Genomic DNA, 45,923 nt, shown 5'->3' with positions numbered 1-45,923 from the left:
GCTTCCCGGCGCCCCCCCGGGCCGCGCCCGCCCGGCCGGCTCGCCGCCGGCTGCGCGCCGGCCCGCCACCGGGCGCCGGTCAGGCACGCGCCTCGCCCTCGCTGCGGTGCGGAACCAAGCGGAACCGGGCGGATTTCCTGACCGGCAGCCCTCGCCACTCACGCACGCTCACGATTGAAGGATGGTGGCCCGATGCGGCGCGCCCACAGCATGCCATTCGGCGCGGAGATCGGACCTGAGGGCGTGCGCTTCGCCCTCTGGGCCCCGACCGCCGGAACGGTCGCGCTCGTCCTCGAGGAGGGCGAGCGGCCCATGCCCGACGCCGGCGGAGGCTGGCGGCGGCTCGTGGTGCCGGGCGTCCGCGCGGGGGCGCGCTACGGCTTCCGCATCGACGGCGACCTCGTGGCGCCGGACCCCGCCTCGCGCTTCCAGCCCGAGGACGTCGCGGGCCTGAGCGCCGTGGTGGACCCGGGCGCCTTCGCGTGGAGCGACCAGGGCTGGGCCGGGCGCCCGTTCGAGGAGACGGTGATCTACGAGGCGCATGTCGGGACCGCGACGCCGGAGGGCACCTACGCCGCCCTCGCGGACAAGCTCGAGGCCCTGCGCGACCTCGGCGTGACGGCCCTGGAGCTCCTGCCGCTCGCCGACTTCAAGGGCCGCCGCAACTGGGGCTACGACGGCGTGCTGCCCTACGCCCCCGATTCCGCCTACGGCACGCCCGACGACCTGCGCCGCCTCGTCGACAGGGCGCACGGGCTCGGCCTGATGGTCTTCCTCGACGTCGTCTACAACCATTTCGGGCCGGCCGGGAACTACCTGCACGCCTATGCCGGCTCGTTCTTCACCGAGCGGCACCAGACGCCCTGGGGGGCCGGCATCAACTTCGACGGCGAGACCAGCGGCGCGGTGGTGCGCGACTACTTCATCCACAACGCCCTGTACTGGCTGGAGGAGTTCCACGTCGACGGCCTGCGCTTCGACGCCGTGCACGCGATCCTGGACGATTCGCCGACCCACTTCATCGCCGAGCTGGCCGAGCGCATCCGGGGGGCGCTGCCCGACCGGCAGATCCACCTGATGCTCGAGAACGAGGCCAACCAGGCCCGCTGGCTCGAGCGCGACGCGGGCGGCCGCCCCGTCCGCCACAGCGCGCAATGGGCCGACGACACCCATCACGGCTGGCACGTGCTCCTGACCGGCGAGGAGGCCGGCTACTACGAGAGCTTCGCCGACCGGCCGGTCGCCCACCTCGCCCGCAGCCTGGCGGAGGGGTTCGCCTACCAGGGCGAGCCGTTCAAGACCCTCGGCGGCCATCCCCGCGGGGAGTCGTCCGGCCACCTGCCGCCCTCGGCCTTCGTGACCTTCCTGCAGAACCACGACCAGGTCGGCAACCGCGCCCTCGGCGAGCGCCTGAGCCACATCGCCGATCCGGACCGCCTCGCCCTCGCCCGCGCCGGGCTGCTGCTGGCGCCCCAGATCCCGATGCTGTGGATGGGCGAGGAATGGTCGGCCTCGACGCCGTTCCTGTTCTTCGTCGACTTCGCGCCCGACGAGGCGCTGAACAAGGCGGTGCGCGACGGGCGCCGGCGCGAGTTCAAGAGCTTCGCGGCCTTCGCGGACGACGAGAAGGCGAAGACGATCCCCGACCCGACCGCCGAGGCGACGTTCCGGGCCTCGGTGCTCGACTGGTCCGAGCGGGAGCGCTCGCCCCACGCCGAGGTGCTGGCCGACACCCGGGCCCTGCTGGCCTTGCGCCAGGCCGAGATCGTGCCGCTGACGAAGACCGCCTGGCGGGGCGGCACGGCGCGGCTGCCGCGTCCCGACGTCGTCGACGTGACCTGGGCGTACGCGGGCGGTTCCCTGCGCTTCGTGGCGGCGTTCGGGGGCGAGCCCTACGAGGTCGCGGGTGCGGCCGGCCGGGTCCTCTGGCACTCGCCGGCGGTCGCCCAGGAGCAGGATGGCGGCCTCGTGCTCCCGCCCTGGTCCGGCGTGTTCCTGAAAGAGGTGGCGTGAGATGGCGGTGCTCGAGGATGTCGTCGCGCGGCTGGCCGACCGGGTCGGGATCGCCGCGGACTACACCGATGCGTTCGGCCAGAACGTCGCGACGCCCCTCGCCGTTCGCCGGGGCGTCCTCGCCGCCCTCGGCCTGCCGGCGGACACCGAGGCGCAGGCGCGGGCGAGCCTCGCGCAGGTCGAGGCCCTGCGCGACGGCCTCGTGCCGCCCCTGCTGCCGGTCGAGGCGCGCCGCGCCTCCCGGGTGCCGGTGCGCCTCGGCGCGGGATCCCCGGGCGCGGGATCCCCGGGAACGGGGCCGGGCGGCATCCTGAGCTGGCGCCTCCTCGACGAGCGCGGCAGCGCGCGGGACGGGCGCACGCCGGTGTCGGCCGGCGACGGCGAGCCGAGCTTCGACCTGCCGCCCCTGACGCCCGGCTACCACCGCCTCTCCGTCACCCTGGGCGACCAGCGGGCGGAAGCGACGGTGATCGCCGCGCCCCAGCGCTGCTGGCGCCCGCGGGCGCTCGGCGACGAGGGCGCCCGCGACTGGGGCCTCGCCGCGCAGCTCTACGGCCTGCGCTCCGAGCGGAACCTCGGCATCGGCACCTACGCGGATGCCGGCCGGGCGGCGGCGGATGCGGGCGCCCGCGGCGCCGCCTTCCTGGGCTTGAGCCCGGTCCACGCCCTGTTCCCGACCGACCGCCAGAAGGTCTCGCCCTACTCGCCGTCCTCGCGTCTGGTCCTCGAGACGCTCTACCTCGAGCCTGCCTCCCTGCCGGGCTTCGCCGGCAGCCGCGCCGCCCTCCTCCTGGCGGAGGCGCGCCCGCAGGTCGAGCGCCTGCGCGACGCCTCGCTCGTCGACCACGCGGGGGTCTGGGAGGTTCTCGGCCCGGTCCTCGAGGCCCTGTGGCAGGAATCCCGCGCCCGGGCCGGCCGGGACACGGAGTTCCTCGCCTTCCGGGCCGCGGGCGGCGGGAGCCTCGAGGCGCACGCGACCTTCGAGGCCCTGTCCGAGCACTTCCGGGCCGAGGGCGCCCACTGGCTCGGCGACTGGCCGGCGCCTTACCGGCGCAACGGCACGCCGGAGGTCGCGGCCTTCGCGGCCGCCCACCAGGAGCGCATCGCCTACCACGTCTGGCTGCAGTTCCTCGCCGACCGCCAGCTCGCGGCCGCGGCCGCCCAGGCGCTCGCGGCGGGCATGCGGCTCGGGCTCTACCGGGACCTCGCGGTCGGCGCCGACCGGGGCGGCTCGGAGATCTGGTCGCACCCCGAGCGCTTCGCCGCCGGGCTCTCCATCGGGGCGCCCCCGGACGTGCTCGCCCCCGGGGGGCAGGATTGGGGCCTGCCGCCCTTCGATCCCCTGGCGCTGGAGCGGGACGGCCTCGCGGCCTTCCGGGCCCTGGTCCAGGCCAACATGCGCCACGCCGGCGCGATCCGCATCGACCACGCCTTCCAGCTCGCCCGCCTGTTCCTGATCCCGGTCGGGCAGGGCGCCCGGGAGGGCGCCTACGTGGCGATGCCCTTCGAGGCGATGCTGGCCGTGCTGCGGCTCGAGAGCCACCGGGCGAAGTGCCTCGTCATCGCGGAGGATCTCGGCACGGCGCCGGCCGGCTTCTCCGACGCCCTGATGCAGGCCGGCATCCTGAGCTACCGCATCCTGACCTTCGAGCGCGGGGAGGGAGGCGCCTTCAAGCGCCCGGCCGAGTATCCGCGCGACGCCCTCTGCGCCATCACCACCCACGACCTGCCGACCTTCGTCGGCTGGTGGCGCGGCGTCGACACCGAACTCCGCCAGTCGCTCGGCCTCTACGACGCCGAGCGGGCGAGCGCCGAGCGCGAGGAGCGGGTGCACGAGCGCCGCCGCCTCGCCGAGACGCTGGCGCAGGAGGGCCTGCTGCCGGCCGCCGAGCCGCCGGAGCTGGCGCCCTTCGAGGCCGCCGCCCGCTTCCTCGCCCGGGCCCCGTCCGTGCTGACCGCCGTCCAGTACGAGGACGTGCTCGGCGAGGTGACCCAGGCCAACATGCCGGGCATCACCGACGGCTACCCGAACTGGCGGCGCAAGCTCGACCGCGACCTCGACGCCATCGCGGCCCCGGGCGGCCCCCTGGCGAAGCTCGCCGCGGCCCTCGCGTCCGAGCAGCGCGGGCCCCGCTCGGGCGCGGCGCGCCTCTCGGCGCCGCCGCCGCGGGCGACCTACCGGCTCCAGTTCCACAAGGACTTCACCTTCGACCACGCGGCCCGGATCGTGCCGTACCTCGCCCGGCTCGGCATCAGCCACGTCTACGCCTCGCCGATCCACAAGGCGCGGCCGGGCTCGATGCACGGCTACGACATCGTCGACCACCGGGAGATCAACCCGGAGCTCGGCGGCGAGGAGGCCTTCGTGCGCTTCAGCGACGGGCTGCGGGAGCACGGGCTGAAGCTCCTGCTCGACATCGTGCCGAACCACATGGGGGTCGGCGGGGCCGACAACCCGTGGTGGCTCTCGGTGCTCGAATGGGGCGCGCTGTCCCCGGCCGCGAACGCCTTCGACATCGACTGGGGCCGCCTCGGCGCGGGCCAGAAGCTGGTGGTGCCCTTCCTGGGCGACCGCTACGGCGAGGCCCTCGAGAACGGCAACCTGACGCTCGCCTTCGACCCCGCGGAGGGGGGCTTCAGCGTCTGGCACTTCGAGCACCGCTTCCCGGTCTGCCCGCTGAGCTACCCGATCGTGCTCGACCGGGCGCTCGCCGCCCTGCCGGTGGTCGGCGACGAGGGCTCGGCCGAGGTCCTGTCGATCTCCGAGCGGCTGCGCCGCATGGGCGAGGAGACGAACCCCGACCGCCTCGCCGCCTTCCCGGGGGAGGCCGAGGGGCTCAAGCAGCGCCTCGCGCAGGCGGTCGAGCGCTCGCCCGGCCTCCAGGCCGCGATCGATCGGGCCGTGACGCTCGTGAACGGCTTCAAGGGCCACCCCGACAGCTTCGGAGCGCTCCACCGCATCCTGGAGGCGCAATCCTACCGGCTCGCGCACTGGCGCGTGGCGGCGAGCGACATCAACTACCGCCGCTTCTTCGACGTCAACTCCCTGGCGGGCCTCAAGGTCGAGGATGCGCGGGTGTTCGAGGGCGCCCACGCGATGCTGTTCCGCCAGATCCGCGAGGGGCGGATCGACGGGTTGCGCATCGACCACATCGACGGCCTGGCCGACCCGGCGGCCTACGCCCGCGCCCTCCAGGCCGCCCTCGGCCCGGGCTTCTACGTCGTGGTCGAGAAGATCCTGGAGCCCGGCGAGCGCCTGCGGCCCTGGCCCATCGCCGGCACCACGGGCTACGACGTGCTCAACCAGATCGACGGGCTCTTCGTCGACCGGGACCGGCGGCGGGAGGTCGCGGCGCTCTACGCGCGCGCCACCGGGGTCGACGACCCCTACGGCTGGCTCCTGCGCACCGTGAAGGCCGAGATCCTCGAGACGAGCTTCGCGAGCGAGCTCGAGGTGCTGACCTCCGACCTCAAGCAGGTCGCCGACGCCGACCGGCGCACCCGTGACTTCTCGGTCAACGCCCTGCGCCAGGCCCTGTCCGAGATCATCGCCCGCTTCCCGGTCTACCGCAGCTACCTGCCCCAGGAGCTCGACGAGAACGAGATCGAGGCCGGCGACATCAAGCTCATCGGCGACACGGTGCGCAAGGCCAAGCGCCGCTCCCGGCTGCCGGACCGCTCCGTGCACGATTTCGCCCAGAACGTCCTCCTCGGGCGCATCGACACGGAGGGCCCGGGCCGGCCCGACCCCGAGGTGGTGCGCCGCTTCCGCCGCCGCTTCCAGCAGCTCACCGGCCCGGTGATGGCCAAGAGCCTCGAGGACACGCTGTTCTACCGCTTCGTCGAGCTGCTGGCGCTCAACGAGGTCGGGGGCGATCCGGGCGAGTACGGGCTGCCGGCGGAGCAGTTCCACGCGCTCCAGGCCGCCCGGGCCCGCGACTGGCCGAACGCCATGATCACGACGGCGACCCACGACACCAAGCGCGGCGAGGACGCCCGCACCCGCCTGCTTGCGCTCTCGGAGCTGCCCGAGGCCTGGCAGGCGGAGTGGGAGCGCTGGAGCCGCCTCGCCGGGCCGCACCTGAGCGAGGTCGAGGGCGAGACGGCGCCGGACGCCAACGACCAGTGGATGTTCCTCCAGGCCATCCTGGGCGCCTGGCCCCTCGAACTCCTGGAGGACGATCCCGACCCGGGGGCCGTGACGGCGTTCCGGGCGCGGCTCGGCGCCTACGCCGAGAAGGCCATGCGGGAGGGCAAGCGCCGGTCGAGCTGGGTCAACGTGGACGAGGCCTACGAGGGCGCGGTCGCGCGGCTCTTCGACGCCCTCGTGGCGCCCGGCTCCGCCTTCCTGGCCGAGTTCCGGCCCTTCGCCCGGGCCCTCGCCCGGGCCGGCATGGTGACGGGTCTCGCCCGCACGGTGCTCAAGTGCACCCTGCCGGGCCTGCCCGACATCTACCAGGGCACGGAGTTCTGGGACTTCTCCTTCGTCGACCCCGACAACCGCCGGCCCGTGGACTACGACGAGCGCGAGCGGGCGCTCGCCGACGAGGCGGACCTCGACGCGCTCCTGGCCGCCTGGCCCGACGGGCGCATCAAGCAGCGGGTGCTGGCGCGCCTGCTCGCCGACCGCGCCGCCTGGCCGGGATTCTACGCCGAGGCGGATTACGCGCCGGTCGCGGCCGACGGCGAGGGGGCGGGCGAGGTCGTGGCCTACCTGCGCCAGGACGCGACCGCGGGGTCCGAGGCCGGCGACCTCCTGGTGGTGGTGCCCCGGCGGGTGGCCGGGCGCGCCGGTGATCCGGGCCGCCTCGCCGAAGCCTTCGCGGCCACGACCCTGCCGGTGCCGGACGGCAGCCTCTGGCGCGATCTCGTCACCGGGGAGGAACTTCGCCCCGAGGGCGGGCGTCTTCGGGTCGACCGCCTGTTCCGCCGGCTGCCCCTCGCGGTACTGCGCCAGGCGGCGGCCTGAACCGATGCGGACCGGTTTGCCGGTCCGCGCGGACGACGGCGCTCACGACAACGACAGCAGGCAGGATCGGGCCCGATGAACGCACCCCGCACCAGCACCAAGCCCGCCCGGCGCACCAGGGACGTGACGCCCCTCCCGGCCACGCTGGCGCCGCTCGCGGCCGGGCCGCGGATCTACAACCTGTTCCCGCTGCTGGTCGGGCGGGTCGCGGCCTGGAGCGCGGAGCTGCCGCGCATCGCGGGCCTCGGCTTCGACTGGGTCTACCTCAACCCGTTCCACCAGACCGGCGGCTCCCGCTCCCTCTACGCGGTCGCCGATCCCGAGAGCCTGGACGAGCGGCTGCGCGACCAGGACGGCACGCCCGACGACGAGCAGGTCCGCGCCTTCTGCGCCGAGGCGGCACGGCACGGCCTCAAGGTGATGACCGACCTCGTGGTCAACCACGCCGCCAATGACGGCCGGCTGGTGCGCGAGCGGCCGGACTTCTTCGTGCGCGACGCGGACGGGGCGCCGGTGAGCCCGGCGGCCGTCGATCCCGACGACCCGGGCAAGGTCACGGTCTGGGGCGACCTCGCGGAGTTCGATTACGGGGCGCAGGGGCCGCGGGCGGCGCTGACCGAGTACTGGGACGGCTACGTGGCGCGGCTCCAGGGCCTCGGGGTCGCGGGCTTCCGGTGCGACGCCGCCTACAAGGTGCCGCCGGAGGTCTGGCGCGCCCTGATCGGCGGGGCCAAGGCCCGCGACCACGCCGCCCTGTTCGCGGCCGAGACCCTGGGCTGCACCTTCGAGGAGGCGCGGGCGACCGCCGAGGCGGGCTTCGACTACCTCTTCAACTCCTTCGCCTGGTGGGACCTCAAGGCGTCCTGGGCGCTCGAGCAGTACGAGCGCCTGCGCACCATCGCGCCCTCCATCGCCTTCCCGGAGAACCACGACATGCCGCGGCTGGCGGCCTCCGCGGGCCGCGACCCGGCCGCGGTGGCGGCACTCCTCAAGGCCCGCTACGCCCTCGCGGCCTTCTTCTCGGCGGGCGTGCTGATGCCCATCGGCTACGAGTGGGGCTACCGGCGGGCCCTCCACGTGGTCGACAGCACCCCGGAGAGCCGCGAGAGCGACAGCGGCATCGACATCTCGGGCTTCGTCGCCGCCATCAACCGGCTGCGGGCCGACCTCCCGGCCGCCAACGTCGAGGGCGCGCAGTGGCGTCTCTCGGCGCCGGACGCGCCCTACCTCGCCCTCGCCCGCGTCGATACCGGCCATCCGGGCTCGGCCGGGAACGCCGTCGTTGTGCTGTTCAACCCCACCGACGCGCCGGTGGCGGTGGACCCCGCCCCCCTGATCGCCCGCACGGGCGGCGAGTTCGGCCCGTTCGAGGACCTGACGCCCGAGGCCGCGCCCCTGGCGTTCCGGGCCGACCAGGCGCTCGACCTGCCGCCCGGCGCCCTGCACATCCTGTCGGCGCGGCGCATCGCCTCCTCGGCCGGGCGCAAGGCCCGCCGGGCGGTCCCGGACGGGGAGGGGCGGGTGCTGATCGAGGCGGTCAGCCCCGAGATCGACGGCGGCCGCTCGGCCATCAAGCGCATCGTCGGCGAGCGCGTGCGGGTCGAGGCCGACATTTTCACGGACGGGCACGACGTCATCGACGCCGCGGTGCTGTCGCGGGCGGCCGGCGAGACCGAGTGGCGCCGCGACCCCATGGTGTTCATCGACAACGACCGCTGGGGCGGCCACTTCCCCCTCGGCCGCAACACCCGCTACGAGTACACCGTGGAGGCCTGGCGGGACGATTTCTCGTCCTGGCTGCGCGGCCTCGAGAAGAAGCGGGCCGCCGGCATCGACGTTCGCCTCGAGACCATCGAGGGCGTGGCCCTCGCCCGGAGCGCCGCCGCGCTGGCCGAGGGGAGCGACGCCGCGGCCCTCGCCGGGCTCGTGGCCGCCCTCGAGGGCGAGGAGGCCGGCTCGGCCGCCCAGCTCCGGCGCCTCCTCGCGCAGGCGAGCCTGATCCGGCGCAACGCCGAGCGGGTCAACCTCACGCGCTACCCCGTCGTGCTCGAGGTGGTGGCCGACCGCCTGGCCGCCCGCTTCTCGGCCTGGTACGAGATCTTCCCGCGCTCGCAATCGGGCGACCCGGGGCGCCACGGCACCTTCGACGACGTCGTGGCCCGCCTGCCGGCGATCCGCGAGCTCGGCTTCGACGTGCTCTACTTCACGCCGATCCACCCGATCGGGCGCACCAACCGCAAGGGCAAGAACAACTCGCTCAAGGCCCGGGAGGGCGACGTCGGGTCGGTCTACGCGGTCGGCTCCGAGGAGGGCGGCCACGAGGCGATCCACCCGGAGCTCGGCACCGTCGACGATTTCCGGCGCCTCGTCGCGGCGAGCCACGCCCACGGCATGGAGATCGCCCTCGACTTCGCCATCCAGTGCTCGCCGGACCATCCCTGGATCAAGCAGCATCCCGAGTGGTTCGACTGGCGTCCTGACGGCACCATCAAGTACGCCGAGAACCCGCCGAAGAAGTACGAGGACATCGTCAACGTCGATTTCTACAAGGGCGGGCTGCCGGGCCTCTGGGTCGAGCTGCGCGACATCGTCGTCGGCTGGGTCGAGCTCGGAGTCAGGATCTTCCGGGTCGACAACCCGCACACCAAGCCGATCCCGTTCTGGGAGTGGATGATCCGCGACGTCAACGACCGCTACCCGGACGTGCTGTTCCTGGCCGAGGCCTTCACGCGCCCAAAAATGATGAAGAAGCTCGCCAAGGCCGGATTCCAGCAGAGCTACACCTACTTCACTTGGCGCAATACCAAGGCGGAGCTGGCGAGCTACTCCACCGAGCTGGCCGGCGAGATGGGCGAGTACTACCGCCCGAACTTCTTCGCCAACACGCCGGACATCAACCCGGTCTACCTCCAGACGAGCGGCCGGCCGGGCTTCATCGTGCGCGGCACGCTGGCCGCCACGCTGTCGAGCGTCTACGGCATCTACAACGGCTTCGAGCTGTGCGAGGGCACGCCGGTGCCCGGCAAGGAGGAGTACCTCGATTCCGAGAAGTACGAGCTGCGGGCCTGGGACGACGACCGTCCCGGCAACATCCGCGACCACATCATCGCGCTCAACCGCATCCGCCGGGAGAACCCGGCCCTGTGGGACTTCCGCAACGTGGCCTTCACGCCCGCCGGCAACGACCAGATCCTGGCCTACGTCCGGATGACGCCCGAGCGCGACAACGTGGTGTTCTGCATGGTCAACCTCGACCCGCGCAGCCGCCAGGAATGCACCTACGAGGTCCCGCTCTGGGAGTTCGGCCTGCCCGACGACGGCGCGGTCGAGGTCGAGGACCTGATCCAGGGCTACCGGTTCGAGCTGCGCGGCAAGACCCACCGCATCGCCCTCGATCCGGCCGAGCGCTCGGTGGTGATCTGGCGCCTGCGCCGCCCCGGGCGGGTTGCGGTCCCGGCCGAGGCGTGGCAGCACGGAGCCGCGTAGCCGGGCCTCGCTGGGTGCGGGCGGGTCGGCCCCGCCCGTCGCCGCGTCGGAGCCGACCCGCCCCGCCGTCCCCGAACAATCCCCTGGCGCCCCGCGTTGAGCGAAGCACCGCGCAAGCGTTCAAGCCCGGCGCCGCGACCCGATCGAGTGAGGCTCTGACGCGATGATCGATCGCAGCGATCCGCAATGGTACCGTGACGCCATCATCTACCAGGTCCACGTCAAGTCCTTCTTCGACGCGAACAACGACGGTATCGGCGATTTCGACGGCCTGACGGCCAAGCTCGACTACATCCGCGACCTCGGGGTCACGGCGATCTGGGTGATGCCGTTCTATCCCTCGCCGCTGCGGGACGACGGCTACGACATCGCGGATTACCGCGGCATCAACCCGTCCTACGGCTCGATGCGCGAGTTCCGGCGCTTCGTGCGCGAGGCCCACGACCGCGGCCTGCGGGTCATCACCGAGCTGGTCATCAACCACACCTCGGACCAGCATCCCTGGTTCCAGCGCGCCCGCAACGCCCCGAAGGGCTCGAAGTGGCGCGACTTCTACGTCTGGTCGGACACCGACGAGAAGTACACCGACACCCGCATCATCTTCCTCGACACCGAGGCCTCGAACTGGACCTGGGATCCGGTCGCCAAGGCGTATTACTGGCACCGGTTCTACTCGCACCAGCCGGATCTCAACTTCGACAACCCGCGGGTGCTCGAGGCGGTGATCGAGGTGATGCGCTACTGGCTCGACATGGGGGTGGACGGGCTGCGCCTCGACGCGATCCCCTACCTGATCGAGCGCGACGGCACCAACTGCGAGAACCTGCCCGAGACCCACACGGTCATCAAGAAGATCCGGGCGGCCCTCGACGAGGGCTACCCCGACCGCATGCTGCTCGCCGAGGCCAACCAGTGGCCCGAGGAGACCGCGCAGTACTTCGGCGACGGGGACGAGTGCCACATGGCGTTCCACTTCCCGCTGATGCCGCGGATGTACATGGCGATCGCGCAGGAGGACCGGCACCCGATCACCGACATCATGCGCCAGACGCCCGAGATCCCGGACGGCTGCCAGTGGGCGATCTTCCTGCGCAACCACGACGAGCTGACCCTCGAGATGGTCACCGACAAGGAGCGCGACTACCTCTGGAGCTTCTACGCCGCCGACCGGCGCGCCCGCATCAACCTCGGCATCCGCCGCCGGCTCGCGCCGCTGCTCGACAACGACCGGCGCAAGATCGAGCTGATGAAGTTCCTGGTCCTGTCGATGCCCGGGACGCCGGTCCTGTACTACGGCGACGAGATCGGCATGGGCGACAACATCTACCTCGGGGACCGCGACGGCGTGCGCACCCCGATGCAGTGGTCGCCCGACCGCAACGGCGGCTTCTCGCGCTCCGACCCCGCCCGCCTGTTTCTGCCCACGGTCCAGGACCCGATCTACGGCTTCGACGCCGTCAACGTCGAGGCCCAGACCCGCGCCCAGACCAGCCTCCTCAACTGGACGCGGCGGATGATCGCCATCCGCAACAACCACGTCTCCCTCGGCCGCGGGGTGCTGCGCTTCCTCTACCCGGACAACCGCAAGGTGCTGGCCTGGATCCGCGAGCACGACAACGAGCGCGTGCTCTGCGTCGCCAACCTGTCGCGGGCGCCGCAGGCGGTGCAGCTCGACCTCTCGGACCTGCGCACCGCCGTGCCGGTGGAGCTCACCGGGGGCACCTCCTTCCCGCCCATCGGCGACCTGCCCTACCTGCTGACGCTGCCGGCCTACGGGTTCTACTGGTTCTCGCTCTCGACGGCGCATGCCGGCGCGATCGGGCCGAAGCCCGAGCCGATGGAGCTGTTCACGCTCGTCCTCACCGGGGGCGTCGAGACCCTGATGAAGGGCCGCGAGCGCCACGCCTTCGAGCGCACCGTCGCGCCCCTCTTCATCGGCTCGCGGCGCTGGTTCGGCGCCAAGGGCTCGCGCATCCGCTCCGTCGAGGTCGTCGACAGCGCCGCCCTGAAGAACCGCGGCGGCCAGGACAACTTCCTGCTGCCGCGCCTCTCGGTCTCGCTCGCGAACGGCGAGACGCAGGAATACTTCGTGCCGCTCGCGGTCGACGAGGGCCGGGAGGACGAGCCCCTGATGGGGCACGCGGTCGCCCGCGTGCGGCGGGGCGCCCGCATGGGCCTCCTCTACGGCGCCGCCTCCTCGACCGAGTTCGCCCTCGCCATGGTGGACGGCATCCGGCGCAACCGGGAGTTCCCGTCCGAGAACGGCACCATCCGGTTCCAGGCGACGTCGCTGTTCGACCCGGAGATGGAGCTCGACCCGGCCGACATCCGCCGCCTCTCGGCCGAGCAGAGCAACACCTCGATCGCCTTCGGCTCGCGCCTGATGCTGAAGCTCCTGCGGCGCCTCCAGCACGGGGTCCATCCGGAGGTGGAGGTCGGCCGCTTCCTCACCGAGGCGGCGGGCTTCCGCAACACGCCGGCCCTGCTCGGCGTGGTCGAGCACGTCGCGCCCGACGGCACCACGACGGCGCTGGCCCTGCTGCAGGCCTTCGTGCGCAACCAGGGCGACGCGTGGACGCTGATGCGGGAGTACCTGCGCCGCGACCTCGACGCCATGGTGCTCGTGCCCGAGAGCGAGGCGCCGAGCCCGGAGGAGACCTTCGCGACGCACCTGCGCTGGGCGAGCCTGCTCGGGCAGCGCACGGCCGAGATGCACCGGGCGCTGGCCACGCAGACCGACGACCCGGCCTTCGCGGCCGAGCCGTTCGGGCCCGACGACCTCGCGGTCCTCGTCGCCGACACGCGCCGCCAGGCCGAGAAGGCGCTGCGGGGCTGCGAGGGCGTCGGACCCGGCGCCCCGGAGGGCGCCCGCGAGGCCTCCTCCCGGATCCTCGCCGCCCGCGCCGAGATCGCCGCCATGATCGAGGCTCTGGGCCGGGAGGCGCCCGAGGGCGCCCACCGCACCCGCATCCACGGCGACTACCACCTCGGCCAGGTGCTGGCCTCGCAGGACGACCTGATCATCGTCGACTTCGAGGGCGAGCCGTCCCGGCCCGTGGACGAGCGCCGCGCGAAGTCGACGCCGCTGCGCGACGTCGCCGGCATCCTGCGCTCCCTGGCCTACGGCGGCGAGACCGTGACCCGCGAGCTCACGGCCCGCTTCGCCGAGGCGGGTGAGCGCACGGTCGCCGCCGTCGCGGCCTGGCGCAGCATGGTGAGCGGCGCGTTCCTGGAGGCTTACGGCACCGCGATCCGCGGCAGCCGGGCCGCCGTCACGGACGACGCCACCCACGAGCGCCTGCTGCGGCTCTGCCTGCTCAACAAGGCGCTCTACGAGATCGACTACGAGGCCAACAACCGCCCGGACTGGATCGAGATCCCGGCCCGGGGCGTGCTTGCCATCCTCGCAGACCAGAAAGGTGCCTGAATGATGGACGACGAGACCCGCGACAGGACGCCGGACCGCGGCCAGGCTCCGACCGCGCCACGGCCCGCGACGAGCCCACGGCAGGAGCCTGCCGCCCCGGCCGATCCGGCCCAGGGCGCGCCCGCCGGCACCCGGCGGGCGGCCGCCATGCAGGCCGCGCCCTCCGCCCGGATCTCGGAGCCGTCGCCCCCGCGCGCGGCGCGGCCGGCCGCGCAGGGGCGCAGCTACGCCGTGCACCCGGACGCCGTCGAGGCGATGATGCGCGCCGACCACGGCGATCCCTTCGGGGTGCTCGGGCCGCACGAGGTCGGCCCGGGCCAGTGGGAGGTGCGGGCGGTGCTGCCCGAGGCACGCGCCGCCACGGTGCTCGTCGGCGACGAGCGCGTGCCCATGGACCGGCGCCACCCGTCGGGCTTCTTCGTCGCGGCCTTCCCGCACCCGCAGCGGCCGGATTACCGCATCGCCGTCGAGGGCTGGGACAACACCGAGCGCACCCGCCGCGACCCCTACGAGTTCGGCACCACCCTCGACGCGTTCGAGATCGGCCTCCTGCGCGACGTCGGCAACGACGCCGTCCACCGGGTGCTCGGCGGCCAGGCCGTCTCGATCGGCGGCATCCCGGGCTTCCGCTTCGCGGTCTGGGCCCCCAACGCCCGCCGGGTCTCGATCGTGGGCGACTTCAACGACTGGGACGGCCGGCGCCACCCGATGCGCCTGTGGCAGGACGGCGGCGTCTGGGAGCTGTTCATCCCGGAACTGCCGAAGGGCGTCCACTACAAGTTCGAGATCCGCGGGCCCGACGGCGCGCTCCTGCCGCTGAAGGCCGATCCCGTGGCGTTCGCGGCCCAGCAGCCCCCCGAGACCGCCTCGCGCCTCGTCGGGCAGCCCTCGCCCGCGTGGCGCGACGAGGCCTGGATGACGTCCCGGGGCAAGCTCGACCACCGGCACGGCCCGATCTCGATCTACGAGGTCCATCTCGGCTCCTGGGCCCGGGTGCCCGAGGAGGGCAACCGCTACCTGACCTACCGGGAGCTCGCCGCGCGGCTGATCCCCTACGTCAAGGAGATGGGCTTCACCCACATCGAGCTCCTGCCCATCACCGAGCACCCGTTCGACGGCTCCTGGGGCTACCAGCCGGTCTCGCTCTACGCGCCGACCAGCCGGTTCGGCACGCCGGACGACTTCGCCGAGTTCGTCAACGCGGCTCACGAGGCCGGCATCGGCATCCTGCTCGACTGGGTGCCGGGCCACTTCCCCCTCGACGCCCACGGCCTCGGCCAGTTCGACGGCACCCACCTGTACGAGCACGCCGACCCGCGCCAGGGCTTCCACCAGGACTGGGGCACCTACATCTACAATTTCGGGCGCACCGAGGTCTCGGCCTTCCTCGCCTCCAACGCCCGGTTCTGGCTCGAGCACTACCACCTCGACGGGCTCAGGGTCGATGCGGTGGCGTCGATGCTCTACCTCGACTACTCGCGCCGCGACGGCGAGTGGATCCCCAACCAGTACGGCGGCAACGAGAACCTCGACGCCATCGACTTCCTGCGCCGCACGAACGAGGCCACCTACAGCCACGCCCCCGGCACCATGACGGTGGCGGAGGAATCGACCTCCTGGCCGGGCGTCTCGCACCCGACCTACACCGGCGGCCTGGGCTTCGGCTTCAAGTGGAACATGGGGTGGATGCACGACACCCTGCGGTTCATCTCGAAGGAGCCGATCCACCGCCGCTACCATCACCACGACCTGACCTTCGGGCTGCTCTACGCCTTCTCGGAGAACTTCATCCTGCCGCTGTCCCACGACGAGGTCGTGCACGGGAAGGGCTCCCTCCTCGGCAAGATGCCGGGGGACCGCTGGCAGCGCTTCGCCAACCTGCGGGCCTATCTCGGCTTCATGTGGGGGCACCCGGGCAAGAAGCTGCTGTTCATGGGCGGCGAGTTCGGCCAGGAGCGGGAGTGGAACCACAACCAGAGCCTGGACTGGCACCTGCTGGAGGATCCCCACCATGCCGGCCTGAAGGCCATGGTGCGCGACCTCAACCACCTCTACGTCGCGACGCCGGCGCTCCACGCCCGCGACACGGAGGCGGGGGGCTTCCAGTGGCTGGTCTCGGACGACGCCGAGAACAACGTCATCGCCTGGGCGCGCAAGGGACGCCGGGAGGGGGAGGTGGCCATCGTGGTCTCGAACTTCACGCCGGTGGCCCGTCACGGCTACCGCGTCGGCGTGCCGGCGGGGGGCCATTACCGCGAGGCGTTCAACTCCGACGCCGGGGTCTACGGCGGCAGCAACGTCGGCAATTACGGCGGCGTCGCCGCGGTGCCCGAGCCCTCGCACGGGCATGCCTGCTCGCTCACCCTGTCCCTGCCGCCGCTCGCCACGCTGATCCTGGTGCGCGAGGGCTGAGACGCCCCGGCACGGCTTGCATCCGACGGCCCCGAGCGGCATGGCTCGGGGCCGCCTTCGTTTTCGCAAGGTTCGAGACGCCCCGCATGACCGCCACGCTCCTGCCCGACACGATGCCCCCGGTCAGCGCCGAGGCCGCCGGCGTGCTGCCGAGCGGCATCGGCGAGCTCGTCGCCTACGGCGTGCACCGGCCGGGGCTGATCCCGCTCTGGGTCGGGGAAGGCGACCGGCCGACCCCGGACTTCATCGGCGCGGCGGCCGAGCGGGCGATCCGGGACGGCGCGACCTTCTACACGCGGATGCTCGGCATCGCCCCCCTGCGCGAGGCGCTCGCCGCCTACGTGACGGGACTCTACGGCGATGAGGCCGATCCGGGCCGGTTCTTCGTCACGGTGGGCGGGATGCACGCCTTCCACACCGCCATCCGGGTCGCCGCCGAGCCGGGCGACGAGATCGTCATCCCGTCGCCGACCTGGTCGAACTTCTTCGGCGCCATCGCGGCCCTCGGCGCCCGCGCCGTCCCGGTGCCGATGCAGTTCGAGCCCGAGGCCGGCTGGTCCCTCGACATCGCCCGCATCGCCGCCGCGGTCACGCCCCGCACCCGCGCCATCGTGGTCAACTCGCCCGCCAACCCGACGGGCTGGACCGCGACCCGGTCCGACCTCGAGGCCCTGCTCGCCATCGCGCGGCGCCACCGGCTCTGGATCATCGCCGACGAGATCTACGGCCGCTTCAGCTTCGATCCGGACCACGCCGCCCTCGGCCGCGCGCCGTCGATCCGCGACGTCTGGCAGCCCGGGGACCGGGACCGGGTGCTGTTCGTCCAGACCTTCTCGAAGAACTGGGCCATGACCGGTTGGCGCATCGGCTGGCTCGAGGGGCCGGCCGCCCTCGCGCCGGCGGTCGAGGGGCTGATCCTGTACGGCACCTCGGGGGTCGCGACCTTCCTGCAGCACGCCGCCGTCACGGCGCTGCGGGAGGGCGAGGCCCTGGTGGCCGCCCAGATCGCGCAGGCGCGCGAGGGCCGCGCCATCGTGTGCGACGCGCTGCGGTCCGTGCCCGGCGTGCAGCTCCCCTACCCGCCGGGGGCCTTCTACGCCTTCCCGCGCGTGCCCGCCGAGCCGGATGCCCGCCTGCTGGCGATGCGCCTCGTCGACGAGGCGAATGTCGGCCTCGCGCCCGGCACGGCCTTCGGCCCCGGGGGCGAGGGGTTCCTGCGCCTCTGCTTTGCCCGGAGCGCCGACGACCTGCGGGAGGCGATGCGCCGGATGGTGCCGGCCCTGATGCCGCGCTGAAACGGGGGCGGCGCCCCGCCCTCAGAGCACCGGCACCCCGCGCTGCTTGGCTTCGTCCCCGGGCTCGACGTGGATCGTCACCACGGCGCCCTCCACGGCGCCCTCGATGGCCGCCTCCAGGCGGTCGCAGATGGCGTGCGACTCGGCCACCGTCATCTCGCCCGGCACCACGAGGTGGAAGTCGATGAAGGTGGCCTGGCCGGCGTGCCGGGTGCGCACGTCGTGGGCCTCGAGGGCGCCCTCGCCGTGCAGCGAGATGAGCCGGCGGATCTGCGTCACCATCTCGGGGGAGGCGGCCTGGTCCATCAGGCCGTTGATCGAATCCCGCACCATGCCCCAGCCCGACCACAGGATGTTGAGCGCGACCGCGACCGCGATCAGCGGATCGAGGATCAGCCAGCCGGTGGCGGCCGCGAGCCCGAGCCCGGCCAGGACGCCCGCGGAGGTGACCACGTCGGCCATCACGTGGCGGCCGTCGGCGATCAGCGCGGGCGAGCGCCAGGCGCGCCCGCGCTTGAGCAGCATCGAGCCCCAGACCGCGTTGATCACGGTGGCGAGCCCGTTCACCGCCACGCCGAGGAGCGGCATCTCGAGCGCCCGCGGCGCCTGGAGCACCCCGTAGGCGTCGCGCAGGATCAGCACTGCCGCGACCACGATCAGGACGCCCTCGATGACGGCGGAGAAGTACTCGGCCTTGTGGTGGCCGTAGGGATGCTCCTGGTCGGCGGGCCGGGCCGCCACCCGCAGGGCCACGAAGGCGGTCCCGGCCGCCACCACGTTGACGATGCTCTCGAGGGCGTCCGAGTAGAGGGCGAGGCTGCCGGTGAGCCACCAGGCGGCGAACTTGAGGGCGAGCACCGCGAGGCCGAGCCCGGCGCTGACGAGTGCGGCGGCTTGGGCGCGTTCCATGGCGACGATCCGAGACGAGGGAGGACCGGCCCGAGACGCTGTCGAGGCTTCTCGCGAGGGGGCCGATGCTTCAGGCGCGACGACGGCGCGGCGCGCCGCACCCCGGGCCCGGCGCGCGCGACCGGGCCGGGCCTGAACCGCGCCGCTCCCTTACGCGGGAGGCCGGCGGAAGGCCACGGCACAGGTCATAGCCGGGGCTATCGGGCGGGGGCCTCAGCCGGTGCGGTGCGCGGGCTCCCGGCGGCCGGCCTCGCGCACGCGGCTCACCTGCGCCCGGGCGCGGGCGGCGGCGGCCTTGCGCTCGTAGCGCCGCCGCAGGAAGCCCCAGCGGGCCGAGGCCGCGAGGCTCTCCAGCCGGGCGGCCTCGCACTCCCACCAGGCGATCAGCTCGGCGTCGAGGGTCGGTTGCGTCGTCATGGCGGACCTCCAGGGCCGGTGGCGGGGCGCGTGGCCCGGAGATGGCGCGCCGGCGCCCCCGCCGCCATAGGGAGCCGGGTCCCTCAGGTGCGCACGATCGCGTAGAGCGCCGGATGATGGGGGAAGCGCGCCGCCTCGTCGCCGGTGAGGGCCCGGAACGCCGGGCTGCCCACCGCCGCCTGGAACGCCTCGGCCGAGGCCCACGCCGCGACGTTCACGAGCGGGAAGCGCGCGTCCGGCCGCAGCGCGCGGTGGAGCGTCGTCGACACGAACCCGGGCGCCCCGCGCAGATGCGCGGCCGCCCGGTCCCAGTACGCGAGAGCCGCCGCCTCATCGCCGGGCCGGACCTCGAACGGGTTGATCAGCACCACCTGGCTCATCGTCTGTCTCCATCGCGCCCGTTGCCTCGTCCCGCTCCAGCGCGGCGCGCAGGCGCCGGAGCAGGCACGCCGCCTCCGTCAGGGATGCGACGTCGCATTCCCGGGCCACCCGCTCCGCCCAGGCCGCCTGGCGCAGGCCCGCCGCCGCGTAGGCCCGGCGTCCCGCACCGGTGGGCACGACCAGGGAGGCCCGCCGGTGGTCGGGATTGGGATCGAGGCCCACGAAGCCGTCGCGCCCGAGGTCCGCCACCAGCCGCCGCACCGCCTGCCGGGTCAGCCCCATGCGGCGGGCGATGCCGGCCACGGTCAGGGGCTGCCCCGCCAGGGCGAGGGCGCCGAGCACCTGCCAGCGGGCGCTGGTGAGGCCGAGGTCGCGCGTCAGGCCGTCGCCCGCCGCGAGCAGGGCGCCGTTCAGGCGGAACACCTCGAGGACGAGGTCCGTGAAGGCGGCGGGACGATCGGTAAGGACGCGGCTCGGCATGACGTCAATACGTTGTCATGTCGACAGCATGTTGTCAATCTGGCGACCGGCGCCCCGGTTGATCCCGCGGCCGAATCCATGCTGATGGCCCCCATGCGCGTGGACCTGTTCGACTTCGACCTGCCCGAGGACCGCATCGCGCTCCGCCCCGCGGTGCCGCGGGATGCGAGCCGGCTGATGGTGCTGAGGCCGGAGCGGGATCCGGAGGATCGGCTCGTGCGCGACCTGCCGGACCTGCTGCGGCCGGGCGACGTGCTGGTCTTCAACGACACCCGGGTGATCCCGGCCCGCCTGACCGGCCTGCGCCACCGCCCCGAGGGCGGCGCCGTCCGGATCGAGGCGCTGCTCCACCTGCGTGAGGCGCCGGAGCGCTGGCGGGCCTTCGCGCGGCCGGCCAAGCGGCTGCGGGTCGGCGACCGCGTGCGCTTCGGGGCGCCCGGGGCCGGCAACGCCTGCGGCCTCGGCGACCTCGACGCCACGGTCGCGGAGCGCCGGGAGGGCGGCGAGGTCACTTTCGCGTTCGACCTCGCCGGGCCGCTCCTCGACGAGGCCGTGGCCCGCCTCGGCGCGCTGCCGCTGCCGCCCTACATCGCGGCCCGGCGGGCGACGGACGCGCGGGACGCCGTCGACTACCAGACGGTCTTTGCCCGCGAGCCCGGGGCCGTGGCGGCCCCCACCGCCGGCCTCCACTTCACGCCGGAGCTGATCGCGCGCTGCGCGGCCGCGGGACTGGGGCAGGTCCGCGTCACGCTCCACGTCGGCGCCGGCACCTTCCTGCCCGTCAAGGCGGACGACACGGCCGACCATCGCATGCACGACGAGATCGGCACGATCACGCCCGAGGCGGCCGGGGCGCTGAACCGGGCCCGCGCCGCGGGCGGGCGCGTGGTCGCGGTCGGCACCACGGCGCTGCGCCTCATCGAGAGCGCCGCCGACCCGGACGGCACCATCCGGCCCTTCGCGGGCACGACCGGGATCTTCATCACGCCGGGCCACCGCTTCCGGGCCGTCGACGTGCTGATGACGAACTTCCACCTGCCGCGCTCGACGCTGTTCATGCTGGTCTCGGCCTTCGCGGGGCTCGCGCCGATGCGGCGGGCCTACGCGGCCGCGGTCGCGGGCGGCTACCGGTTCTACTCCTACGGCGATTCCAGCCTGCTGTTCCGGGCGGAGACCTGATGACCGAGACGTTCAGCTTCACCGTGGCGGCGCGGGACGGCGCCGCCCGCACCGGCGAGATCCGGATGCCCCGCGGGGTGATCCGCACGCCGGCCTTCATGCCGGTCGGCACCGCCGGAACCGTCAAGGCGATGTACCCCGAGCAGGTGAAGGCGCTCGGCGCCGACGTGGTGCTGGGCAACACCTACCACCTGATGCTGCGCCCCGGCGCCGAGCGCATGGCGCGGCTCGGCGGCCTGCACGCCTTCATGCAGTGGCCCTACCCGATCCTGACGGATTCCGGCGGCTTCCAGGTCATGTCCCTGTCCGGCCTGCGCAAGCTCGACGAGACCGGGGTCCGCTTCCAGTCGCACATCGACGGCACCGCCCACATGCTGACCCCCGAGCGCTCGATCGAGATCCAGGGGCTGCTCGGCTCCGACATCCAGATGCAGCTCGACGAGTGCGTGCGCCTGCCCGCCCCGGAGGCCGCCGTCGCGGGCGCCATGCGCCTGTCCCTGCGCTGGGCCGAGCGCTGCCGCATCGCCTTCGGCGAGCAGCCCGGCAAGGCCCTGTTCGGCATCGTGCAGGGCGGCGACGTCCCGGCCCTGCGGGTCGAGAGCGCCCGCGCCCTCGTCGGGCTCGACCTCAAGGGCTACGCCATCGGCGGCCTCGCGGTCGGCGAGCCGCAGGCCACGATGCTGGCGATGATCGAGGCCGTGGAGCCGCACCTGCCGGGCGCGAAGCCGCGCTACCTCATGGGCGTCGGCACGCCCGACGACCTCGTCCAGGCGGTGAGCCGCGGCGTCGACATGTTCGACTGCGTGATGCCGACCCGGGCCGGCCGCCACGGCATGGTCTACACCCGCCACGGCCGCCTCAACCTGCGCAACGCCCGCTTCGCGGAGGACCACGCCCCCCTCGATCCGGCGTCGACCTGCCCGGCCGCCACCCTCTACAGCAAGGCCTACCTGCACCACCTCGTGCGGGCGGGCGAGATCCTCGGCATGATGCTGCTGACCTGGAACAACCTCGCCTACTACCAGGACCTGATGGCGGGCCTGCGCGGGGCGATCGCGGCGGGCCGCCTCCAGGACTTCGTCGGCGAGACCCGCGACGGCTGGGCGCGGGCCGAGCGGGACCGGGCCGCCTGAGACCCCGCGTCGGTTCCTCCCGGCCGGCCCGGGCCGGCCGGGGAGGGCGCCTCAGTGGCCGGCCGCGCGCGGGTGCGCCAGCACCCGGTAGAACCCGTCCGGGTCGTCGCGGCCGTCGCTCTCGGCCGCGCGCAAGGCCTCGACCACCCGGGCCGCCACGGGCAGGCGGTAGTGCAGGGCGTCCCAGTAATTCGCGTCCGCCCGGGTGACCTGCGACGCGATCTTGAAATCCACCAGGGTGGCGCCGCGCCGGCGGGCGATCGCGGCGACCCGGGCCTTGCAGACCGCCTCCCGCTCCGCCCCGCGTGTGCCCGGCTGCGGCTGCGCGGCCACGTGGACCGGCATGAAGGCGATCAGCCGCAGGGCGTCCCGTGGGGTGAGCCCGAGCAGCGCGTCGAGCCAGGCGAGGGCCGGGGTGGCGAGGGCCGCCCGCTCGGCCTCCGAGAGCGCGGCCGGCACCGTGTCGGTCGCCCCCGCGTGGATGTGGGCGGCGGCGCGCGCGGCGTCGTAGCTCGCCTCCGGCGGGGTGAAGACCTCGTAGCCGTCGCCGCGGATGCGCGCCCGCATGCGCCCGAGGCGGTGGAGGAGCACGCGCCCGGCGATCTGCACGCTCTGGAGGTTCCATTGCCGCAGAAGGCCGGTCCAGGGCGCACGCGCCTCGTAGAGCCAGGGCGGGAAGGCCCGGAACGTCAGCCGCCGGGTCTCGGCCTCCGCCTCGCACCAGGTCGCGTCGAGGCCGAACAGCACGGCGCGGGCCGGCGCCGCCTCGAGGAACAGCCGGGCGAGTTGGGCCTGCTCCCACGGGGTCGCGGCGTTCATGGCGAGGTTGGCGAAGCGGGCCCCGAACGCCCGGTCGAGGGCCTCCGGATCGAGGAGCCGCGCCGTCGAGGTGCCGAACACCGCCGCGTCGTAGGCCCCTCCGCGCACCACCTGGGGGTACATGAAGCGCTGGTTGAGATCCATGATCGGGCCGGGCGCCCGCCCGGGCCCGGCCCGCAGGCCGTAGGGATCCATCGCCGCCACGAACCCGAGCACCAGGAGCCCCGCGAGCCCGCCCGTCCCCAGCACGCCGCGGACGAAGCGGCGCCACGGCGCCCCGCTCACGCCCACCCGCGGGCGCGCCGCGGCCCGTCGCGGGTCGCCGGGGAGGCGGGGCACGATGTGGGGCGGAGCATGTCGTCCTCGGGCGGCCGGCCCCTTGCGCGGCCGCGAAGCCCCCTCGTTCCCCGGTTGACCCGACGGCGTCAACCCCCTATGCCCGCGCCTGCTCCGATCAAGGACCGCCCGGCCTCGCCGCCGGCTCCTCCCCGGCGCGCGGGCGCGTAGCTCAGTTGGTAGAGCAACGGACTTTTAATCTGTAGGTCCTGGGTTCGAGTCCCAGCGCGCTCACCACTTTGTTCAGTCGAACCGTCATTTAGACGTTAGGACGACTGCGGCCATCTCGCCTTGGTGTCCAAGGTCGTCGGACCTGTGTCCAAATCTCCCGTTCCGCCTCCGCGTCGGCCCGGCCTTCCGATAGCCCGAGGGGATGACGGAAACCCTCTGGCTCACCGTCCCCGGATGGTCCCGCAGCCTCGCTGACCTGACCGGCCGCCGTGCAGGACCGTGACGGCGGGGTCCGGGTGATGGCGACGCTGTCTGGGCTCTACCCGTTCCTGCTGAAGCTCGACGCGGATGGTGGCTACCAGGGACCTGCGTTCCAGGATGCATCGGGCCGGGTGTGCCGGTCGGTGACGGTGGCGATCGTCAAGCGCCCGGATCAGGCGGTGGGGTTCGAGGTCCGGCCCGAGCGCTGGATCGTGGAGCGCACGACCGGCTGGTTCAATCGCTGCCGCCGACTGGCCGAGGACTGGGAGTGCCGCACGAGCAAGGCGCTCGCTTTCCTGCGTCTTGCTTCAATCTGCATCTTGCTTCGAAAACTCTGCCAACAATCAGAATGATCTCGGACAGACACCAAGCCCTGCCGTCACAGGCCTGGGTAATCACCGGCTCCTCATGTCGTATCCGGCATCCCCGGTTCCATACGCCTCCCTTATGCGATCCCGATCCGGGAAGGCGGCGTCGAGGCTCTTCAGCATCGATGTCGCCGGCAGCCCGGCGCCAGGCGAGCGGGCCGGGGGCACGGCCTTGAGGCTGGGCCGCTGGCCCACCAAGTGACATCGGCCGCAGGCCACCTTACACTGCGTCAGCGTCTGTGACCCGAAGGGCCGAAACCGCGCAGCGGATCTGAAAAGCCACCGTAGGCGACGAGCAGGGCGCGGCCCGAAGGGGACATTCTACAAAATATCGAATATACTGAAGAGAATATCTTTCGCGTCTATTAAATTATTCAGACGGCATTTATTCCTGTATGGTCACGTCATAGTTCAAGCGTTTGTTTTGATATGACTCAAGTGGGAGTGATCTTTGACTGAAAACCACGCCTGGGCCAAGCGCGACGAGTCCGGTACGACGCTGGCCCTCATCGATCACGGCGAGGATGTCGCCGCTGTCCTGCGCACCGTGCTGACGCAGACCGCTTACCGGAGCAGGATCGCGATCCTGGCCGGACGCGCCTTGTCCGATCAGGACGTCGAGCGGTTGTGCGCGCTTGCCTTCCTGCACGATCTCGGAAAAGCCAATAGTGGCTTCTGGCGGCGTCAGTTTCCCAAGATGCCGCGCATCGGTCACACCGAAATCGTCGGCGCCCTGTTCCACCGGAGCGTGCAACTCCGCGACCAGGCCGTGGTGCGGGAGCTGAGCGGCCTCATCACGGCCTGGGGGGCGACCGAACATCTCACGGCCGTGATGGCGCATCACGGCCGTCCGCTGGCGAGTTTCAGCACGCCGGGCGCCATGAGCGGATCCAGCATCAGAGAGGCACGGCGGGATGCCGGCTGGTGGCGCGCGATCGACGGCTACGATCCGCTCGGCGAGCTGGCGCGGCTTCTCGCCGCCGCTCGCCGGCGCTTCCCGCTCGCCTTCGCAGAGGGCCCGCCGCTGCCCGATGCCCCGCGCGCCGTGGCGCTGCTCGCCGGCCTCGTCACCCTGGCCGACTGGCTCGGCTCAGACACGGCGCACTTCCCCTTCGCGACGCCGTCCGGGCTGTCGCGATCTCAGTTCGCGGCACGGCAGGCGGCTCTGGCGGTGGCCGTGCGGGGCCTCAGCCCGTTGTCACGCGCGGCGTCCGGCTCCTTCGCGGCGGCGTTCGGCTTTCCGCCCTACGAGGCGCAGGAGAAGGCTGCCGCCGCGTGGCTCGGCGCGATCGCCGCCCTGGAGGCCGAAACCGGCTCGGGCAAGACCGAGGCGGCCCTGTGGCGCGCTCTCGCGCTGATCGCCCGCGGCGAGGTCGACGCCCTGTACTTCGCGGTGCCGACCCGCACCGCGGCGACGCAGCTGCACGGGCGGATCAACCGCCACCTCGCCCGCGTCTTCGGCGCCGATGCGCCCCGCGCGGTGCTCGCCGTCCCGGGCTACCTGCGCGCCGGGGACGAGGACGGGCAACGTCTTGCGCCCTTCACGGTGCTGTGGCCAGACGGTGGCGGCGACGACGCCCGCTGGGCCGCCGAGGCGCCCAAGCGCTACCTCGCCGCCCGCATCGCGGTCGGCACCATCGACCAAGCGCTGCTGGCGGGCTTGAAGGTCAAGCACGCGCACCTGCGCGCCGCCGCCCTGTCGCGGGCGCTGCTCGTGGTGGACGAGGTCCATGCGTCGGATGCGTTCCAGACGGAGATCCTGAGGACCGTGATCGGGAACCACGTCGAGGCCGGCGGCCGGGTGATGCTCCTCTCGGCCACCCTCGGCAGCGCGGCGCGCGCAGCCCTCCTCGGCCAGGAGGCGCCGAGCCTCGCGCAGGCCCTCGAGACGCCCTACCCGGCGCTCTCGGGCCTGGAGGCGGCTCCGACGAAGGTGGAGACCGGCGGCCGGCGCAAGGAGATCGCCGTGGAGACCGCGCCGCTGATCGCGCACCCGCGGGAGATCGCCGCCCGGGCCTTGCGCGCGGCGCGGGCGGGCGCCTCGGTGCTGGTCGTGCGCAACACCGTCGCCGACGCTGTGGCGGTGCAGCAGGCGCTCGAGGCGGAAGGCGCCGGCGACCTGCTGTTCCGGGTCGGCGGCGTCGCCACCCTGCATCACGGCCGCTTCGCCGCCGAGGACCGCCGCCGCCTCGATACCGAGATCGAGGCCGTGTTCGGCAAGGTGGACGACGATCAGCCGCCGGAGGATTGCCGCGGTCGCGAGCGCCGGCCGGTCGTCGCCGTCGGAACGACGACGCTCGAGATGAGCCTGGATCTGGATGCGGATCTCCTGCTCACCGATCTCGCGCCGATGGACGTGCTGCTCCAGCGCTTCGGCCGCCTGCACCGGCACCGGCGCGAGCGAGCGGCCGGCTTCGAGACGCCGCGGGCCGTCGTGCTCGTGCCGGAGGCGCGCGACCTCTCGCCCCTGCTCGACCGTGCCCGGCACGGGCTGGGGCCGCCCAAGCAGGGACGCGGCATCTATCCCCGGCTGGCCGTGATCGAAGCGACCTGGCGCCTGCTGGAGGAGCGCGCCCGGATCGTGGTCCCGTGCGACTGCCGCCGGCTCGTCGAGCTGACGACCCATCCGGAGGCGCTCGACGCGGTCGCGGCGCAGAAGGGCGGCGCGTGGCTCGACCACGCGACCCGCCAGGAGGGCGGCCGCGTCGCCGACAGGACCCTGGCGGCCGACCACCGGCTCGACATGGCGGCTCCGTTCACGGACCTGTTGTTTCCCGAGGACGAAAAGGTGCGCACCCGGCTCGGCGCCGACGACCGGCTGATCCCGCCGAAGGCGCCGTTCGTCGGCCCGTTCGGCGTGACGATCACCCAGCTGCGCATCCCGGGATGGATGCTCAAGGACGCCGGTCAGCTCCCGGACGACGTGACCGTCGCGGTCCGGGAGGAGGCCGGCGCCGAGGGCGTGCGGTTCACGCTCGGCACGGTCGGCTTCCGCTACGATCGGCTCGGGCTGCGGGTGGGGTGAAGCCGCATTCGCAGAACCGCCAGATGGTGCTGCTGCAACAACCGCAACGTTGGACGGTGTGAAATCCGACCGGCGCTTGACCGAAATCTCACCTAGAGTATGATCGATGCGCGCTTAGGTGGCGACCGGAGACGGTGCAACGTCTCCGGTCGCTGTTCCGAACGAATGCGGCTTGGGACCGCAGAGTCAGGTGTCGGTTCACACGGCACTTGTAGATCTTCTGCGCCTTTCGTCAAGTCGATGACACAGAGGAGGTCGCCGATGAAGTACGAGAAGTTCACGGTCGCTGGAACGCAGGGATGGCGATGGCGCCTTCGTGCCGATAACGGGCGCATTATATCGACGTCCCGCGAGATATATGTGACCGAGCACGCCTGCGATTACTCGATCGTCTTAAGTAAATCCTCCGCAAACGCGCCCGTCTTGCGCCTGTGACCGCATCGGGGCAGGCTTTCCTGCCCCGAACCGCTCCCTCTCCCGGAGAGGATCCACCACGCCAGATGGTGGCTGCCGCCACATTGCGGGTTGCTCCCCCGCACCCGCGGGGACCTCACATGCATATCCGCTACCGCGATCGATCAAACGAAGCAAAAGCGGCCGGCCTGTTCGACATCCTGGCCGCCCTGAGCGCCGACGCCGTAGCCTCCTTCCCGGCCCTGCGTCCGCACCAGCGCCAGGCCTGGCACGCCTTCCTGGTCCAGGTCGCCGCGATGGCCCTCCATCGCGCCGGTGCGGTGACGCTGCCGGAGACCGGGGAGGCGTGGCGCCGGCTGCTCCTGGCCCTCACGCCGGACTGGCCGGACGGCGAGGCGTGGGCGCTCGTGGTCGAGGATTGGGGCAAGCCGGCCCTGTTCCAGCCGCCGGTGGCGAGGCCCGCGAACGCGGCGGATTACCGGGGGCGGATCGAGGCGCCCGACGCCCTCGACATGCTGGTCACCGCCAAGAACCACGACCTCAAGGCCGAGCAGATGCGGGACGCCGCGGACGACCACTGGCTCTTCGCCCTGGTCAGCCTCCAGACCCAGGAGGGTTTCATGGGCGCCGGCAATTTCGGCATCAGCCGGATGAACGGCGGTTTCGGCAGCCGCACGACCCTCGGGCTGCGGCCGCAGGGTCCGCCCGGCGGCGCCTTCCGGCACGATGTCGGCCGGCTCCTCGCCGGAGGGCGCGACCGGATCCTGGCGAGACAGCCGGCGCTCGCCGCCCGCGACGGGCCGGGCCTGCTCTGGCTTGCACCGTGGGACGGACAGACCTCGCGGGGCTTCTCGGGGCTCGATCCGCTCTACGTCGAGGTCTGCCGCCGCGTGCGGCTGGTGCGGGAGGACGGCCGCCTCGTCGCCCGCACCGCGGGCTCGAAGGCGGCCCGGATCGAGGCGAAGGCGCTCACGGGACGGACCGGCGACCCATGGGCGCCCGTGCCGAACGACGGCGAGAAAGCCTACACGCCGACGCGCGCCGGCTTCGGCTACCGGCAGGTCGCCAGGTTGATGAACCCGAAGATCACCGTGCGGCCGGTGCTCGCCACCGCGACCCCGGGCATGGCGGGCACCGGTCTCGTCTTCGTCTTCAGTGCCGTGGTGCGCGGCCAGGGCAAGACGGAAGGGTTTCACGAGCGCTACCTGCCGGTGCCGGGGTTCATCGCTCCCCTGCTGGAGCAGCACGGCGATGCGATCCTCGACCGCATCGGCGAGGTCGCGCAGGAGCGCGCCGACGAGGCCGGGGAGATGGGGCGCATCCTGCGCCACGCACTCCTGGCGCTGATGCGCGGCGGGCGCGACGGCGTGCGGCTCGACGACGAGGCGGCCCAGCGCAAGGCCGCGTCCTGGCAGACGACCTACGACGACCGCGTCGAGGCGGGCGTCTTCGACGACGCGTTCTGGAACGAGGTGGCGGAGCGGGACGGGCCGCACCGCGTGCCCTGGCGGGTGCGGCTCGCCGGGATCGCCCGCGCGGTCCTTGATGAGGCCGCCGTGGCGGCGCCGCGCACCGAGGTGCGGCGCATCCGCGCCCGAGCCCAGGCCTCTTCCCTGTTCGAGCGCCGGGCCGGTGCGTTCGTGGCGGAGGTGAAGGATGCTGGTTGAAGCGAAACCGACGACCGAGGCGGGCGGGAGGGAGGGGCGGCGCACGCCCTCGCTCTCCGCGCAGCTGCGCTCGATCTCCGGCCGGATGCCGGGCCTGACGACCGGGGCGCGGGCGGCGTTGCGGCGCCTGGATCCGGCGGCGCCCGGCCGCGGCGTGGATGCGGTGATCCCGCTCCTGATCGCGGCCGGCGTGAACCGGCGCGCCTTCGCGTCGGACGACGGCCTGCGCCGCTGGGCGCTGATCTGCCACCTGGTCGCGACCCTGTCCGGCACGGCGGCGCGGGAGGTCCACGCGCCGGTGCGCGAGCGGAACCCGGACGGGCAGATGGCGGGCCCGCGCCACCGCGAGCACGAGGCGGGGCGCAGGATCCACGCCGCCGGCGTGTCGGAGACGCGCCTGATGCGCCTCACCACCGCCCGAGGGCCGGCGCTCGTCGCCCAGGTCGCCCGCCTCGGCCGGTTCCTGGCCGCCGCCGGCGCCGTCCCGCTCGACCTCACTCCCATCGCCCGCCTGATCCTCACCGAGGGCTTCGACGAGACCCGGGCCGACGAGGCCCGCCTGGCGCTCGCCCGCGCCTACTACGCCGCGGATGCGGGCGACGACCGCGACGCCGACGAGACCGAAGAGGACGCCTAGCGTGACGACTCCCCGCTTCATCCAAGTTCACTTCCTCGCCTCGTATCCGGGCGTTCTCCTCAACCGCGACGATGCGGGGCTGGCCAAGCGCCTTCCCTTCGGCGGCGCCACCCGCACGCGGATCTCCTCGCAATGCCTGAAGCGCCACTGGCGCATGGCCGAGGACCCGCGCGGCCTGCACCGGCTCGCCGAGGAGGTCGGCCTCGAAGCCGAGCGCTCCAAGCTCGCGATCGAGCATGAGGTGACGGATCCGTTGCGCGGGCAGGCCGACGAGGTCGTGCTGACGGCGGTCGAGAAGGTGTTCGTCGAGCAGGTCTACGGCGGCAAGGCCGCCGACAAGAAGTCCCGCCAGGCGCTGCTGCTCGGCCGCCCCGAGCTCGCCTACCTGGCCGAGAACGCCGCCCGCATCGTCCGCGACGCGAAGAACGCCAAGGCCGCGGAGGCCGCCGCGCAGGCCTTCTTCAAGGAGGGCGACGGAAAGACGAACCTCAAGCAGTTGCGCGAGCAGAACCACCTCGCGCCGGGCCTCGAGAGCGCACTCTTCGGCCGCATGGTGACCTCCGACATCCGCGCCAACACCGATGCGGCGATCCACGTCGCCCACGCCTTCACGGTCCACGACGAGCAGCCCGAGCTCGACTACTTCACGGTCGTCGACGACCTCGCCAAGCGCGAGGATGCGGGGGCCGCCGGCGTGTTCGACACCGAGCTGACCTCGGGCCTCTACTACGGCTACGTCGTGGTCGACGTGCCGCTCCTGGTCTCGAACCTGACGGGCTGCCCGCGCAAGGCCTGGGCCGGCCTCGACCCTGAGGCGCGCGACCTCGCCGCCCGCGTGGTCGAGAACCTGATCCACCTCGTCGCCACGGTCAGCCCCGGGGCGAAGCGCGGCTCGACGGCGCCCTATACTTACGCCGACCTCGTGCTGGTCGAGGCCGGCGAGCGCCAGCCGCGCACCCTGGCGAACGCCTTTCGCGATCCCGTCCAGCCGCTGCGGGACCGCCGGGCGCTGGAGGCGGGCGCGACCCTCGCGGGCGAGACCGCGCGGGCGATCGTGCGGGAGATCGATGGGCTCGACGGCATGTTCGGCCCGCACGAGACCCGGCTTCAGGCGGCCCGCGGCCCGGCGCGGCTCTCCGGCATCGAGGGGCTGACCCTGCCCGACCTCGCCACCCGGGCGGGCGCCATGGTGCGCCGGGCCCTGATCGCGGGGTAGAGGCGGTGCCGGACCACCTCGTCCTCCTCCTCGACGCGCCGCTCAGCGCCTTCGGCGGCGAGATCATCGACGCCTACGGGGTCGTGCGCGACTTCCCCGGCCGCTCGACGGTCACCGGGCTCCTCGCCAACGCGCTCGGCTACGGCCGGGCCGACGGCACCCGCCTCGATCGCCTCCAGGCCCGCCTCGTCCTGGGCTCCGCCCGGCTGGCGGAGGGCCGGCGGATGCGCGACTTCCAGACCGCCCGCCTCGGCGCCGGCGACCGGGGCTGGACCACGCGCGGTCGCGTCGAGGGCCGCAGCGGCGGGGCCGCGACCTACGATTCGCCCCACATCCGGTATCGCGACGCCGATGCCGACGCCCTGGTGCTGATCGCCTTCCGCCTCGATCCCCCCGCGGAGAGCCCGACCCTGGCCGAGGTCGAGGGCGCCCTCGACCGGCCGGAGCGGCCGCTCTTCGTCGGCCGCAAGCCCTGTCTGCCGTCGCGACCGCTCCTCGCCGGGTGCGTCGCGGCAGACGACGTGCGCGCCGCGCTCGAAAGCGGCCTCGCGGCCTGTGCCGCCGGCGAGGGGCGCTTCCGCCTGCATCCCTCACGCGCCCGGCGCGAGGCCGACGGATGGCCCCGCTCCGCACGTCCGGTGCGCGCCCAATGGCCGGCCGACCGGGAGCCGGGCGAGCGCGAGCGTCGCCTGGAGATCTGCGACGAGCGCGACTGGGTGGTCGGCGTGCATGGCGGCTCGCGCGGGGTGATCGAGGGCCGGCTATCCCTTCCGGCCCGGTCCCGCGGAGAGACGCCGTGAGCGGCCAGGTCTTGCACCTCGTGCGCACCCCCGTCGCGTCCGCGGCGTTGCGGGCCTTCGCGGCGTATCAGGGCGTCCTCGACGACGACCTCGGCTACGCGCTGCACCTCGCCCTGCGGCGGCGCTTCGGGGTGGCGGCCCCACAGCCATGGCGCCTGATGCCGGGCCGCGACAGCGGACCGGAGACGCTGCTCGGCTACACCCGGGACCCCGACGCCCTGCGGGCCGCGGATCCCCGCGCAATCACGCAACCCGCGGCACCGCCGGACTGGGAGGCCGACTGGCGCGGGAGCGAGGATGCCGAGAGTGCCCTCGCGGCGCTCTTCCCGCAGCCCTTCGAGGCAAAGGCGATGCCGCGCATCTTTGCCAGGGGCGCGGCTTACGGCTTCACCCTGCGGATGCGGCCGGTGGTGCGCTACGGCCCGCGCGCCGGCGCGGCCCGGTCGGCAGCGGACCGCCGGGGCGGCCACGAGCGTGACGCCTTCCTGGCGGCGCTCGAGCGGCGCGACCGGGCGGGCGGGAACGAGGCGGGTGATCCGCGCGAACGCGAGCCGATCTACCACGCCTGGCTGGAGCGGCGCCTGGGCTCCGCGGCGGGTCTCTCCGCCTTCCGCCTGGTGGCGCATCGGCGCATCCGCACCGTGCGGTCCGTCCCGCCGGACGCGGCGCCCCGCCGCCAGTCCGGGTTCGCCGGACCCGAGACCCTGGTGGACGGGGTGTTGACGGTCGCCGATCCTGCGGCCTTCGCCGCCCTGCTGGCGGGCGGGGTGGGGCGGCACGGCGCGTTCGGCTTCGGCATGCTGCTGCTGCGGCCGGCGGAGCGGTAGGGCCATGCTCCTCGGCCGCCTCGGCCTCGACACGGCCCGCGTCCCCCACGGCGACCGGCACGGCCTCCTCTGGCTCGATCGCGGCCGACTGGAGGTGGAGGACGGCTGCCTGCGGTTCGTCACCCGGGCCGGGCCGGAGGGTGGCGCGACCCTCGCACCGGGCGACTACCAGATCCCGCATCAATCGGTCTCGGCCGTGCTGCTCGGCCCGGGCTCCTCGGTGACCCACGACGCCCTCCGGCTCCTCGCCCGTCACGGCTGCGCCCTGTGCGCCATCGGCGAGGGCGGCGTGCGTCTCTACACGGCGCCGCCGCTCATGCCCGACACCTCCGCCCTTGCCCGGCGCCAGGTCGAGCTCTGGGCGGTGAAGGCGACGCGCATGGAGGTGGCGCGGCGGATGTACGCCCTGCGCTTCGGCGAGATCGTGCGGACCCGCGACATCGCGGTTCTGCGCGGGATGGAGGTCGGCCGCATCAAGCGGGCCTACGAGCTGGCCGCCGAACGCTTCGGCGTGCCCTGGCGCGGACGCCGCTACGACCGGGCGAACCCCGTCGACGCGGACCTGCCCAACCAGGCGCTCAACCACGCGGCCGTGACGGTGCAGGCTGCTGCCGCCATCGCGGTGGCCTCGACCGGCACCATCCCGCAGCTCGGCTTCATCCACGAGGATTCGGGTCAAAGCTTCGTCCTCGACATCGCCGACGTGCGGCGCCACGACGTCGTCCTCGACATTGCCTTCGGGGCGGCCAAGGAGGCGGGCAAGCGGCCGGAGAGTATCGACCGGCTGGTGCGCCGCAGGGCAGCCGAGCTGTTTCGCCGGCGCGACGTCGTTCCGGGCCTGATCGATGTGATCAAGTCGGTCCTGGCGCCGCGGGAGCAGGACGACGACGGGAAGGCCGAGGCCGGTCCGGCGACCGACCCCGAGCCGACGTGAGCGGGACGAGGAGTGAGATATGCCGCTCTGCGTGGTCGTCACCCGCGACGTCGAGGATCGCTATCGCGGATTCCTCGGATCCGTCATGCTGGAGCTGGCCCCTGGCGTCTACGCCTACCCGCGCATGAGCGCGGGCGTGCGCGACCGTGTCTGGACCGTGCTGTCGGACTGGTACGGCCAGCTCGGCCGTGGCAGCATCGTGATGACCTGGGCGGACACGGCCGCGGCAGGCGCACTCGGCGTTCGCACGCTCGGTTCGCCGCCCAAGGCAGTGGTCGCCCACGACGGCGTCCTTCTCACCCGCCGTCCGCTGCGCAGCGGAGCGGGGATGCCGCCCCCAGGTCAGGAGGCGAGCTCTTTGATAAGTGAATAATGTCAGTATATTGACTGGCAGAGGCTCCCCCGCATCCGCGGGGATCGACCCCTCACGTGCACCGGATTCGCGCTGTTCGTTGTGGCTCCCCCGCATCCGCGGGGATCGACCCTACTCGGCGCTCACGGCCGACATCGGCGGATTGGCTCCCCCGCATCCGCGGGGATCGACCCCAAGATGCCCGAACCCGCAGAGCCCTCTACCAGGCTCCCCCGCATCCGCGGGGATCGACCGCAGCCCGGCCGCTATCGCGGCGCCGACCTCGCGGCTCCCCCGCATCCGCGGGGATCGACCCCTGCGCTGCCGCGCGCCCTCCGGGCGCTCTGGGGCTCCCCCGCATCCGCGGGGATCGACCCTCGACCAGCCGCTCCGCGAGCCCGGCGACGAGGGCTCCCCCGCATCCGCGGGGATCGACCCGGCGGACACACCCGCGATGATGAGGAGATCGCGGCTCCCCCGCATCCGCGGGGATCGACCCCCGAAAGCGTAGAGGGCGTCGTTCGCGTTGGTGGCTCCCCCGCATCCGCGGGGATCGACCCCACCGGGATCGATCCAGACCTGGCCGGGCCAGGGCTCCCCCGCATCCGCGGGGATCGACCCGTCTACCCGGCGCTTCACATCCCGCCAGCGGAGGCTCCCCCGCATCCGCGGGGATCGACCCCAGGAAAAGGTTCTTCACTGCCGCCAGGACAGGGCTCCCCCGCATCCGCGGGGATCGACCCTTCACGAACGCGCGGGTCGCCCATGGAGGCGTGGCCCCCCCGCATCCGCGGGGATCGACCCTGATGAAACGTGCGCGGCGTCTTCTTGAGCAGGGCTCCCCCGCATCCGCGGGGATCGACCCCCGACCTGGCGCAGCCGCGCCCACACCAGGGCGGCTCCCCCGCATCCGCGGGGATCGACCCGATGTCATGAAGTTCGTGATGCCGCCGCAGCTGGCTCCCCCGCATCCGCGGGGATCGACCCTCGAGCTGGCGCAGATGCGCCCACACGAGGGCGGCTCCCCCGCATCCGCGAGGATCGACCCGCGGCGCGGCCGTCACTGTCGGTGAAGGGTCACCGTCGTTCTCAGGCCACGTGTCTGAGCGTGGGTGTGGCCGGGCAGGCCCAGGGCAGGAACTCGTCGAGGCGGCTGTTGGGAGGGCCCTCGACGATGCGGGTGATCACGTCGGCCAGGCAGGCGTGCGGCTCGACGCCGATGCGCTTGCAGGTCTCCGCCAGCGAGGCGATGACCGCCGAGTGCTCCGCCCGGCCATCCGAACCGGCAAAGAGCGCGTTCATGCGCGTGAGGGCCAGGGGCCTGATCGTGCGCGCGGCCCGCCCGTCGGCGAGGAACAGGCCCAGCCCCGCCCAGCGCGTAAGCGCGTCGCGGATCGCCTCGGCCAGTTGGCTCGTCTGGCTGATCAGTCCGAGCGTCCGGCTGACGCTCTCCTCACCAGCGTCAAACGCTTCTGCCTGCGCGCACGCGAGGCTGAGCCGGAGCCCACGCCTCTGCGATGATCATCAGGCGCAGGACACCCGCTCGATCACCTCGAGCTTGCGTTTCAGCACCTCTCGAAGTGCAGCCGTGCATGGCCGCCTTCGTGGCCGGGTAGGGCGGCGTGGCGACAAGCGGGACGAAAGCCGGGCCCGATGTCACGTTGACCAGCGCCGCATCGGGCTGACGGATCAGATGCTCGATGAGGGCGTCGGTCAGCCGGATGGGGCCGGGCAGGTTGGTGGTGATCGTTGCCTCGGCATCGGCAAGGTCGCGGGCCCGGTCCAAGACTGCGAAACGCATGATCCCGGCGTCGTTGACCAGCGCAGCGAGGGACGGGTGCGCGCCCGTCACGCGGCGGGCAAAGTCTGCGACACCGGTGGTGCTGTCCGCGGCGAAGGTCATGGCGTGCAAGTTTGGGCGGCTCGCGATCGCCTGCTGCAGCGCCTCCATTCGCCGAACGGCGACGACGATGGTGTTGCCGAGGCGTGGACGCGATGCGCGAGGGCCTGTCCGATGCCCGAGGCGCCACCGGGAGAAGCATTCACAGGCTGCGGGCATGAATTTCTACTGAGGCTTGCGGCCGTGGGTAATGGTCTCAGGTCTCCAGCGCCGCCCTGCGCATTCCGGCCGACTCCCGGTCCGAACACCGGTCGTTGTGACAGATCGACCATTCTTGTCTATTCCATCAAAGGAATTAAAAAAATAATATTGAATTTCATTATTTTATCCGGTAGGACGTTCAGTCGATCGATATCGAGGCAAGAACTACATCAACCTCCGTCCGGATGGAGAGGCACCACCCTTTCCCGATAAGATCAATCTCACCCGTGTCCCTCATTTCATCGATCACCGTCCGAGCGTGAAAGATCGCCTCATCGATCGTGTCGACACACACCCCCTGATCGTCAGGTAACAATTCGTCCAACCTTGACAAATCGAAGTAAAATCTCGGCATGACCACCCCTTGTGGTTCGAATTAGATGTTATGTATCGCTGCATTTCAAGCCGATGAACCAAAGCATAGAAAATTTCGAGCTAAACGCCTTAAAACGTGAAATTGCATTGATAGGATATGAGATGCGTCAGCAACTCGGATATTTTCAACTCAGCGTCGGGCGGATCCTTGTGCAGTGTTCCTGGCGCGGCGCCAGTTCAGGTAGGCCTGGTAGATCTGCTCCTTGTTGGCTTGCATGTCCTGCGACTGCTCGCTCAGGAAGCGGGCGATATCGTCCCGGGGCGGTGCTTCCTCCTGATGGGCATCGAGCCAGTCCTGGGCTGGCCGGAACCGGGTCCAGCCGGCAACCGAGGCCGCCAAGTTGACCTCCCGCCACTTCGCGTGCCGCTGCTGTGTCAGAAACTTGTCGAACTGGCCGAAGAACGCATCCACGAACCGTTCGAGCTTGCGGTAACGCTCCGAGCCCTTCGGATGATTGTAGGCGCCCAGGATGGTGCCGACCGCGAGCGTCTCGACCGGCTTGGTCCCGTCGACGAGCTTCGGATAATCCGCGCTCGTCAGGGTCGCGGGCACGTAAGCCTCGCTGATCGCCTCCGCGTACGGGACCCGCACGAGGTGGAAGCGGTCGCCCGGGTCGAAGCCAGCGACGATCGAGACGGGTTTGGCGGCCACCGAGATCACGGCGTCGATCTCGCCTTTCTTCAGCATCTCGAAGGCCGTGGGCTGATCGACGTTGAACGGCTTCACCTCGATGCCGAGACCACGAAACATCGCGCGGCCGCTATAGTCGGTGCCGCTGCCCTTGACGTCGAAGCTGACGCGCTTGCCGGCGAGCCCGCGGACATCGTCGATCTCCTTGGCGGCGATCACGTGGAGTTCGTCGTCGAAGAGCTTCGCGACGTACTGGATGTGATGTTCGATGTTTCTCAGGCGCTTGTCCTGGCGAAGCTGTTCGATGGTGTCGGTGCGCAGGAAGGCGAGGTCGATGCCCTTCAAGAAGCGCAGGTCGTAGGCGTTCTCGCCGGCGCCCTTGCCCAGGATCGGCAGGACCCGGATCCTGTCGCCGTCGTTGAGAACGAAGGCGAGGTCGGCGCCGATGCGGAAGTAGGTGCCGCCCGCCGTCCCGGTTATCACCGAGACCGTGTTGGCGTTCATCGCCTCGCTGAGCATCGCTTCCGACATCGCCTCGCGTGGCGGGGAGGATTGTGCCGTGGCCTCGCAGGCGAAGCCGAACGGTGCCGCCAGCAGGATCGCGGCAGCGAACAGGGCGGGAATGGGGGACCGGGCCGGCATCGTCGGCATGCTCCGTCATCGTTGCGGCAGGAGAGCGCTGTCCGACGGCACGGATCCCGGGTCGTCGAAGAACATGCAGCTGGATCAGAGACCTGGAGCACCGTTGTCTCGCGGTGCGACCGGGCGCTGGCCTAGCGGGGGAACGCCGCCAGGCTCGTCGGCTCGGCGGCCTTGTCTCCCGCCGCCCGGGCATAGAGCGATTGCGCGCGTTCGGGATCGGGCCGCAGACCCCTGACCTTCCAGGTGCGCAGCACGTTCGGATCATAGGTCTGGGCCAGCAACAGCGCGGCTCGCGGCTCGTTCCGGCTGAGCGCCCGTTCCAGGACGAGCCGCGCACCGCTGATGTCGCCCCGGCGGATCAGGTCCTCCGCGCGCCCGACGAGCGCCGCCGCACCCGGCTCCACGATGGCCACGGGAGGCGCGGCAGCGGGCGGCGGGTGCATCGGTGGCGAGGCGGGCGGGGCCGGTCGGCTCGCGGCCGGTCGCGGCGCGTCGGCCGGACCGGTATTCGGCGGCAGGACCTTGGGCGACACAGCCGCGGGAGATCCGGTCCTGAGCGGTTTGGTGTCCGGCGGCACGGTCGCGTCCGGCCCGGGACCCGGGACGTGAGGGACCGGGCCCTGCGGCAAGGCCGCGACGAGCGTCCGCGCCGCCGCGCGGAGCACGGGCCCGGGAGCGTCTGGGTCGGGTGGCTCGGCGCTGACCGTGAAGCCGGAGCTCACGACCTGCTGCACTCCGCCATCCACCGCGTCGGTCATGGCGGCGACACGCATGACGAAGGTCCCGACCTGTCCCGGCTGCAAGGTGATGACGAGTTCCGGCAGGTTCCAGCGCGTCACCTCGATCGCCGCTTCCTCGCCGGCGGCCGCGACCGTGTGGGTGGTGTCGGTCACGCGTGCGCCGGCGGGGAGGCCGAGCAGGTACGTGCTGGTGAACGGCCTGTCGGAGGGTGGCACGACCTCGATGTCGAGCCTGATCGGAACGCCGGCTTCTCCCGCGACGTTGCGCGCCGAGACGTAGGGGCGGCCGTCGGTGGCGACGCGGTGTCCGGCGCCCTCCGCCGCAGCGAGCCCGCCCGGGACCATGCAGGTCGTCAGAAGCAGAACGGCCGCACGGTTCGCCGCGCGATGACGTCCCGGGCGTGAGGCGGTGTCTGAGGCGTGCCACATTGTGCGTCCTCCCGGTTTCGGCATGCGAACGGTGGAGCGACCGAGAGTTGCTACGCTGTCGGCTGGGTGTCTCTCGCGATTGCGGACTGACTGCCGTGGAGAGAGAACGATCAACTCTGTTCGATCATTCGTCGCGTCGGGGAAAGAGCGTATTCATCGATATACATTGGCTTGTGAGTTGCGACCAATGATGCGCCGGTCCCGCACTCGCACTAACAAATGTAATGAGTAAGATTTCTTGATGATTGCTACTCCTATCGTGGTACGGGCCGCCGATCCGGGCCGAGACACGCAGAGGGCGTTGGAGCCGGGTATGGTCCGGCCGGCCGAGCCGTGATCGACGACTTGGGGACGGATGTCCCGTCGCATCCGCCCGACGCGCCGTCGCCAGCCTACGGACCAGGTGGTCCGGGATTTTCATGACAATGCAGGTTTTGCCTGACATCCGTCGGGCAGAGCACGACCGTGTGTCCGTTCAAATGTATGCCAACTTTGCCATTAACCGAACAGAAAAGAACGAGGTCGCGCCGGAAACGGCGCATCCAGAAGCTCAATAAGGCCGACTGCGCTCAGCCTGAGAACGGCGTCATGGTCGCGATCCTCGGACGAAATCGCCGTCCTGCGCCTCGACTTCTGAAGGAAATCACAATGACACCAATTACTTATCCGGATACATTGATTGTCGGTGACGACGAGCTCTTGCGGGAAGGATTGTCGCTCCTCCTCCAGTCGGCGGACTACGCGGTGAGCGGGAGCTTCTCTCAGATGCCCGACCGCATCGATTGCGATCTGCTGATTGTGTGCTCGGACCGGGACGGTACGATTCTCTCCCATGTGGGTTGTCTCGGCCGGATGCCATCCCGGACCAAGCTGGTCGTTCTGATGAGCCGTGGCACGGATGCCGGCTTGCACGCCGACGTGTTCGCGCGGGCAGCCGGGATCCTCAATCGCGCGAGCAGCCCCAAGAAGCTGCTCATCGCGGTGCAGGCCGTGCTGGCCGGTGTCATGGTTCACGACGCGACACTGCTCGATAGCCACGACGGCGCCGGCGAGCCGCCCGCCGTCCGTCCGACGTCCGACGGTCCGATCCTGCTCGCCCGCGGCTTTCCCGCGGCACGCGCGGGCCGGGACACGATCGCCTGCAGCCTGTCGCTGCGCGAGCGTGAGATCCTCTCCTCCCTCGCCGACGGGAATTCCAACAAGGTCATCGCACGCAAGCACAACATCACCGAGGCCACCGTCAAGGTTCACGTCAGGCACATACTCAGGAAGTTGAATTTCAACAACCGCACCCAGGCGGCGCTCTGGGCGAAGGAATACTCCATGATGACGGCATGAACGGCCGCACCCGCTCGGGCGAGGGCGGTCCTGCCGAGGACGGGTCGCTGTGGCCGGATTGCGAACCGACCGGGCGGGACGCATGCGGCTTCCCGCCCGCGGAGACGACGGACGTCACGGGTCGCCGTGGGGCGTGAGTAATCCGGGCGAATGATCAGGGTTGGATGCCGCCTTGATGCCTAATCACATGGGTTTACTTGCGAAATAAGCAATCAATCTGATAAGGATTGAGCCATGCCTCAACGCAGCGATGAACTTTGCGTGGCTCGCGACCATATTGACGATGGAGAGTGAGATGTCCCACAGGTTGGACGATTGCGCAGACCTTCGCGGCGAAATGGACGACCTCCTCTGCGCTCATGACGGCGAAGCGGTGGCGGCGAGCGGCCTCGTCCACACCGCGCCGGGGACGCGGATCACGCAGGCCGTCATCATGGCCGGGGGCAAGGGAACGCGACTCCATCCCTACTCCGCCCTGTTCCCCAAGCCGCTGATGCCCCTCAACGACATGCCCGTTCTCGAGCTGCTGCTGCGGCAGATGAAGAATGCCGGCATCACCGACGTCATCCTGGCCGTGAACCATCTGAGCCACTTGCTGGAAGCCTTCTTCGGCAATGGCGAGCGCCTCGGCCTCAACATCCGCTACCGCCTGGAAAGCAAGCCGCTCGGAACCGCCGGTGCCCTCGGCGACATGCTCGACGACCTTGACGACGACTTCTTCGTGACGAACGGAGACCTGCTGACGACACTCAGCCTCGACCGGATGATGCAGGCGCATTATCGCTCGGCGGGGGATATCTCCATCGGAGTCTACAAGAGAGAGGTGAAGATCGACTTCGGCTTGATCGAGATCGATCAGCGCAGTCGCCTCATGGCCTATCGCGAGAAGCCGACGAGCAGCCATTTCGTCAGCATGGGCGTCTACGCCCTGCGCCGGGAAGCGGTACGGATGCACCTGACCAGCGGCGAATACCTCGACATGCCGGGCCTGATCATGAGCGTCAAGCAATCCGGCGGCGACGTCACCTGCTACCACGAGGATTGCGTGTGGCTTGACATCGGACGGCCCGACGATTTCGCTCTGGCGCAGCAGATGTTCGTGAGCGAGCGCAACCAGTTCCTGGCGTCATGATCCGATGGGCGGCAGCCTGATCAGCGGGGCCGGGGGGTTTGTCGGCCAGGCGCTCGCGCGCCATCTGCGCGCGAGCGGGGGGCGGGTCGCGACGGTCGGCCTCCGGGCCGGCGCGGAGGACCCCCGCGATGGTGCCGCGACGGCGGCCTCGCCGGTGGAGCGGTGGTGCCGGGCCCTCGACCTCGCGCGGCCCGACGTGGTCTATCACCTCGCGGGCGCGATGCAGGGCGACGAGGCGCAACTCCTGTCCGTCAATCTCGGCCTCACCGAAGCGCTCTTTGCGGCGCTCCGGCTGACGGGCCTGCATCCGACGCTGGTCGTCGCGGGAAGCGCGGCGGAGTACGGGGCGGCGGCGCGCGACGGGATCCCCGTGCGGGAGGACGCCGCTTGCTCGCCCTACACCGCCTATGGCCGCAGCAAGCTCGCGCAATCGCAGGCCGCGCTCGCCCTCCGCGAGGAGGGGCGCTCCCGGGTCGTCGTGGCGCGCATCTTCAATCCGGTCGGACCGGGCATGCCGGCCCACCTGGCGCTCGCGGATTTCGCCGCCCAGATCGCCCGGATGCCGCCGGCGGGCGGACGGCTGACAACCGGCAATCTCGACGTGCGTCGGGATTTCATCCACGTCGACGACCTCGCGGCCGCGCTCGCGGCGCTGGCGAGCCGCGGCGATGCCGCGGGCCTCTGCAACGTGTGCACGGGCGTCCCGACCCGGCTCGGCGACCTCCTGCAGGCGATGATCGCCGCCTCCGGCAAGGCCGTCACGATCTCAGCCGATCCGACCCGCTACCGCCGGCACGAGCCTGGCGTCATCGTCGGCGACACGGCGCGGCTGAGAGACTGGACCGGGGGCGCGATGCAACGCTGCCTGCGTGAGGCGGCGGTCCGCGTCCTCTCGAGGCACGCCGAGGCTCACCCGGGCCGGACCGAGGACGCACCCGCGCCGGACGGCGTTGCGGTTGATGGCCCGAGCGGCGTCCGCCCCGGTGCGCGGCCGGCGGGCGGAGCCGGCCCCGCGGGGCGGCCCTCACCCAAGGCGTCGCTGCAATAACTCGTCAGGATTATTTGAAACGTCGGTCCGCTATGCGAGAGTAATTGTTGTTCTACGAGTCGACCGCTGCTCAGCCGTCGTCTTGCAAGACCCTTCTAGAAACACGAAGACCGCACCGCATTCCGACATTGCGCGACGACGAAACATCCGGCGCGGCGCTGCGACCGGCTGTTGCGGTCTGGTTCGCGACCGAAGCCGTTCGCGGTTTCGGTCAACCGAGCAACCCTGACAGGAAATTTCCGGCCATGCGCACGATCGATGGCAATCTGTCCGACTGGACCAGCGCCGACCTTCTGACGACGACCGGCGTGCCGGCGGGCTACCAGCTCTACGGCGACCTCTCGGGCGGCTCTCTCACCTTCGCCATGAAGGCGCCGACGGCGCTCAACACCGGCTCGACGATCTGGCTCAACACCGACAAGTCAACGGCGACCGGCTACAACATCTGGGGCCTGTTTTCAGGCTACGACTACAACATCAACTTCACGAACGGCATACCGTACCTCTACACGGGCGCCGACGGCCAGAACCTGGTCAGCGCGACCCCGCTCAGCTATGCCTACAGCGCCGATCATACAACGGTCGAACTAGCCGTTCCGGTGGCGCAGATAGGGAATACCACCGCCCTGAACGTGCTCGCCGACGTCGACAACAGCACATACCTGCCGGGAGATTACAGCGCGGGGCCGTACTCCGTCACCGACAAGGCATCGCTGCCGGCCCGGACCTATACCGGGCACAAGATCGGCATCGTTTATTCGGAGACGACCGCGGCCAAGTATTTCAGCCAGACCGCGTACTCACAGCTGTTCATGATGGCGCAGGACCAGGCCGCCCAGGCCGGCGTGCCCTACGACCTGCTGTCGGAGGCCGACCTCACCGACCTGTCCAAGCTGGTCAATTACGACGCCCTGGTCTTCCCCTCCTTCCAGAACGTCGCGGCCGACAAGGTTGGGGCGATCACTGACACTCTCAGCACGCTGACCAAGAACTACCATGTCGGTATCGTCGCGGCCGGTAACTTCATGACCAACGACGGGACCGGAGCGGCACTGCCGGGCGATTCCTACGCGCGCATGAAGGCGCTGCTGGACGTGAACCTCGTCGGGAACGCCAGCGGGGTGAACGTGCAGGTCACCGCCGGCTCGAGCACCAACCCGATGATGGCCGGTTACACGCCCGACGAAGTCATCCGCAACTATTCGGGCATCTCGACCTCCTATTTCACGTCTACCGACGGCCTCGGCACCACGCTCGCCAACCAAGTGGTCAACGGGCAGTCGCAGGCGGCGGTGCTGGCGACGAAGACAGGCGGCAACAACGTCCACTTCGCCACCGAGGGCATGCTGGGCGACAACAACATGCTGCAGCACGCGATCGACTGGGTGACGGCTCCGGCCAGCGGGCCGGATGTCAGCCTGCACCTGAGCCGCGGCAAGGCGGTGGTGACCGCCCGGGTCGACATGGATCAGGCCATGGAGATCAGCGACGTGAAGCCGGCCTCGGGCCCCGGCATCTACGACGCGCTGCTGCCGATCCTGACGCAGTGGAAGAAGGATTATAACTTCGTCGGATCATACTACATCGATATTGGCAACAACCAGGCCAACGGGGACTATACGGATTGGACATGGTCCAAGAAATACTACAACCAGATGCTCGCGATGGGCAACGAGATCGGGTCGCACTCCTACACGCACCCGGAGGACACGAATGTCCTGACGCCGGCCCAGTACCAGTTCGAGTTCCAGCAGTCGCGGGCGCTGATCGAGCAGCAGCTCGGCCTGACGAACATCGGCGTCGCCGTTCCCGGGGCCGGTGAGACCGTCACGACGGCGCGCAACATCGCCCAGTACTATCCCTACATGACCGGCGGCGCGTCCATGATCGGCGCGGGCTACCCGGGGGCGATCGGGTATCTTAGCCCGGCTGCCACCGATTCGAAGGTCTACATCGCACCCAATACCTCGTTCGACTTCACCCTCATCGGCTACCAGAAGCTCACGCCGGCCCAGGCCGAAGCCAAGTGGGCCTCCGAATGGAGCGACCTCACGAGCCACTCGGACATGCCGGTGGTCGTCTGGCCCTGGCACGATTACGGGCCGACCAACTGGCCGCTCGATCCGGGCGTTCCCTCGAACTACACCCAGCAGATGTTCACGGACTTCATCCAGCGGGCCTACCAGGCCGGATCCGAGTTCGTGACGCTGGCGGACTTGGCGCAGCGGGTCTCGACGCTCGAGAAGTCCGACGTAAGCTACGCCTGGAACGCCTCGACCAGCGTGCTGGCGGCCACGGTCACGACGGCGACGACGGGCGATCTCGGCAAGTTCGCCCTCGACCTCGGCGCCGGCCAGACGATCAAGAACGTGAGCGGCTGGTACGCCTACGACAAGGACAGCGTCTTCGTCGACCGGGACGGCGGCACCTTCAACATCGCGCTCGGCGGGACGCCCGACGACGTCACCCACCTCTCCAAACTCGCCGACCGCTCCGACCTTGTCTCGGTCACGGGGAACGGGACCAATCTCAGCTTCACGGCGGTCGGTGAGGGGAACTTCCAGGTCACCCTGAAGTCGCCTCAGAACCAGTACGTTCAGGTCACGGGCGCCGACAGCGCCAGCATGTCTGGTAATCTGCTCGATATCGCAGTTTCGGGACTAGGCCAACACACGATATCGATCAATGAAGCGTCGTCGCCGGCGATGACCTCGGCGCGTGACTTGATCTTTGGAACCGCGACCGGCAATGCGATCAACGGGCTCGGCGGCAACGATTTCATCGACGGGGGGGCAGGGGCGGACACCCTGACGGGAGGAGCGGGGAACGACACGTTCGCCTTCAGTGCTGCACTCATCACGGGGAATGCCGACCGCATCACGGATTTCAGTCCGTCGGCCTCGGGCAACAACGACACAGTCCAGTTGTCGAAGAGCGTTTTCAATATTCCGACCGGGACGCTCGCCAGCACGGCATTCAAGACGATGAACTCGACCAACTCGGCGAGCGTCACGAACGCCGCCGAGGATCCCGCGACACGCATCTTGTACAACAAGGCTCTGGGCACGGTCTATTATGATGCCGACGGATCGCAGACAGGCAGCAATCCCGTGCTGTTCGCGACGCTCGACAACAGGCCGACCTTGACGGCGAACGACTTCACGATCGTCTGACAGCCACATCGATCGAAGGCGGGAGCACGCCGGACCGCGTGGCTGCCGGCAGGTCTGCCGGCGGCTGGGCAAACGCGGTGACACCGCATCGCCAAGGATCCATTCCGGACGAGGCGTCACCAGCCCGCGACGATGGAGCTTCGCTCCACGCGCCTGTGCGGACACGAAACCTGCCTGGCGACGCAATCCGTCGGAGTGCGGATGACATCAGCATCCGCGGGCGTTCGGGGCGCACGCGCGACATCCGGCCGGTCATGCCGACGAGCCGGGTCGATCTGCGGAGACAACACCAACCTGCAACGGGAGCATGACGCCATGTGCGGCATCGTTGGAATCGTCGGTCGTGAGGCGGTGTCGGGACAGGTGGTCGACGCCCTGCGCCGGCT

Annotated in this window: 30 protein-coding genes, 1 tRNA gene, 2 pseudogenes and 1 CRISPR repeat array; of the genes and pseudogenes, 23 read left to right on the top strand and 10 right to left on the bottom strand. The window is 71.3% G+C overall.

Annotated features, from left to right (window positions below; translation table 11 throughout):
• Positions 1–192: 192 nt before the first annotated feature.
• From treZ to DT057_RS17455, 6 genes are all read left to right on the top strand, one after another.
• Positions 193–2,013, top strand: coding sequence for a malto-oligosyltrehalose trehalohydrolase (gene treZ / locus DT057_RS17480; RefSeq protein ID WP_128563380.1), 1,821 nt, complete (start codon positions 193–195; stop codon positions 2,011–2,013).
• A gap of 1 nt (position 2,014) precedes the next feature.
• The gene (locus tag DT057_RS17475) at positions 2,015–6,982 is read left to right on the top strand and encodes a malto-oligosyltrehalose synthase (protein ID WP_128563379.1); all 4,968 of its coding nucleotides are present in this window, start codon (positions 2,015–2,017) and stop codon (positions 6,980–6,982) included.
• 75 nt (positions 6,983–7,057) lie between these two features.
• Entirely contained in the window at positions 7,058–10,468 is a 3,411-nt protein-coding gene (locus tag DT057_RS17470) for a maltotransferase domain-containing protein (protein WP_128563378.1), read from the top strand.
• Positions 10,469–10,631: 163 nt separating this feature from the next.
• Positions 10,632–13,895 carry a maltose alpha-D-glucosyltransferase gene (gene treS, locus DT057_RS17465; RefSeq protein WP_128563377.1) on the top strand — a complete coding sequence of 1,088 codons (3,264 nt, stop codon included), beginning with the start codon at positions 10,632–10,634 and terminating at the stop codon, positions 13,893–13,895.
• A gap of 255 nt (positions 13,896–14,150) precedes the next feature.
• On the top strand, positions 14,151–16,307 hold the full coding sequence (glgB, locus tag DT057_RS17460) for a 1,4-alpha-glucan branching protein GlgB (protein WP_238314240.1): 2,157 nt from the start codon (positions 14,151–14,153) through the stop codon (positions 16,305–16,307).
• An 86-nt stretch (positions 16,308–16,393) separates the two neighbouring features.
• Positions 16,394–17,602 carry a pyridoxal phosphate-dependent aminotransferase gene (locus tag DT057_RS17455; protein ID WP_128563376.1) on the top strand — a complete coding sequence of 403 codons (1,209 nt, stop codon included), beginning with the start codon at positions 16,394–16,396 and terminating at the stop codon, positions 17,600–17,602.
• Between the two features lie 21 nt (positions 17,603–17,623).
• On the opposite strand, the gene DT057_RS17450 is transcribed toward DT057_RS17455, so the two are convergent.
• From DT057_RS17450 to DT057_RS17435, 4 genes are all read right to left on the bottom strand, one after another.
• Entirely contained in the window at positions 17,624–18,511 is an 888-nt protein-coding gene (locus DT057_RS17450) for a cation diffusion facilitator family transporter (RefSeq protein WP_128563375.1), read from the bottom strand.
• A 213-nt stretch (positions 18,512–18,724) separates the two neighbouring features.
• Positions 18,725–18,928 (bottom strand): hypothetical protein, encoded by a 204-nt coding sequence (locus tag DT057_RS17445; RefSeq protein WP_128563374.1) that lies wholly within the window; start codon positions 18,926–18,928, stop codon positions 18,725–18,727.
• An 83-nt stretch (positions 18,929–19,011) separates the two neighbouring features.
• Positions 19,012–19,308: an antibiotic biosynthesis monooxygenase family protein gene (locus DT057_RS17440; RefSeq protein WP_128563373.1), complete on the bottom strand. Its 297-nt coding sequence runs from the start codon at positions 19,306–19,308 to the stop codon at positions 19,012–19,014.
• Positions 19,259–19,789: a MarR family winged helix-turn-helix transcriptional regulator gene (locus DT057_RS17435; RefSeq protein WP_128563372.1), complete on the bottom strand. Its 531-nt coding sequence runs from the start codon at positions 19,787–19,789 to the stop codon at positions 19,259–19,261. Before DT057_RS17435 ends, DT057_RS17440 begins: the two co-directional genes overlap by 50 nt.
• 93 nt (positions 19,790–19,882) lie before the next feature.
• On the opposite strand from DT057_RS17435, the gene queA reads away from it, so the two are divergent.
• Complete coding sequence (gene queA / locus DT057_RS17430) at positions 19,883–20,968, top strand: tRNA preQ1(34) S-adenosylmethionine ribosyltransferase-isomerase QueA (RefSeq protein WP_128563383.1); 1,086 nt, start codon at positions 19,883–19,885, stop codon at positions 20,966–20,968.
• Positions 20,968–22,101, top strand: coding sequence for a tRNA guanosine(34) transglycosylase Tgt (gene tgt / locus DT057_RS17425; RefSeq protein ID WP_128563371.1), 1,134 nt, complete (start codon positions 20,968–20,970; stop codon positions 22,099–22,101). Before queA ends, tgt begins: the two co-directional genes overlap by 1 nt.
• A 51-nt stretch (positions 22,102–22,152) precedes the next feature.
• Here tgt and DT057_RS17420 read toward each other — a convergent pair whose 3' ends face one another.
• The gene (locus DT057_RS17420; protein ID WP_407068148.1) at positions 22,153–23,205 is read right to left on the bottom strand and encodes a hypothetical protein; all 1,053 of its coding nucleotides are present in this window, start codon (positions 23,203–23,205) and stop codon (positions 22,153–22,155) included.
• A 212-nt stretch (positions 23,206–23,417) separates the two neighbouring features.
• Here DT057_RS17420 and DT057_RS17415 point away from each other — a divergent pair.
• From DT057_RS17415 to cas2e, 11 genes and pseudogenes are all read left to right on the top strand, one after another.
• Positions 23,418–23,493 (top strand) — tRNA-Lys (locus tag DT057_RS17415).
• 197 nt (positions 23,494–23,690) lie between these two features.
• Positions 23,691–24,041: pseudogene (locus tag DT057_RS17410) on the top strand (transposase); the annotation flags it as partial.
• A 466-nt stretch (positions 24,042–24,507) separates the two neighbouring features.
• The gene (gene cas3, locus DT057_RS17405; protein WP_128563368.1) at positions 24,508–27,081 is read left to right on the top strand and encodes a CRISPR-associated helicase Cas3'; all 2,574 of its coding nucleotides are present in this window, start codon (positions 24,508–24,510) and stop codon (positions 27,079–27,081) included.
• Between the two features lie 261 nt (positions 27,082–27,342).
• On the top strand, positions 27,343–27,516 hold the full coding sequence (locus DT057_RS17400; RefSeq protein ID WP_128563367.1) for a DUF1508 domain-containing protein: 174 nt from the start codon (positions 27,343–27,345) through the stop codon (positions 27,514–27,516).
• Positions 27,517–27,635: 119 nt separating this feature from the next.
• A complete protein-coding gene (locus DT057_RS17395) occupies positions 27,636–29,162 on the top strand; it encodes a type I-E CRISPR-associated protein Cse1/CasA (RefSeq protein WP_128563366.1) in 1,527 nt (508 codons plus the stop codon).
• A complete protein-coding gene (locus tag DT057_RS17390) occupies positions 29,152–29,799 on the top strand; it encodes a type I-E CRISPR-associated protein Cse2/CasB (protein WP_128563365.1) in 648 nt (215 codons plus the stop codon). The genes DT057_RS17395 and DT057_RS17390 overlap by 11 nt, the downstream gene beginning before the upstream one ends.
• Position 29,800: 1 nt before the next feature.
• The gene (gene cas7e, locus DT057_RS17385; RefSeq protein WP_128563364.1) at positions 29,801–31,015 is read left to right on the top strand and encodes a type I-E CRISPR-associated protein Cas7/Cse4/CasC; all 1,215 of its coding nucleotides are present in this window, start codon (positions 29,801–29,803) and stop codon (positions 31,013–31,015) included.
• Between the two features lie 5 nt (positions 31,016–31,020).
• A complete protein-coding gene (gene cas5e, locus DT057_RS17380) occupies positions 31,021–31,815 on the top strand; it encodes a type I-E CRISPR-associated protein Cas5/CasD (protein WP_128563363.1) in 795 nt (264 codons plus the stop codon).
• A complete protein-coding gene (locus tag DT057_RS17375) occupies positions 31,812–32,642 on the top strand; it encodes a type I-E CRISPR-associated protein Cas6/Cse3/CasE (RefSeq protein ID WP_162501434.1) in 831 nt (276 codons plus the stop codon). The genes cas5e and DT057_RS17375 overlap by 4 nt, the downstream gene beginning before the upstream one ends.
• A gap of 4 nt (positions 32,643–32,646) precedes the next feature.
• Positions 32,647–33,576 (top strand): type I-E CRISPR-associated endonuclease Cas1e, encoded by a 930-nt coding sequence (gene cas1e / locus DT057_RS17370; protein ID WP_128563361.1) that lies wholly within the window; start codon positions 32,647–32,649, stop codon positions 33,574–33,576.
• Between the two features lie 19 nt (positions 33,577–33,595).
• Positions 33,596–33,949, top strand: a complete 354-nt coding sequence (gene cas2e, locus DT057_RS17365; protein WP_128563360.1) for a type I-E CRISPR-associated endoribonuclease Cas2e — start codon at positions 33,596–33,598, stop codon at positions 33,947–33,949.
• 22 nt (positions 33,950–33,971) lie between these two features.
• A CRISPR array of direct repeats spans positions 33,972–34,976; the repeat unit is 29 nt; unit sequence GGCTCCCCCGCATCCGCGGGGATCGACCC.
• Positions 34,977–35,017: 41 nt separating this feature from the next.
• Here the strand turns inward: cas2e and DT057_RS17360 are convergent.
• The 5 genes and pseudogenes from DT057_RS17360 to DT057_RS17345 form a co-directional block, all read right to left on the bottom strand.
• Positions 35,018–35,392, bottom strand: a pseudogene (locus DT057_RS17360) (transposase domain-containing protein); the annotation flags it as partial.
• Positions 35,391–35,879 (bottom strand): SDR family NAD(P)-dependent oxidoreductase, encoded by a 489-nt coding sequence (locus DT057_RS17355; protein WP_238314229.1) that lies wholly within the window; start codon positions 35,877–35,879, stop codon positions 35,391–35,393. The pseudogene DT057_RS17360 and the gene DT057_RS17355, both read right to left, overlap by 2 nt.
• Before the next feature lie 289 nt (positions 35,880–36,168).
• Entirely contained in the window at positions 36,169–36,384 is a 216-nt protein-coding gene (locus DT057_RS37530; RefSeq protein ID WP_407068147.1) for a DUF6894 family protein, read from the bottom strand.
• Positions 36,385–36,534: 150 nt separating this feature from the next.
• Entirely contained in the window at positions 36,535–37,677 is a 1,143-nt protein-coding gene (locus DT057_RS17350) for a TAXI family TRAP transporter solute-binding subunit (protein ID WP_128563382.1), read from the bottom strand.
• Positions 37,678–37,808: 131 nt separating this feature from the next.
• Positions 37,809–38,846 (bottom strand): hypothetical protein, encoded by a 1,038-nt coding sequence (locus DT057_RS17345; protein ID WP_128563359.1) that lies wholly within the window; start codon positions 38,844–38,846, stop codon positions 37,809–37,811.
• Between the two features lie 588 nt (positions 38,847–39,434).
• Between DT057_RS17345 and DT057_RS17340 the strand changes: the two genes are divergently transcribed.
• The 4 genes from DT057_RS17340 to DT057_RS17325 all read left to right on the top strand — a co-directional run bounded on the left by DT057_RS17340 (position 39,435) and on the right by DT057_RS17325 (position 45,537).
• Positions 39,435–40,184 (top strand): LuxR C-terminal-related transcriptional regulator, encoded by a 750-nt coding sequence (locus DT057_RS17340; protein ID WP_162501433.1) that lies wholly within the window; start codon positions 39,435–39,437, stop codon positions 40,182–40,184.
• Positions 40,185–40,479: 295 nt separating this feature from the next.
• Positions 40,480–41,316 carry a sugar phosphate nucleotidyltransferase gene (locus DT057_RS17335; protein WP_238314226.1) on the top strand — a complete coding sequence of 279 codons (837 nt, stop codon included), beginning with the start codon at positions 40,480–40,482 and terminating at the stop codon, positions 41,314–41,316.
• Between the two features lie 4 nt (positions 41,317–41,320).
• Positions 41,321–42,364 carry an NAD-dependent epimerase/dehydratase family protein gene (locus tag DT057_RS17330; protein ID WP_128563357.1) on the top strand — a complete coding sequence of 348 codons (1,044 nt, stop codon included), beginning with the start codon at positions 41,321–41,323 and terminating at the stop codon, positions 42,362–42,364.
• A gap of 47 nt (positions 42,365–42,411) precedes the next feature.
• Complete coding sequence (locus DT057_RS17325; protein WP_128563356.1) at positions 42,412–45,537, top strand: polysaccharide deacetylase family protein; 3,126 nt, start codon at positions 42,412–42,414, stop codon at positions 45,535–45,537.
• Positions 45,538–45,923: the final 386 nt, after the last annotated feature.

The sequence above is a fragment of the Methylobacterium crusticola genome (genome assembly GCF_003574465.1).
Classification (GTDB): domain Bacteria; phylum Pseudomonadota; class Alphaproteobacteria; order Rhizobiales; family Beijerinckiaceae; genus Methylobacterium; species Methylobacterium crusticola.
Note: the sequence above shows the minus strand (reverse complement) of the source record. Positions and strands in the feature narration are given on the sequence as shown.

Bases quoted from the DNA above. Each gene is read 5' to 3' on its own strand.
- treZ (WP_128563380.1), top strand. From the start codon at position 193: ATGCGGCGCGCCCACAGCATGCCATTCGGCGCGGAGATCGGACCTGAG.
- DT057_RS17475 (WP_128563379.1), top strand. From the start codon at position 2,015: ATGGCGGTGCTCGAGGATGTCGTCGCGCGGCTGGCCGACCGGGTCGGG.
- DT057_RS17470 (WP_128563378.1), top strand. From the start codon at position 7,058: ATGAACGCACCCCGCACCAGCACCAAGCCCGCCCGGCGCACCAGGGAC.
- treS (WP_128563377.1), top strand. From the start codon at position 10,632: ATGATCGATCGCAGCGATCCGCAATGGTACCGTGACGCCATCATCTAC.
- glgB (WP_238314240.1), top strand. From the start codon at position 14,151: ATGATGCGCGCCGACCACGGCGATCCCTTCGGGGTGCTCGGGCCGCAC.
- DT057_RS17455 (WP_128563376.1), top strand. From the start codon at position 16,394: ATGACCGCCACGCTCCTGCCCGACACGATGCCCCCGGTCAGCGCCGAG.
- DT057_RS17450 (WP_128563375.1), bottom strand. From the start codon at position 18,511: ATGGAACGCGCCCAAGCCGCCGCACTCGTCAGCGCCGGGCTCGGCCTC.
- DT057_RS17445 (WP_128563374.1), bottom strand. From the start codon at position 18,928: ATGACGACGCAACCGACCCTCGACGCCGAGCTGATCGCCTGGTGGGAG.
- DT057_RS17440 (WP_128563373.1), bottom strand. From the start codon at position 19,308: ATGAGCCAGGTGGTGCTGATCAACCCGTTCGAGGTCCGGCCCGGCGAT.
- DT057_RS17435 (WP_128563372.1), bottom strand. From the start codon at position 19,789: ATGCCGAGCCGCGTCCTTACCGATCGTCCCGCCGCCTTCACGGACCTC.
- queA (WP_128563383.1), top strand. From the start codon at position 19,883: ATGCGCGTGGACCTGTTCGACTTCGACCTGCCCGAGGACCGCATCGCG.
- tgt (WP_128563371.1), top strand. From the start codon at position 20,968: ATGACCGAGACGTTCAGCTTCACCGTGGCGGCGCGGGACGGCGCCGCC.
- DT057_RS17400 (WP_128563367.1), top strand. From the start codon at position 27,343: ATGAAGTACGAGAAGTTCACGGTCGCTGGAACGCAGGGATGGCGATGG.
- DT057_RS17395 (WP_128563366.1), top strand. From the start codon at position 27,636: ATGCATATCCGCTACCGCGATCGATCAAACGAAGCAAAAGCGGCCGGC.
- DT057_RS17390 (WP_128563365.1), top strand. From the start codon at position 29,152: ATGCTGGTTGAAGCGAAACCGACGACCGAGGCGGGCGGGAGGGAGGGG.
- cas1e (WP_128563361.1), top strand. From the start codon at position 32,647: ATGCTCCTCGGCCGCCTCGGCCTCGACACGGCCCGCGTCCCCCACGGC.
- cas2e (WP_128563360.1), top strand. From the start codon at position 33,596: ATGCCGCTCTGCGTGGTCGTCACCCGCGACGTCGAGGATCGCTATCGC.
- DT057_RS17355 (WP_238314229.1), bottom strand. From the start codon at position 35,879: ATGGAGGCGCTGCAGCAGGCGATCGCGAGCCGCCCAAACTTGCACGCC.
- DT057_RS37530 (WP_407068147.1), bottom strand. From the start codon at position 36,384: ATGCCGAGATTTTACTTCGATTTGTCAAGGTTGGACGAATTGTTACCT.
- DT057_RS17350 (WP_128563382.1), bottom strand. From the start codon at position 37,677: ATGCCGGCCCGGTCCCCCATTCCCGCCCTGTTCGCTGCCGCGATCCTG.
- DT057_RS17345 (WP_128563359.1), bottom strand. From the start codon at position 38,846: ATGTGGCACGCCTCAGACACCGCCTCACGCCCGGGACGTCATCGCGCG.
- DT057_RS17340 (WP_162501433.1), top strand. From the start codon at position 39,435: ATGGTCGCGATCCTCGGACGAAATCGCCGTCCTGCGCCTCGACTTCTG.
- DT057_RS17335 (WP_238314226.1), top strand. From the start codon at position 40,480: ATGTCCCACAGGTTGGACGATTGCGCAGACCTTCGCGGCGAAATGGAC.
- DT057_RS17330 (WP_128563357.1), top strand. From the start codon at position 41,321: ATGGGCGGCAGCCTGATCAGCGGGGCCGGGGGGTTTGTCGGCCAGGCG.